Raw genomic sequence first — 42,094 nt, 5'->3', positions numbered from 1 at the left:
TACAAATTAGAAGATTTAGGATTAGGATTAAGAAAAGAAGATTGATAAAGGAGGTTAACTCATGGGTTACAGAAAATTAGGTCGTACTTCTGATCAACGTAAAGCTATGTTACGTGACTTAGCTACATCACTTATTATTAGTGAACGTATTGAAACTACAGAAGCTCGTGCAAAAGAAGTTCGCAGTGTTGTTGAGAAATTAATCACTTTAGGTAAAAAAGGAGATTTAGCTTCTCGTCGTAATGCAGCTAAAACTTTACGTAATGTTGAAATCTTAAACGAAGATGAAACTACACAAACTGCACTTCAAAAATTATTTGGTGAAATCGCAGAGCGTTACACAGAACGTCAAGGTGGTTACACTCGTATCCTTAAACAAGGCCCTCGTCGCGGTGACGGTGCTGAATCAGTAATTATCGAATTAGTATAAGAATTTATATAAATACACTAACTACTTTTATATAAAGCAAATGAGTGCAACGATAATGTTTGCCACATACAAATATTGTCTAGCTCAGAGTACCCCATCAACTAAATAAAGATTTAAAGCGTGAACTCAACAAACTTATGATGGGGTGCGCGCTTTTTTATTGAATAAGATATCGGACTTATGAACAGAAATGTTTTTAAGTCCGATTTCTTTATATCTACTTTTTTGAGTGCGAATCTAAAAATATGATCAAGCTAGTTTGATCAATTTCACTAGAACTGAATGAAGTGAAAGTATTATCCTTGAATCAAACGCGGCCAACACTAGTAAATCATTTATTTTATTAACGTTTATACATAATTGTTAGAGAGGAATAAATGTCCTTATCATTAGTTGTTAAACAACACTTTAAAGACTAGAAATGAGTCAGAAAATACTAGTAATATATAGCAAACCCAGTAAATGTCATATACAGCGATTTATAAATATTGTAAAATATGATAGATACACGAATCGTAAAGGAGAGAGACAAGTGGAGGATAAGAATTCAGTTATTGTATTTAAAAATGTTTCATTTCAATATCAAAGTGATGCATCCTTCACATTGAAAGATGTTTCTTTTAATATACCTAAAGGTCAGTGGACATCTATTGTTGGTCATAACGGTTCTGGGAAATCTACAATTGCCAAGTTAATGATTGGCATAGAGAAAGTTAAATCTGGAGAAATTTTTTATAATAATCAAGCTATAACTGATGATAATTTTGAAAAGTTAAGAAAAGACATAGGAATTGTATTTCAGAATCCGGATAATCAATTTGTTGGTTCAATTGTAAAATACGATGTGGCATTTGGACTCGAAAATCATGCGGTTCCACATGACGAAATGCATAGAAGAGTCAGCGAAGCGCTTAAACAAGTTGATATGTTAGAACGTGCAGATTATGAACCTAATGCATTATCGGGGGGACAGAAGCAGCGTGTGGCTATAGCAAGTGTATTAGCACTTAACCCCTCTGTCATTATATTAGATGAGGCGACTTCTATGTTAGATCCTGATGCACGTCAAAATTTATTGGATTTAGTGAGAAAAGTTAAATCAGAACATAATATTACAATCATTTCTATTACGCATGATTTATCTGAGGCGATGGAAGCAGATCATGTTATCGTTATGAATAAAGGGACTGTCTATAAAGAAGGCACAGCGACTGAAATTTTCGACCATGCAGAAGAGTTAACAACAATAGGTCTAGATTTACCATTCCCAATCAAAATAAATCAAATGCTGGGACACCAAACATCATTCTTAACTTATGAAGGGCTGGTGGATCAACTATGACTATACGCTTTGACAATGTAAGTTATACCTATCAAAAAGGGACACCATACCAGCATCAAGCTATTCATGATGTTAATACAGAATTTGAACAAGGTAAATATTACGCCATCGTTGGACAAACGGGTAGTGGTAAATCAACATTGATACAAAATATTAATGCACTGTTAAAGCCAACTACTGGGACAGTTACAGTTGATGACATTACTATTACACATAAGACCAAAGATAAATATATTAGACCTGTAAGAAAAAGAATTGGAATGGTATTTCAATTCCCCGAATCTCAATTATTTGAGGACACAGTAGAGCGTGAAATGATATTTGGACCTAAAAACTTTAAAATGAATTTAGATGAAGCCAAAAACTATGCCCATCGTCTGTTGATGGATTTAGGCTTTTCAAGAGATGTAATGTCACAATCACCATTTCAAATGTCAGGTGGGCAAATGCGTAAAATAGCGATTGTATCGATATTGGCAATGAATCCTGATATTATCGTGGTTGATGAACCTACAGCAGGACTTGATCCACAAAGTAAACGACAAGTAATGCGATTACTAAAGTCACTACAAACAGATGAAAATAAGACAATTATCCTAATTTCACATGATATGAATGAAGTCGCGCGTTATGCAGATGAAGTCATCGTTATGAAAGAAGGTAGTATCGTGTCGCAAACATCACCAAAAGAGCTCTTCAAAGATAAAGAAAAATTGGCGGATTGGCATATTGGTTTGCCAGAAATTGTTCAGTTACAATATGACTTTGAACAAAAACATCAAACAAAATTAAAAGATATTGCCTTAACTGAAGAAGCATTTGTAAGCTTGTATAAGGAGTGGCAACATGAAAAATAAATTGATTATAGGGCGATATTTACCAATTAATTCTTTTGTTCATCATCTTGATCCAAGAGCAAAGTTAATGTTTGTTTTTCTTTTTATTATATTAATATTTTTCTGTCATTCACCATTAACATACCTTTGGGTGTTTGCACTTATCTTATTCTTTATGAGATTAGCAAAAATTCAATTATGGTTCCTAATCAAAGGTTTAACGCCAATATTTTTCTTTTTAATCTTCACCTTAATGATGCATATATTTTTAACTAAAGGTGGATATGTATTAGTTGAATGGCATGGCATCACGATTGAAACTAATGGTATTTTAGAAGGGATATATATATCACTGCGTTTAATTGGGATTGTGATGATTGCAACAATTATGACACTATCTACAAGTCCAATTGATTTAACAGATGCGTTTGAAAGATTACTTGCGCCACTAAAGATGTTTAAATTACCAGTTCATCAATTAAGTATGATAATGTCCATTGCGTTACGATTCATCCCGACGTTAATGGATGAGTTAGATAAAATCATTTTGGCGCAAAAGTCGCGTGGTTCTGAAATAAGTTCAGGGAACATTGCAACACGTATTAAATCATTTATTCCATTACTAGTGCCACTATTCATCTCAGCTTTCCAACGCGCCGAAGAATTAGCGGTCGCAATGGAAGTTAGGGGTTATGATGCCAATGTTAAGAGAACGAGCTACAGACAGCTTAAATGGCAATTGAGAGATACGTTATCTTTAATCATGATTATCCCAATTGCAATTATTTTATTCGTATTAAAATATTCAGGAGTGTAAATTCATGCGTATATTAGTAGAAATTGCGTATCAAGGAAATAATTTTCTAGGTTTTCAAATTCAACAAAATGGTCGAACGGTACAGCAACAATTTGAAAAGCTATTACAACGCATGCATAAAAGACATGTGAGAATCCATCCTTCAAGTAGGACTGATAGAGGTGTACATGCGATACAGCAATACTTTCATTTCGACACAGAGCTGAATATACCTATGTCACAATGGCAATATGCAATGAACCGAACGTTGCCTGATGATATTTATGTCAACAATGTAGTTACAGTCGATGACGATTTTCATTGTCGTTACGATTGTGTCGGTAAACGCTATCGATATAAAGTATATCAAGCACAACACCGCGATCCATTTCAAAGTGGTTTGAAAACATTTATTCCTGAACCGTTGGATTTAGATAAAATGAACAGAGCGGCACAACAATTCATAGGTACACATGATTTTACGGGATTTTGTTCGCAAAAAACTGAAGTAGAAAGTAAGGTTAGAACATTATACCAAAGTGAAATTGTAAAGACAGATGATGGCTTTGATTATATTGTCACTGGATCTGGATTTTTATATAACATGGTGCGTGTCTTAGTTGCATTTTTAATAGAAGTTGGAAAAGGGCGACATGAAGTATCTGATGTACCAAAACTTCTTGAATCAAAGAATCGTAAGAATGTACCTTTTACTGCACCGGCTGAAGGATTATATTTAGAGAAAATTTATTTAGATGAAAATGAGTTATTAAAAGACTTTGGTAACGATATCAAAATACATCGTAAAAAATCATTACAAAATGACTGATTGCCATTGACAAAAAGCTTGTGAAATTATAAGATTATTAACGGTATTGTTTTATATCCACCCCACGATAAGCCCCGGAAACTTATTGTGTTACAAGATATATAAGCAGAAACGAACAACAGTTAACAAAATAAATGAAATTAAACGTTTTAAAAATGAAACAAATGAAATCATCTATTAGGTTATGAAACTGTTTATAGCTTGAATAGAAGCATTTATTTTTTAGGAGGACAATTATTATGCGTCAAACATTTATGGCAAATGAATCAAACATTGAGCGCAAATGGTATGTTATCGATGCTGAAGGCCAAACATTAGGTCGTTTATCATCAGAAGTAGCATCTATCTTACGCGGTAAAAATAAAGTAACTTACACACCACACGTTGATACTGGTGATTATGTAATCGTTATTAATGCATCAAAAATCGAATTTACTGGTAACAAAGAAACTGACAAAGTTTACTACCGTCACTCAAATCACCCAGGTGGTATCAAATCAATCACTGCTGGTGAATTAAGAAGAACTAACCCAGAACGTTTAATTGAAAACTCAATTAAAGGTATGTTACCAAGCACTCGTTTAGGCGAAAAACAAGGTAAAAAATTATTTGTATATGGTGGCGCTGAACATCCACACGCTGCACAACAACCAGAAAACTACGAATTACGTGGTTAATTAGAAGGAGGAAATGACTTTGGCACAAGTTGAATATAGAGGCACAGGCCGTCGTAAAAACTCAGTAGCACGTGTACGTTTAGTACCAGGTGAAGGTAACATCACAGTTAATAACCGTGACGTACGCGAATACTTACCATTCGAATCATTAATTTTAGACTTAAACCAACCATTTGATGTAACTGAAACTAAAGGTAACTATGATGTTTTAGTTAACGTACATGGTGGTGGTTTCACTGGACAAGCTCAAGCTATCCGTCACGGAATTGCTCGTGCATTATTAGAAGCAGATCCTGAATACAGAGGTTCTTTAAAACGCGCTGGATTACTTACTCGTGACCCACGTATGAAAGAACGTAAAAAACCAGGTCTTAAAGCAGCTCGTCGTTCACCTCAATTCTCAAAACGTTAAGCTGCAGCTGTTGCGAACTTGTTCGTTTACAGATGGAGTTCGCAAATTGCGGGAGCAATTTGTGTTCAACTGAAGAAACGTTTACAACACTCTTTGGATTATTCCAAAGAGTGTTTTTTGTATTTTTATAGAGTTATTTAGATACCATTTAGTTACCCCTAGAGTAACTAATTTGTTTCAATTCTGCTTAAAATTCAATGATATCAAACTTTAGGAAACCATATGAAATGACCTTGTTTTTCTTTGGGATTCGTACGACAAGCAGATAGAGGTTGTAATGATATTCGATAGATATCGTATTGAATGTTATAATAAAGTCAATAAGATGCGAGATTGCGAGGTTTATATATGACTAGTAGTAAGTATATTGAATATTTGCAAACTGAGGTTGAAGGACAGCTTCTAGATCGAAAGAGGGCATCTATAAATCCTAAAGATGTTGCTCAACACATTAGTGCGTTTGCAAATGCTGAAGGTGGCAAACTGGTAATTGGTATTGAAGATAATGGAGAAATTTCGGGATTTAATCATTCAAAAGCAAAAAAGAAAGAGGTTTATATTGAAGCACCTTTCGAACATTTATATAGAATACCTAAATATACATATGAAATAATAGAAGTGAAGAAACGCGATGGAACTATGGATGAAATTCTTATTTTCGACATTGAACCCAGTTATGATGCCATAATCACCTTAAAAGATGATTCAGTATATTTAAGGATTAACGATAAAAGTAGAAAACTGACACACAATCAAATTACAAATCTAGAATACGACCGTGGTTCACGAAGATTCGAAGAAGAATTAGTAGAGTATTCTAGTATTGAAGATGTGAATGAAGAACTAGTTGATGAATTTAAGCAATTACTTAATACAAACGTAGATAATGAAAAATTATTAAAAGCTAGAGGATTTATGCGTGAAGGTAAATTGACAGTTGCAGGTTTGTTATTGTTTAGTAATAACATCAATGTTTATTTACCAGGCGCTAGAATTCGATTTATGAGGTATGAAGGTACAAAAGAAGAATCTGGGACAAGACTTAACATTGTAAAAGATATTACTTTTGATAAAGCTTTGCCAGTAGCAATAAGAGAAGCGAGAGCCTTTATCAATACACAATTACGTGAATATACTTTTTTAGGTAAAGAGGGAAGATTTGTAACTTTGCCAGAATATCCAGAATTTGCTTGGTTTGAGGGAATGATAAATTCTATTGTACATCGCAGATATGATAATCAAGGCGATCATATAAGAATAAAAATGTTTGACGACAGATTAGAAATTAGTAGCCCGGGTGCACTGCCTGCTTCTGTTATGTTAGAGAATATTAAAGAAGAAAGATATTCAAGGAATCCAAAATTAGCTGCAGCATTAACTCAATATAAATGGGTGAGAGAATCAAATGAGGGCGTGGGACGTATATTTGACGAAATGAAGGAATATTTTTTAGATGATCCTGTATACTCAGAGCCTAATAATAGTTCAGTACAACTAGCTTTGAAGAATAACATAATAGCAAGGAAAAAAAGAGAAACAGGGAGAGTGAGTAATATAATAACACCTGAATTATTTGAAAGTTTAAATGAGCAACAAGAATTAATTGTGAGACATTTATATAATCAAGGCGAACTAACAGCATCTAAAATTGCTAATATTATTCAAAGGTCTGTTCCTACTGCTAGAAAAAGATTGAAAGAATTAGAGGAAATGAATATTATATCGACACATGGATCAAGTAAGAATGATCCAAAGAGAACATATTATTTACTCGGATTCGAGTAAAGAGAAAAATTTTCGAGTAACTCAAAAGAAAAATATTAAAAAATCATGGGAAACCAATGATATCAAGGGTTTTGTGAGCTTTCGAGTAAAGAGAAAAATTTTCGAGTAACTCAAAAGAAAAATATTAAAAAATCATGAGAAACCAATGATATCAAGGGTTTTGTGAGCTTTCGAGTAAAGAGAGAAATTTTCGAGTAACTCAAAAGAAAAATATTAAAAAATCATGGGAAACCAATGATATCAAGGGTTTTGTGAGCTTTCGAGTAAAGAGGGGGATTTTCGAGTAGTATTATTTAATAAGAATTACAAGTTAAATAAAATACCTACTAATCAGAAGTTGACAGAGGTTGTAGAATTTCTATCAGATGGTAAGTTAGCAAGTAGACTTGAAATTCAAGAAACAATATGACTTCGAAAAAATTTATACATCTTAGTTAATTGCTGAACTAAAGAAATTAGAAATTATCGGATCCGAAGGTAGAGGTCCAGGTACTAGATATTATTTATTTAGAGGCTAATAAATACATCATGTGATAACCGGACGATAACCTATTGATATACATAAAAACATTGATAAATCAATATATTTACGACCGGACGATAACCGGACGATAACCGGACGATAATCGGACGATACGAGAAGAGTATATACCACCGGACAGCAGTTTATTTAGTTACCCCTGAGTGATATTTGATGCAATTCTATGCAATCGAAAAAATTAGAAAACCTATAATATCATGCCTTAAGACAGTATATGCAACTATATGAAACCCTAAAGTAAACAAGGTCTTAAAGCAGCTCGTCGTTCACCTCAATTCTCAAAACGTTAATTGTCGGACGATATATACAAAACACCTCGATGTTATGTCGAGGTGTTTTTTTGCGTTTGTGTTGGGAATATGAAATGTATGTAGTACAAATGAACTTTCCCTTTATTTATTGTCTCAGGAATAGAATAAATTCAACTATGAATTATTGATTTACACGTATAATTTGTACATGCTTACACAATCAAAAGTGTACATTATTAAATTGTCATTTAGCTTGCGGAGGACGGACAATAATGTTCTAATCATAGTGGTTCAAGGGAAAGGGCTATCGGATGAAAACCGGAAGATAACTCAAAAACCATCATTTAAGAGTGTTATCAAAATAAGGAGTGACTTAATTGAAAGATTCTATATTTTGGAAGAAAGCTTTTATTCCTGTTTATTTTATCGTTGCGATGTTGGCGTTTCTACTTTTTAAGTTTTATATTAAAACAGATAACTTTTCTATATACTTAATGATTATTTTCTTAATTTGTTTAGGAACTGCATCTATCATTTATAACTATAAAAACAATCGATAAATATAAGTATGAAATGTATAAGTCACAATTAGATCTAAGTCTTGCTGTGGCTTTTTTTATCGAAATGACAATTTGAAACCGCCATAAAACAGCATTTTCAGCCCGCCATAAAACGACAATTTCAAACCGTCATTGACTAAAGACCTCATCCCAAAATATGCTAACAATCCTACACACCAATCAACCCGACATCCCTCATAATCACACTGCACAAAATCTACTCATGCATTTTTGGAATACTTAGTATTACAAATAACGATTTTTATTCATCTTACAAAGGATATATAATGTGCTGAAGGCAATTTTTATGTATTACAAATCTAATTATATATGTAAAGTTTTGATAAATATCATTAATTTTACATAACTATCATTGGATTACAATTCACAAATCAATTATATGTAATACACATCACATTTGAAGGGAAATGAATATAAATGACTGATAAAAAGTACACTGCAGCCGATATGGTTATTGATACTTTGAAAAATAATGGGGTAGAATATGTTTTTGGTATTCCGGGTGCAAAGATAGACTATCTATTTAATGCTTTAATTGATGATGGTCCTGAACTTATTGTCACGCGTCATGAACAAAACGCCGCAATGATGGCGCAAGGTATTGGAAGATTAACAGGCAAACCGGGTGTAGTACTTGTTACAAGTGGCCCTGGTGTAAGTAATTTAACGACTGGACTATTAACAGCTACATCTGAAGGGGATCCTGTATTAGCGTTAGGTGGCCAAGTGAAACGTAATGATTTATTACGATTAACGCATCAAAGTATTGATAATGCTGCTTTATTAAAATATTCATCAAAATATAGTGAAGAAGTACAAGATCCTGAATCATTATCAGAAGTTATGACAAATGCAATTCGAATTGCTACTTCAGGAAAAAATGGCGCAAGTTTTATTAGTATTCCGCAAGATGTGATTTCTTCACCAGTTGAATCTAAGGCGATATCACTTTGTCAAAAACCAAATTTAGGTGTACCAAGTGAACAGGATATTAATGATGTCATTGAAGTGATTAAAAATGCATCATTTCCGGTTTTACTAGCTGGAATGAGAAGTTCAAGTGCAGACGAAACGAATGCTATTCGCAAATTAGTAGAGCGTACCAATTTACCCGTTGTAGAAACATTCCAAGGTGCGGGTGTGATTAGTCGTGAATTAGAAAATCATTTCTTTGGACGAGTGGGTTTATTCCGTAATCAAGTTGGTGATGAATTATTACGTAAAAGTGATTTAGTTGTTACAATCGGTTATGATCCTATAGAATATGAGGCTAGTAACTGGAATAAAGAATTAGATACGCAAATAATCAATATTGACGAAGTTCAAGCTGAAATTACTAATTATATGCAACCGAAAAAAGAGTTGATTGGTAATATTGCTAAAACGATTGAAATGATTTCTGACAAAGTAGATGAACCATTTATAAATCAACAACATTTAGATGAATTAGAACAGTTAAGAGCGCATATTGATCAAGAAACTGGTATTAAAGCGACGCATGAAGAAGGCATCTTACACCCAGTTGAAATTATAGAATCTATGCAAAAGGTATTAACTGATGAAACAACAGTGACAGTTGATGTTGGTAGTCACTATATTTGGATGGCACGTAATTTCAGAAGTTACAATCCAAGACATTTATTATTTAGTAACGGTATGCAAACGCTTGGTGTAGCATTACCGTGGGCAATTTCAGCTGCGCTTGTACGCCCTAATACGCAAGTTGTATCCGTTGCTGGCGATGGAGGCTTTTTATTTTCATCACAAGATTTAGAAACGGCCGTACGTAAAAATCTAAACATTATTCAACTTATTTGGAACGATGGAAAATATAACATGGTTGAATTCCAAGAAGAAATGAAATATAAACGTTCATCAGGTGTCGACTTCGGTCCTGTAGATTTCGTAAAATATGCTGAATCATTTGGCGCAAAAGGTTTACGAGTTACTAATCAAGAAGAATTAGAAGCGGCAATTAAAGAGGGCTATGAAACAGATGGTCCAGTATTAATTGATATACCTGTAAATTACAAAGATAATATCAAACTTTCAACAAATATGTTACCTGACGTATTTAACTAAAACAAAGATAAATGTTAATGAGGAGTGGGAAATTTTATGGCTAGTGTTTTATATCAACATGGTACATTAGGCACATTAATGGCAGGTTTATTAAAAGGAACTGCATCAATAAATGAATTATTGCAACATGGTGATTTAGGTATCGCTACACTAACAGGTTCAAATGGTGAGGTCATCTTTTTAGATGGAAAAGCCTATCATGCAAATGAACATAAAGAATTTGTGGAATTAAAAGGTGATGAGTTAACACCATATGCAACTGTAACTAAATTCGTAGCAGATACAAGCTATGAAACGAAAGATAAATCTTCTGAAGCAGTTTTTGCAGAAATTAAGGAAAAGATGTTGAGTGAAAATTTATTTTCGGCAGTAAAAATTTCAGGCTTATTTAAAAAAATGCATGTACGTATGATGCCGGCACAAGAGCCACCTTATACACGTTTAATTGATTCAGCTAGAAGACAACCTGAACAAACTGAAACATACGTCAAAGGTTCAGTCGTTGGGTTCTTTACACCAGAACTATTCCATGGTATCGGATCAGCAGGATTCCATGTACACTTTGCAAATGATGATCGTAACTTTGGCGGACATGTCTTAGATTTTGAAGTAGAAGATGTTAAAGTAGAAATCCAAAATATAGAAACATTTGAACAGCATTTTCCAATTCAAGATGAAGATTTCATAAATGCAAATATTGACTATAAAGATATTGCAGACGAAATTAGAGAAGCTGAATAATGAATGCGGAAATGTAATGATGGATTATAAAAATTGAAGCATTGACTTCATAATGTTCGATTTGGAAATTTAGCAATGATAAAAGGTTGTTTAATACGGTTAAGCATGTTTGTCATAGAGCATACGTCTAAGTAATAAAATAAATCCCTTCACTATTAACGGTAGTGAGGGGATTTATTTAGGTTTCAGATATTTGAGATTTGCTGTTATGTTAGATTATAAATTGCGGAAGACATTCATATCGAATTTACAATTGTATAGGCCAATCTAATCTATTGTCAGTAGAAGCAATCAATAATAAATTACAAGTTCAATCATTTGTTTCATACTAAAAAGACAAACGCAATTTTTCAGCGTTTGCCTTGTATAACTATTTTCATTTTCAAATTATTATTTAACTACAATTTGTATTTGTTTGATTGTACTTGGATCAATTGAATTTTTAGCGTCGTCATTTTTCTTTAGATTCACTACTTTTTTATTACCATCATTCAAAGTAAGTGTATACGTTGCTGTTTGTGCATTATTAATTTTTTCTGTTGTAACACCACGTTGAGAAGCTAATTCATTTTTTACTTTACTGTCAATTTCTTGATAAAGTACCTTTTTATTTTCTGGAAAAACAAAGTAAGTTCGATGTAATGCAGTAATACCATCTACTGAAATCGTGTAAGGAACAGTGTGATAACCATCCATTGTCATTTCTTTATAGCCGTTATTACTATCTGCAGATGCTTCGTGACTAGGTAATGCAGCTCCGACCGTTGATAATAATCCCAATGCTAAAGTGGCAGTAACAAATGATTTTAGTTTCATATCTCAATCTCCTTTTAAAGTTGTGGTATATTACACTATTTATATAACACGTTTCATAAAGTTTAAAACATACTTTTTGATTTTTTTATATTTTTGAATTTTAGTAATAGTTTTTAACGAGGAATATGACTCGTGTATTTTGAAACAGGAATTATAATAAACCATAATGTTACTATAATTTTAAATCATTAATTATCATCTTTATTTAATGTTTGTTGTAATTCAAAGTAATACTTTGAATTGCCGGTACTAAAATAGTTAAACCATGCATCTAAAGTAGAATGTTTAAATACATCTAGATGATGTAGTATATCTTTTGTCCACATTAGTGCGCCAGTTGAACTTGCAGTAATTAAATTTTTATGAGATACAGATGGTTGATCAATATATAATTTTTGTCCATGGTAATTTGAAGAAAAACTTTCTAGATATAATAAGTCATTACTCGTATGATAATATGCATTTAATATACCAATATCAGCTAGCGAAATTGTTGCTCCGCATATAGCCGCAACATAGCCACCATTTGATAAAACTTCTTTAGCAATTTTTATTACAGGTAAATGTTTTGAATCATTCCATGTGTCTGAGCCAGGTAGTATTAGAAAAGTGTCTTTAGAAATACTAATTTCCTCAATTAAACATTCGGGCTTAATATTAATACCTCCCATTGTAGTAATAGGTGTTTTTGAGTTACTAACCATTTCTATGTTTATTGTTTGAGCATCTTTTTTAAAGAATCGCTTAGAGTTTAACTCGGCTAAAATATTACTTATTTCCCAGTCTGCTAAACCATCTATAATATAAAAATATACATTCTTCATAATTATCCTCCTGTAGTTTAATTTGATATCATTATAAGAAATTAAAGTGACCAACTGTATGGCAACAATTAAAAGACAGGTGGAATTTGTATGAAAATTAGTCGGTTAATTAGTATTATTTTGATTTTGAATGAGAGAAAACGTGTAAGTGCTCATGAGTTGTCAGAATTAATGGAAGTATCACAACGTACAATTTATCGAGATATAGAAGCGATAAATATAGCTGGAATACCTGTTTATTCTATTCCAGGTGTCGGTGGTGGCTTTGAAATTATGGAAAATTTTAAAATAGATAAAAATACATTTACTGAAAATGAATTAGCAAGTCTTTTAATTAGTAACTCTAATTTTCCGGAAAAACTAAAGAATAATGATTTTTTTAATACAAATCTAAAAATTAAAAGTTTAATACCGAAAGAAAAGTTAAATTCAATAGAAACACAAGTAGAACAATTTCAATTAGATTCTAATCATTGGAATGAATTAAGAAATATAGATGAACAACTGATTAAATTTAAAAACGCTATACAAAACAATCAGGTATTAAAAATTAAATATATTAATCATTTAGGAAATAAAACAGAAAGAGAAGTCGAACCATATCAACTTATTTTAAAAGCAGGACATTGGTATTGTTATGTTTATTGTTATTTAAGAGATGATTTTAGATTACTTAAATTAAATCGAGTTATACATTTGCAAGAATTAGAAAGCAAATTTATTAAAAAAATGTATATAGACCCATTATTATCTACAAATAGAATTTTTGAAAAATTAAAAATGACAATTACACTTCGCGTACACGAATCAATTGTTGAACGTTTATTAGATTTCTGTGATTACGATAGCTTTAGGCAACAAAATAATCGATATTATGTAGTTGACTTCCCATTCATCGACAACTCATATTATTTTGGATTAATTTTAAGTTTTGGAGATAAGTGTGAAGTTTTAGAACCAACTGAAATTAGAAATAAAATGAAACAAACAATTAAAAAAATGGCGGATAATTATAAGTAGTCAGATTACAATAATTAAATGAGGAGAAACTTGCTGAATGCCTTGGTAAATCGATTTATAAATAATCGAGAACTTATCAAAGGGGATGTGGTCTGTGGGTTACAAGGTGAATGATAGAGATTTTCTTGCTTATTTAGTTAATTCAAAGCGTACGCCGGATTCATTTGTAGTCGATGTATTTTTGTTTGTAATAGAGTATCCAGTCATTGAAATTTTAGATACAATATCTGAAGCGGTATTTGTAGATTCGGGATTATAGAAGCTACATTCATAAGTGTTATCATCTTTCTTTTTAAGAATAAACATTCCTTTGGCTTTAACTTCGACTTTAGTGTTGTTAATGTCAAAAGTTTGAGTGCTATTACTATAATTGACACCAGCCCAAACCGATTCATTATCTTTCACAACGTGGAAGTCATCATCTTGTTTAACGATAGTTACTAAATCTTTTTTGGTATTAAAGACATTTTTAGATATTCCAGGATACAACACATATCCATATTTATCGTCTTTATCAGAATGCTTTTGAGTTACTTCATAATACTCATCAGTTTTTTGTGTATCCTTTTGACTTTTATTTATATCACTCCACTTACCAGTATGACTTTCTTTTTTTACAGTTATTTTCGGTTTGTTTAAAAAATGATAGCCTATATTGTTTTTAGGTTTATTGGGTGACTCTAAAAAGACGGAATTGGTTCCCTGATTATCGGAAGCGGTTGTTTGTTTATCGTCTGTATATAACGTATACCCATTCGCTTTGCGATTTTCAATCGTTGTCACTGGATTCTTTGATGAATCAGTACTTTTAATGCCAGTTCCTAAGAAGAAAATTTTATCGTTTAATATGAAATATGATTTTTTGGCAGTTAAAGTTTTGTCCTGATTTTCAAAATCCATTCCAATACTAGCATGTTGGTCATCAAATTTTGTTCCGCCTACAAAAGTTTTATCGGAGTTCTTATTTTCTTTAGGTTCTTCATTATCTAAAGTTGTAGTACCTGCTAATCGTTTCATATCAGCTGTTGCCCAGAAGTTATCACGGTAGTGTTTGACATCGCTATTGTATAAATAAGACATTCCAGCACCAGTATGCCAACCTTTTAGATTTTCATTATTGATACTTTCGTAACGTGCTACGTTTTTCGACGTCATACTTAAACCAAATGCAAAGTCTAAGTCTTTGTTATGATAGGTGACACGATCCATGTCATTATATATTTTAAGTTGTTGTGTTAAACCATTAGTAGAAATAGTGCTATCTGTCATTAAAGACTTCATTTTATCTATGTCTGAATATGAATTTAAATAATCGGTTTGTTTATAACTTGAATCTGACTCTACTGAAGTTTTGACAATTTTTTTATATTTAGCTTTTGTTGAATCATCCATGGCATCACTTAATCTCAACAATGATTTCATTACTGTTGCAGATGCTGAGTGACTCGTTTCATTTTCTCGGCTAATAGCTCTACCACGTGATAAGTCCATCATTTCACTTTTATAAATGAGTGGCATAAATCCTTCATCAATCCACGACTTTAATGTTGTATCATTTTGATTACTATCTTTAAAAGGTGTTGCTTTTATCATCGGCATCATTTGAGAAATACCCTCTAAGAGTACAACGCCATAAGCACCAGTGTATGGGACGTCTTGATGATCAATGTAAGAGCCGTCTTTATAGAATCCATTACGTTCTTTACCAGTTGCATTACTTTGAACGTAAGTGAACACTTTATTAAATGCATCTATTGATTCTTTCATCATAGTTGTATCTTCTTCGATAATACTTTCTAAAAGTTTTACTTTAGCAATGTCTACTAAATTTCCGCCTTTAGCTTGTTCAGGTTTTCCTACAGAAGATAATATTTTCTCACTATCTGGAGCGAAAGTTTTGATAGGGGCAGTGTATTTTTTCTTTTCTTCATCAGTAAAATCTTCTTTTAAGAGTATAAGGGTATTTGTTAATGCTCTAGGTGTTCCAATTTCATAATCCCACCAATTTAAAGCTTTTTTCTTTGATGAATCAGTTATTTTAAAATTCTCACTTAATTCTTTTACTTTTTCAGTTGGTTCTTTTCCATAGGCATTTTTATGCAGCCACTCAAGGGCATCTTTCACTTTCTTCTTGTTTTCATCTGTTTTTAATTTAGTATTTTTATGCTTCATCGCTTCTGCGATTTTCTCAATATTACGATAGGTACGAGTCATATCCGCAGACTTTGTATCTAAATCTTTTGCACTATCCCACAAGTATTTCCTATCATTTTCAGTTTTCATATCTTCAAGTAACTTTTTTGCCTCATTCTCCGTAGCATCAAACTTCTTCTTCATTGCGTCATTCTTCTCATCATACTGATTATAACCGTAGTTAACATCTAGCCATGTGTTCCTCAACTTTTCATAATCTAGCGTTTGAACATTCGTATCAGCCACAGCGATTTGATGTTTATCAATACTTCTGAATTCACCACCATTCAAAGTAATCACACCGGCCATTAATAACGTAATGGTGGATAATTTTTGCCATTTCTTCATTCTATATGTCATTGACATGTCTCCTTTTTGTGTTGCGCGTGCGCAATGAATATTATGATTAAATAATGATTCAATTTTTCAAAATTCGTTAACGTATACAAATGACTGTCTACTTTCAAACAATCCACAAAGAATGTTGATGCATATAAACAATCGATCACCCAAATTTTCCGCACCACCCAAAAATTGCAACGAAAATAATTTTAAAAAATTAAATACTATCAATCTTAGTGATTATATCATTTTAAATATTTAAGTTATACAATTTTTAAAGTAATTAAAAACGATGAAATGTAAAATGTTAAAAAAGAGACAAATTTAAATTTGAGTAATAAAATAAGAAGTATTCAAACGAAGATGACAATATATAAAGCAACATTACTTTAGACGACCAAACATAACTGAAAGGATAGTCGCAATGAAAACTAAAGAAGTCGTAGCGCTCATGAATATATCTCAAGACACTTTAAGATATTATGAAAAGGTTGGTGTGATTCCACCTGTTAATCGAGATGAAAATGGATATAGAATATATAATGATAGTGATTTAAATTGGATTTATTTAGTGAAAAATTTGCGAAATGCAGGCGTCAGTATTGAATCGCTTATCGAATTTTGTAGATTAGCGCAGCTTCCTAAAAATGAAAATATTCAAGCACAGCAAAAGCAAATTTTAAATAAGCAACTCGAAGAATTAAATGAAAACTTAAAGACAATTCATGATGCGAGAGATTTACTACAATATAAAATTGATAATTATGATAATCATATTGCTAAAATCAATGCTAGTGATAATCATGATGCCAATGTTGAACGTCTTTGGGAGAGAAAGTAAACCTATGGCTTGCTATAGAGTTTGCTCCATGGTTTATAGTGGACTTACAAGATAAAGGAGGTTCATTTTATGAATCATATTGAAATAAGTAAAGATGTAAAGATACCAGTATTAGGTTTCGGAGTATTTCAAATTCCTCAAGAACAAACAGCAGAAGCGGTTAAAGATGCAATTAAAGCGGGTTATAGACATATTGATACAGCACAAAGTTATTTAAATGAAACTGAAGTAGGTCAAGGTATTGAAGCTTCAGGTATTGATAGAAGTGAACTATTCATTACGACTAAAGTATGGATTGAAAATGTTAACTATGAAGATACTATCAAATCAATCGAACGGTCATTACAACGATTAAATTTGGACTATCTTGATTTAGTGCTTATTCACCAACCTTATAATGATGTATATGGCTCATGGCGTGCATTAGAAGAGTTAAAAGAAACTGGTAAAATTAAAGCAATCGGTGTATCTAACTTCGGCGTTGATCGAATTGTAGATTTAGGTATTCATAATCGAATTCAACCACAAGTGAACCAAATAGAAATTAATCCATTCCATCAACAAGAAGAACAAGTTGCAGCACTTCAACAAGAAAATGTTGTGGTAGAAGCTTGGGCACCATTTGCAGAAGGTAAAAATCAATTATTCCAAAATCAATTGTTGCAGGCCATTGCAGATAAATATAACAAATCAATTGCACAAGTTATTTTACGGTGGTTAGTAGAACGTGACATTGTTGTACTCGCAAAATCAGTCAATCCAAAGCGTATGGCTCAAAACTTAGATATATTTGATTTTGAACTTACAGAAGAAGATAAACAACAAATTGCGACATTAGAAGAAAGTAATAGCCAATTTTTCTCACATGCTGATCCAGAGATGATTAAAGCACTTACAAGCAGAGAATTAGATGTTTAATTATAATAAAACAAAGTAAATAATTTACATTACGCTAACCTGAAACTTGGATGTTAAAGTCAATGTTTCAGGTTATTTTATTACTCTTAAAAAGTGAAAGGAGCAAGAAAATAAGTTATTATATATTTATGTATTATGCAATAACTTACCTAAGATAATAATTACAGTATTGATAATTTTATAAAATGAAGTATATAATGAATGTAGAATAAATTGTATAGGGGATAATAACATGAAATATAAACATTTTGCCATTATTACTTTAATTACAGGCATCGTCATGCTCACGGCTATGTACTTAGTACCATTTGAATATCATAAAATACCAATATTTGCAGGAATGGCAATTATTTTTACAGTCTATTTTAGTAATAAAAAATCTATTGATGAAACAAATATCTTTAGTAAGAAAAATCGCAATAAAAGTAAACAATAAAATGAGTTGTAAGCATAAGATTTACAGTTAATTTTTTACGAATGGGCCTTTAGCGATTGAAAATGTTATAAAGCAGCAACATCCTATTCAAACAAAAAACAATTCATCAAATGAAAATCGCTACAAAACCAAGGCATTTTGCACGCAATAATTAAAATTTTCCTCTCATTTTAATTCCGAAAACCAAATGTCGAATTCCGAAAACCAAACACCGAATTCCAAAAACATAACTTCAAAATAAAAAGCATTTCCCTACCATTCGGGAAATGCTTTTTACGTACTGATTACTCTGTCATTAATGATTTTACAACGGAAACCATATCGTCATGTATGACCAAAGTAGCGTCGTTATCATAAGGTGTTCGATCTTTATTGATAATAATTAAATTGTCGCCTTTAAAATTTGATATTAATCCTGCAGCAGGTTGTACAACGAGTGATGAACCTAGTACAACAAGGGTGTCAGCATGTTCAATTTTATTTAATGCCCGTATGATGGTAGGTTGATCTAACATTTCACCGTATAATACGATGTCCGGTCGAATGGCACCACCACAATTATCACAATGTTTCAAAGTTCTATCAATGACATCTGACTTCGTATAAGATTTATGACATGCATTACAATAAAAACGATTTAACGTGCCATGTAATTCATCGACATGTTGACTTCCAGCGTCTGAGTGCAAACCATCGATATTTTGCGTGATGACACCTAAAGATTGTTGATTACGTTCTAATTTTGCTATCCAATCATGAACGATATTGGGAATCGTATCGACAAATAGTAAGCGCTTATGGTAGAAATTGATAAAACCTTCAGGATCATCTTCTAAATAATCACGGCTTAACAAGTATTCTGGCGAAAGCCCATCTTTTGAAATTTCATCAAATAAGCCACCCATTGAACGGAAATCTGGAACACCACTAGCGACAGATACACCAGCACCTGTGAAAAATGTAATACGATTCGAACTATCTATAATATGTTTTAGTGTCTCTAAATCATTTTCCAAATTAAACACCCCATCAAAATAATGAATGATTTATAACGTCTTTTGCTTTTATTATAGTATATTCATTTTACGATTATCAAAGGCGCAGTTTAAACAGTTCTTTTTAAAAATGAATTATACATATAATCGAACAGTTAAATTATATTAGTTTTTACGCAATTTTTATTATAGAATAAGCATGTATATTAAAATTGATGTCTAAACATAAAAGGTAATGCGCAATCGCCTAAATAAAGGAGGCAATTTTACATTGAATAAACATGAACGTTTGGACGAAATTGCTAAACTAGTGAATAAAAAGGGCACGATAAGAACGAATGAAATCGTCGAAGGTTTAAATGTGTCTGATATGACAGTTCGAAGAGATTTAATTGAATTGGAAAATAAAGGGATTTTAACGAAGATTCATGGTGGTGCACGCAGTAATTCAACATTTCAGTATAAAGAAATGTCGCATAAAGAAAAACATACCCGTCAAATTGCAGAAAAACGATTTATAGCTAGAAAAGCTGCATCATTAATTGAAGATGGGGATACTTTGTTTTTCGGACCGGGAACAACAGTGGAACTATTAGCAGAAGAAGTCAATCATCATACGCTCACAATTATTACGAATTGTTTGCCGGTGTATAAAATTTTGTTGGAAAAACAAACAGCACATTTTCGTGTCTATTTAATTGGTGGTGAAATGCGCCATATTACAGAAGCGTTTGTAGGTGAAATGGCGAATGCCATGTTAGAAAAACTAAGATTTAGCAAGATGTTCTTTAGTAGTAACGCAGTAAATAAAGGTGCTGTGATGACATCTACATTAGATGAAGCCTATACGCAACAATTGGCACTAAGTAATTCAATTGAAAAATACTTGCTAATTGATCATACGAAAGTTGGCAAAGAAGATTTTACATCATTTTGTCAGTTAAACGAATTAACTGCAGTGGTTATGGATTATGAAGATGAAGAAAAAGTAGAAACGATTAAAACATATATTGAAGTAGTCGACTAAATTAAAAATATAACTGCATTGTTAAAATATGTGTCTATATCCTCATAAGTGAATGTGAATTTGCATTCATTTATGGGCTATTTTTTATGCAAATTTATGTAAACGGGAACCTCGACAAAGTTTTACTACAATTTCAGACGAATACCTAATTAAAATAACACCACAATTTGAATGTTCACTTATTGTTTGAAAATATGTCATAAACAAACAGATTATAAACATATTATGTTGATTTATTGTTTGTTTATGTTTATAATTTAAACGTAATCAAATTGAAAGCCTTTTCTCAAGATTTTCATAACCTACAAATAAACATGTCATATTTTAAGAAAGGTATTTCGAAATTAAAGTAAAAAGGAGTCTTATTATGGCTATTATTATTGGTTCAGATGAAGCTGGCAAACGATTAAAAGAAGTCATCAAATCATACTTATTAGACAATAAATATGACGTTGTTGACGTAACAGAAGGACAGGAAGTTGACTTTGTTGATGCAACTTTGGCTGTAGCAAAAGATGTTCAAAGTCAAGAAGGTAACTTAGGTATTGTTATCGATGCATTTGGTGCAGGTAGCTTTATGGTTGCTACAAAAATCAAAGGCATGATTGCTGCTGAAGTATCAGATGAACGCTCTGGATATATGACTAGAGGCCATAACAATTCAAGAATGATCACTATGGGATCTGAAATTGTTGGAGACACATTAGCGAAAAATGTCGTTAAAGGTTTTGTTGAAGGTAAATACGATGGTGGTAGACACCAAATCCGCGTAGATATGCTTAATAAAATGTGCTAAGGAGGAAAAATTACTATGAAGATTGCATTAGGATGCGACCATATTGTTACAGATACAAAAATGCGTGTATCTGAATTTTTAAAATCAAAAGGACATGAAGTCATTGACGTAGGAACATACGATTTCACAAGAACACATTATCCAATTTTTGGTAAAAAAGTTGGAGAACAAGTTGTTAGCGGTAATGCAGACTTAGGTGTTTGTATTTGTGGAACAGGTGTTGGTATTAACAATGCTGTAAATAAAGTACCTGGCGTTCGTTCAGCGCTAGTACGTGATATGACATCAGCGTTATATGCTAAAGAAGAATTAAATGCGAACGTTATTGGCTTTGGTGGACGTATTATTGGTGAGTTATTAATGTGCGATATTATTGATGCATTTATTAATGCTGAATATAAACCAACTGAAGAGAACAAAAAATTAATCGCTAAAATTAAACATTTAGAAACAAGCAATGCAGATCAAGCTGATCCACATTTCTTTGATGAATTCTTAGAAAAATGGGACAGAGGCGAATACCACGATTAAGGGACGACACATATGATTTTAACTTTAACATTAAATCCATCCGTTGATATTTCATACCCATTAACAGCATTGAAATTAGATGATGTTAATCGTGTTCAAGAAGTAAGTAAAACAGCTGGTGGTAAAGGTTTAAATGTAACAAGAGTACTTGCGCAAGTAGGTGAGCCAGTCCTTGCGAGTGGTTTTATTGGCGGTGAATTAGGTCAATTTATTGCTAAAAAATTAGATCATGCCGGCATCAAGCATGCATTTTATAACATTAAGGGTGAAACACGAAACTGCATTGCAATTTTACATGAAGGACAACAAACAGAAATTTTAGAGCAGGGACCGGAGATTGATAATCAAGAGGCTGCAGGATTTATTAAACATTTTGAGCAATTACTAGAAAAAGTTGAAGCAGTTGCTATTTCAGGTAGCTTACCAAAAGGATTAAATCAAGATTATTATGCACAAATCATTGAACGATGCCAAAACAAAGGTGTGCCTGTGATATTAGACTGCTCGGGTGCAACTTTGCAAACAGTATTAGAAAACCCTTATAAGCCAACAGTCATTAAACCAAACATTTCTGAACTATATCAGTTGCTTAACCAGCCACTTGATGAAAGTTTAGAAAGTTTGAAACAGGCAGTGTCACAACCCTTATTCGAAGGGATTGAGTGGATTATTGTGTCTTTAGGTGCACAAGGTGCATTCGCTAAGCACAATCATACATTCTATAGAGTGAATATTCCGACAATAAGTGTATTAAATCCGGTTGGTTCAGGTGATTCTACAGTTGCAGGAATTACTTCAGCAATTCTTAATCATGAAAACGACCACGATTTACTAAAAAAAGCCAATACTTTAGGCATGCTGAATGCACAAGAAGCACAAACAGGTTATGTCAATTTAAATAATTATGATGATTTATTCAATCAAATTGAAGTTTTAGAGGTGTAAAAAATGTCAAAATCGAATCAAAAAATCGCATCAATTGAACAATTAAGTAATAACGAAGGTATCATTTCTGCATTAGCATTTGATCAACGTGGTGCTTTAAAGCGCATGATGGCAAAACATCAAACTGAAGAGCCAACTGTAGCTCAAATTGAACAATTAAAAGTATTAGTTGCGGAAGAGTTAACACAATATGCATCTTCAATTTTATTAGATCCTGAATATGGTTTACCAGCTTCAGATGCACGTAACAAAGATTGTGGATTATTACTTGCTTATGAAAAAACTGGATATGACGTAAACGCTAAAGGTCGTTTACCTGACTGTTTAGTAGAGTGGTCTGCAAAACGTTTAAAAGAACAAGGTGCAAATGCTGTTAAATTCTTACTTTACTATGATGTTGATGATACTGAAGAAATTAACATTCAAAAGAAAGCATACATTGAAAGAATCGGTTCAGAATGTGTTGCAGAAGATATTCCATTCTTTTTAGAAGTATTAACATACGATGACAACATTCCTGATAACGGTAGTGTTGAATTCGCAAAAGTTAAGCCTAGAAAGGTTAACGAAGCAATGAAATTATTCTCAGAACCACGCTTTAATGTTGATGTATTGAAAGTTGAAGTACCAGTAAACATGAAATATGTAGAAGGCTTTGCTGAAGGTGAAGTGGTTTATACAAAAGAGGAAGCGGCACAACACTTTAAAGATCAAGATGCAGCAACTCATTTACCATACATTTACTTAAGTGCTGGTGTTTCTGCGGAATTATTCCAAGAAACTTTAAAATTTGCTCACGAAGCTGGTGCTAAATTCAACGGTGTACTTTGTGGCCGTGCTACATGGTCTGGTGCTGTTCAAGTATACATTGAACAAGGTGAAGATGCTGCTCGTGAATGGTTACGTACAACTGGTTTCAAAAATATTGATGACTTAAATAAAGTATTAAAAGATACTGCGACATCTTGGAAACAAAGAAAATAAGTATAAAAGGGGATTAATGCTATGAATAGAGAAGAAGTCCAATTATTAGGTTTTGAAATTGTTGCATTTGCAGGGGATGCACGTTCTAAGTTTTTAGAAGCATTAACAGCAGCTCAAGCTGGAGATTTTGCAAAAGCAGATGCATTGATTGAAGAAGGAAACAATTGCATTGCTGAAGCGCATAGAGCACAAACAAGCTTGTTAGCTAAAGAGGCGCAAGGTGATGATATTGCATACAGTGTGACGATGATGCATGGTCAAGACCATTTAATGACAACAATTTTACTGAAAGATTTAATGAAGCATTTATTAGAATTTTATAAAAGAGGGTGATGACAATGATGCAAAAATTGATCGCACAAATTGAAAAAGGGAAGCCATTTTTCGAGAAATTATCACGTAACATATATTTAAGAGCCATCCGTGATGGATTTATTTCTGCAATGCCTGTCATCTTATTCTCAAGTATCTTTCTATTAATTGCATACGTGCCAAATATATTTGGTTTTAAATGGGATAAAGGCATGGAAGCCATTTTAATGAAACCATATAACTATACGATGGGGCTTGTAGCATTTTTAGTAGCAGGAACGACAGCGAAATCTTTAACAGATTCATTTAACCGTAAGCTAGAAAGTACAAATCAAATTAACTTTATTTCTACAATGCTAGCAGCGATGTGTGGATTTTTGTTCTTAGCTTCTGATCCAGCCAAAGATGGTGGATTCTTAAGTGCATTTATGGGAACTAAAGGTTTATTAACAGCATTTTTATCAGCATTTGTAACTGTTATTGTTTATAACTTCTGTGTGAAGCGCAATATTACAATTAAAATGCCGAAAGAAGTACCGCCGAATATTTCACAAGTATTTAAGGACTTAATTCCATTTTCAGCGGTAATCATCATTCTTTATGCATTAGATTTAGTCATTCGCAACAGCTTTAAATCAAATGTAGCGGAAGGTATTTTAAAATTATTCGAACCATTATTTACAGCAGCAGATGGATGGATTGGTGTCACAATTATCTTTGGTGCCTTTGCATTATTCTGGTTTGTAGGAATTCATGGTCCATCAATAGTAGAACCAGCAATTGCAGCCATTACATATGCGAATATCGAAGCGAACTTCAAGTTGCTTCAAGCTGGAGAACACGCAGATAAAATTATTACATCAGGTACACAAATGTTTATCGTTACTTTTGGAGGTACGGGTGCAACATTGGTCGTCCCGTTCATGTTTATGTGGATGACGAAATCTAAAAGAAACAAAGCGATTGGACGTGCATCAGTTGTACCAACATTCTTTGGTGTAAACGAACCAATTTTATTTGGTGCACCACTAGTATTGAATCCTGTGTTCTTTATTCCATTTGTATTAGCACCAATTGTTAACGTATGGATTTTCAAACTTTTCGTTGAAGTGTTAGGAATGAATAGTTTTAGTGTGAATTTACCTTGGACAACACCAGGTCCATTGGGCATTATCATGGGTACAGGTTTTGGTTTATGGTCATTCGTACTAGCTATTACTTTGATTGTTGTAGATATTATTATTTACTACCCATTCCTAAAAGTTTATGATAGTGAAATTCTTGATGAAGAAGAAGGACGTAAAGAAAGTAATTCAGATTTAAAAGAAAAAGTTGCAGCAAACTTTGATACGAAAAAAGCTGATTCAATTTTAGCGGCAAGTGGTGTATCAGACGATGCAGCTAAAGCTTCAAATATCACAGAACAAACAAATGTCTTAGTACTTTGTGCCGGTGGTGGTACAAGTGGATTATTGGCCAATGCACTTAATAAAGCAGCTGAAGAATATCATGTGCCAGTGAAAGCGGCAGCTGGCGGATATGGCGCACATATGGACATTATGAAAGAGTACCAATTAATCATTTTAGCGCCACAAGTTGCGTCTAACTATGAAGATATTAAGCAAGATACAGATAGATTAGGTATTAAATTAGCGAAGACTCAAGGTGCTGAATATATCAAATTGACACGAGATGGCCAAGCAGCCCTTGATTTCGTTCAACAACAATTTGAAAATTAAGAATAGGAGTTTTTCATATGACTAAAACATTACCTGAAGATTTTATTTTTGGTGGAGCAACAGCAGCATATCAAGCAGAAGGTGCGACAAATACGGATGGTAAAGGTCGCGTAGCATGGGATACGTATTTAGAAGAAAACTATTGGTACACTGCAGAACCAGCGAGTGATTTTTATAACAGATATCCAGTGGATTTAGAATTAAGTGAAAAATTCGGTGTTAATGGTATCCGTATTTCAATTGCATGGTCTCGTATCTTCCCAAATGGATATGGCGAAGTTAACCCTAAAGGTGTTGAGTATTACCATAAGTTATTTGCAGAGTGTCATAAACGTCATGTTGAACCATTTGTAACATTGCATCATTTTGATACACCAGAAGTGTTACACAAAGATGGCGATTTTCTAAATCGTAAAACGATTGACTACTTTGTAGATTATGCTGAATATTGTTTTAAAGAATTCCCAGAAGTAAAATATTGGACTACATTCAATGAAATTGGACCAATTGGTGATGGCCAATATTTAGTAGGTAAATTCCCTCCAGGTATTAAATATGATTTTGAAAAAGTATTCCAATCACATCACAATATGATGGTGGCTCATGCTAGAGCAGTAAAATTATTTAAAGATGGCGGCTATCAAGGAGAAATTGGTGTTGTACACGCATTGCCAACAAAATATCCGTTCGATCCATCAAATCCTGAAGATGTTCGTGCAGCAGAATTAGAAGATATCATCCATAATAAATTCATCTTAGATGCAACATATTTAGGTAAGTATTCTCGTGAAACGATGGAAGGTGTGCAACATATCTTATCTGTTAATGGCGGTAAATTAAACATTACAGATAAAGATTATGCCATTTTAGATGCAGCCAAAGATTTAAACGACTTCTTAGGTATCAATTACTACATGAGTGACTGGATGAGAGGTTACGATGGAGAATCTGAAATCACGCATAATGCGACAGGTGATAAAGGCGGTTCTAAATACCAACTTAAAGGTGTCGGACAACGTGAATTTGATGTCGACGTACCTCGCACAGACTGGGACTGGATGATCTATCCTCAAGGTTTATATGATCAAATCATGCGTGTTGTTAAAGATTATCCTAACTATCATAAGATTTATATCACTGAAAATGGTTTAGGATATAAAGATGAATTTATTGAATCTGAAAAAACAGTTCATGATGATGCACGTATTGATTATGTAAGACAACATTTAAACGTTATTGCAGATGCTATTAAAGATGGTGCAAATGTAAAAGGTTACTTTATTTGGTCATTAATGGATGTGTTCTCTTGGTCAAATGGTTATGAAAAACGATATGGTTTATTCTATGTCGATTTTGAGACTCAAGAACGCTATCCTAAGAAAAGTGCTTATTGGTACAAAGAGTTAGCCGAAACAAAAGAAATTAAATAATTAGAGATATTAAAAGGCCTATCAGTCGAGTGCTGGTAGGTCTTTATTTATAAAAAGAGATAAATTAAACATGCATATACATATTTATATATTAATCAATGGGTGACACACGATTGAAAGTTAAATAAGCAATCAATTAACAAACGTTAACGGATAACTTTCCAAAGTCATCTTAAAAGTTAATGATGTATTCAAAATCAACTAAAGGACATTTTTAATCACATCCTTTATACTTATATAAAAGACATGAATGGGAGTTAAAAGTGTGAAGAAAATTTTTGTAATTATTACGACATTGTTAGCGGTCGCTATTATTATAGGCTCTATTATTACGGTGGTGTTTAGTCAACGACAGGCACAAACATTTAAAATACAACAACAGCAATTTGTTAAAAAGCCAATTCCGACATTGTTTTTACATGGATTTGGTGGTAGTGCCAACTCTGAAAAATTTATGGTGAAGCAAGCAGAAAAAAGAGGGGTAACTAAAGATATCATCACTGCTTACGTTTCAAAGGATGGTGCAGTGACATTTAAAGGGAAACTAAGTAAAGATGCAGTGAATCCTATTGTGAAAATTGAACTTGAAAATAACAGACAAGGCTATTTGGATAAGAATGCTGCGTGGTTTAAAAATGTACTGACTAAGTTACAATCTGAATACAATTTCGATAAATTCAACTTTGTCGGTCACTCAATGGGGAACTTAACATTTGCACAATATATGATGACATATGGTAACGACAAGTCACTGCCACAGTTAAACAAACAAGTGAATATTGCAGGGACATTTAATGGTGTTTTAAATATGAATGAAGATGTCAATGAAATCACAGTTGATAAAGATGGTAAACCAAGTCGAATGAATCAACCTTATCAGCAATTACGCGTGCTAAAAGATATTTATAAAGGTAAAGGTATCGAAGTGCTAAATATTTATGGAGATTTGAAAGATGGTACACATTCAGACGGCAGAGTGTCTAATAGTTCTTCGAAATCATTAAAATATTTACTGGGAAATAGTCCGAAAAGTTATCGAGAATCTAAATATGAAGGTGAGTCTGCACAGCATAGTCAGCTTCATGAGAATGAAAATGTTGCTAATGAGTTGATCGACTTCTTATGGAAAAAATAAAGCAACTGCTAGTTTTTCTGGGGCAAAAAAGCTTGTAATATTAGAGCTTTTCAAAAATTATCTATTGTTTGAGAGTTTCCATAAAATGTCTAAGTCGTAACATTTTTAATTTATGTTTATAGCAAATATAATGTACTTGAAGTTAAATGAATCAGTGCTTAAGTCAAAATATAACAACTAAGAATGTATTTGCATACAGACATCACGAAGACACAATTCAAACTTAACGCTTAAGTAACAAATAAGTAAAAGTTTCAAATAAAGAAAGGTGATAAATGATGCAAAATAAACAAATTCTTTTTAATAAAGTACCAGAAGGCATGCCTCAAGAGGATACATTCAAAATTGAAGATATTGACACGCCTAAACTTGAGAGCGATGGTGTACTTGTACAAACGCTGTATATTTCAGTGGATCCATATATGAGAGGACGTATGACTAAGGCAGATTCGTATGTACAGCCTTTTGAAATTGGTAAACCGATTGTTAGCCATGTCGTTGCAAAAGTAATTGATTCGACACTCGCAGATTATAAAAAAGGAGATGTCGTTGTAGGTATGTTGCCTTGGCGAATCATTAATCATGTCCAAGCGGATCGAATTACTAAAGTTCCAACGACAGATGTACCACTTGATTTATATTTAAGTGTTTTAGGAATGCCAGGACAAACAGCATATCATGGTCTGCTTGATATTGGACAACCTAAAGACGGTGATACTGTTGTGGTTTCAGCTGCTTCTGGTGCTGTAGGTTCAGTTGTAGGTCAAATTGCTAAGATTAAAGGTTGCCGTGTTGTAGGTATTGCGGGTGGCGACAAAAAAGTAAATTATTTAACAGAGACACTGGGCTTTGACGCTGGTATTGATTATAAGAAAGAGGATTTTGCAGAAGCGTTAGCACAAGCAGTACCAGATGGTATTGATGTTTATTTTGAAAATGTTGGTGGTACAGTTGGCGATGAAGTATTTAAGCATTTAAATCGTTTTGCACGTGTACCAGTATGTGGCGCAATTTCGTCATATAATCATCCTGAAGCAGATATCGGACCACGTATTCAAGGTACGCTTATTAAGAAGCAAGTAATGATGAGAGGCTTCTTAGTAAGTGAATTCGCTAATGATTTTAAAGAAGCTAGTGAACAGCTTGCAACATGGGTTCAAGAAGGTAAAATTCAGTCACAAGTAACCATTGAAGATGGTTTTGAAAATGCGCCACGTGCATTTAAAAATTTATTTACTGGCGATAACTTTGGTAAACAAGTTATTAAAGTATCGGAATAATAAAGTATACGTTTTAACAAACCAACTTTGTTAATTGACCAAAATTTAATAACTTTCTTATCTAAAGCAAATTTGTTCAGTAACATGGTATAAATAAGTCTAAAATGTAATACGAAAGTCGTCTGTAATTATTTATATATTCAAATGAAAAAGGAGTCATGATGCTGCGATACAAGCACACATGGCTTCTATTTTGTATAATAAGAAATAAGTTCATAAATGAGGTGAAACGATATGAAAATGATAGGATTTGAAAAGCCCTTTAAATTGGAAGAAGGAAATTTATTTAAAGTATACGAACAAAGAAAGCCAACGCCAGAAAACGATGATATCTTAGTCAAAGTAAATAGCATTAGTGTAAATCCTGTAGATACAAAACAACGACAAATGGAAGTCACTCAAGCACCTCGTGTACTTGGGTTTGATGCTATTGGTACTGTTGAAGCTATCGGACCAGACGTTACATTATTTAGTCCGGGTGACGTTGTATTTTATGCTGGATCGCCAGATAGACAAGGATCAAATGCGACATATCAATTGGTGTCAGAAGCTATAGTTGCAAAAGCGCCACACAACATAAGTGCTAATGAAGCGGTTAGTCTACCGCTAACTGGTATTACGGCATATGAAACGTTTTTTGATACATTTAAAATTTCACATAATCCTTCTGAAAATATAGGTAAATCCGTGTTAATCGTTAATGGCGCTGGGGGTGTAGGAAGTATTGCCACTCAAATTGCTAAACGGTATGGTTTAACTGTCATTACAACAGCATCACGACAAGAAACAACAGAGTGGTGTGAAAAAATGGGCGCAGATATCGTATTGAATCATAAAGAGGATTTAGTGCGTCAATTTAAAGAAAAAGAAATTCCATTAGTAGATTATATATTTTGCACCTATAATACAGACTTGTATTACAATACTATGATTGAACTGATAAAACCATTAGGGCATATTACAACTATCGTAGCTTTTAATGAAGATCAAGATTTAAATGCATTAAAATTAAAAAGTATAACATTTACACATGAATTTATGTTTGCGCGTCCAATTCATCGAACGCCTGATATGATTAAACAACATGAGTATTTAGAAGATATTACGAAAAATATAGAATCAGGACATTACCAACCAACAACGACACAAGTTTTTGAAGGTTTAACGCCTGAAAACTTATATCAAGCACATCAATTGTTGGAAAAACAGTCAATGATTGGGAAATTAGTAATTAATATATAGTTTAGTAAGTAAAGTCGCCTTATGCAGAAAATACTGTATAGGGCGACTTATTTTTGTGTTTAGCGACTATTGATTCTAAACGGAAATATGGCAACTTTGCAGGTATCAATTCAATAATGCATTAGAAAGGCATTACTTAAACACAATAAAATACTTTGTTGTTCATTGATAAATAATTTGAGTGTGTTTTATATATCATTTTTAAAAGATGAAGCATTATTAATTGTGTCTATATAAAATTACAAATGATTAAAATGTTACAGTTGTGGGTATGAACTTACCATTACACAGAAAGGGTTTGTATTTATGAAAAATAAATCAGTAAGTCTAGTGTTTTGGGTATCGTTAGTGATTTGTACGATATTTGTTGCTTTTGGTGCCATATTTCCGAAACAGTTAGAAAAACTCACGCAAAACATTACTACATTTATTGCGCTACATTTTTCTTGGTATTATTTATTGCTCGTTTTAGTTATTTTATTTGTCTGTGTGTATATTTTATTTTCAAGATACGCAAACATTACATTAGGTGAAGAAGGTGAAGACCCAGAATTTTCATTGCCATCATGGTTTGCCATGTTATTTAGTGCTGGTATGGGAATAGGACTTGTGTTCTGGACAACGGCAGAACCAATCAGTCATGCCTTCAAATTAACGCCTATTCATAAAGCTGGCACGCAATCTGCAATTAATGATGCAATGCAGTTTTCATTTTTCCATTGGGGTATTCATGCATGGGCAGTCTATGGTATTGTCGCGCTTGTGTTTGCATATTTTAGCTTTCATAAAGGATATCCTGGCTTAGTCAGCGCTACATTGACGCCTTTATTAGGTGAAAAAGCAATGCGTGGCCCTTTAGGTGGTGCCATTGATGTATTGGCAGTCATAGCTACAGTAACAGGCGTTGCTGCAACATTAGGTTTCGGTGCATTGCAAATAAACGAAGGTTTACATTTTTTATTTAATGTACCGAGTAACTTCACGATGCAAGTAATCTTGATTGTCACTGCAACCATATTATTTACTTGGTCAGCATGGTCAGGTATCGATAAAGGTATCAAAACGTTGAGTAATATCAACATGTCACTTGCTTTTGTAGTACTTATTGGTCTTTTTATTGTTGGGCCAACGCTTTACATTTTAAATACATTTACGAATGGTCTAGGTAATTATATTGCAAATTTCTTTAGTATGAGTTTACGCATTCCGTCTGGTGGTCAAAAATTCCAATGGTTACAAAATTGGACAATCTTTTACTGGGCATGGTGGATATCTTGGGCACCATTTGTAGGTATATTTATTGCACGTGTGTCAAAAGGACGTACGATTAAAGAATTTATTCTAGGTGTACTTTTTGTCCCGGCGTTAGTTTGCTTTATATTCTTTGCGGTATTCGGCGCGTCAGCAATTTACTTACAAGATAATCATATTGCCGATATTGCTAAAGCTGCGACAGAAACGGCAACTTTTGCAACGCTACAACATTATCCGCTAGGTTTTGTATTAAGCTTAATTACTTTACTTGTTATTATGATTTTCTTTGTTACATCAGCGGATTCGGCAACTTATGTTTTAGGTATGTTGAGTTCAAGTGGTGATATTAATCCGAAGTCATTTGTCAAAGTGAGTTGGGGTATCATTATGGCATTATTTGCAATCATCATGATTTACACAGGTGGTACTCAAGCGATTCAAAATTTATTAATCATTGCTGCGTTACCATTTTCCGTGGTCATTATAGCGATGATATGGTCGCTTTTAAAATCTTTGAGTGAGGAGAAACCGAGAAATAGTAATAAGGTTTTAATTAAACATCGTGACCCAGATATTTTAGAATATCGTTCTTCAAAACATATTGACGAAAATTAATTAAAAATTAGGTTTCATTAATTTGAACTAGGGAATATATTACTAAATGGTACTTCATCTTATATATTAAAAATAAATTTATAGTTATTAATTTATTATGTTTAAGAAAAAATCTGATGGGTACATATTTAATATGTTTTTAAATTAACTTTAACTAAGGAGGTGTCGTTAGGGGTGAAACGACTTAAAAACTTTATCCTTGGCTTATTAATAGTAGTAATCGTGGGGTTCCTGTTATTCATGTATATCCAAGATGGACGTATAACTGAATATCAAGACTACTTCCTTCAATTTGAATGGTTCCAACCATTACTTATTTCACTTGCTGCACTATTGATATTAATAGGTCTTATATTAGTATTTAGTATCTTCAAACCTACGCATCGAAAACCTGGATTATACAAAGACTTCGATGATGGTCATGTTTACGTATCTCGTAAAGCTGTTGAAAAAACTGCATTTGATACAGTTGCAAAATATGACCAAGTAAGACAACCGAATGTAGTTGCAAAACTATATAACAAAAAAAATAAATCTTATATCGACATTAAAACTGACTTTTTCGTACCAAATAATGTTCAAGTACAATCTTTAACTGAAGCAATTCGTGCGGATATTAAAAAGAATGTAGAATATTTCACAGAAATGCCAGTACGTAAGTTAGAAGTTAATGTGAGAGATCAGAAAACTTCTGGTCCACGAGTGTTGTAAGGGAGGTATATCATGGCTAACAATCATAACCAAAACGGACAAGACTCTACACAACAAGTGATTAATTTTTTAAAAGTGTTTAAATGGAGAATCGTTGGTTTCCTAGCGTTTCTATTAATCGCGATATTATTCTTAACGTTAGGTTTTTGGAAAACAATACTTATCATCGTTTTATGTTTAATTGGTGTGGGTATTGGGTATATAAAAGACCGTAAGCAAGATTTTATGAATTTTTTAAATAGATGGAGTTAATTCATCAATTTAGAATTTAATTAAAAAAATATAAAAAAAACAATAAGTTAAAGGAGAATCTATTATGACTGTAGATAACAATAAAGCAAAACAAGCATACGACAATCAAACTGGTGTTAACGAAAAAGAAAGAGAAGAGCGTCAAAAACAACAAGAACAAAATCAAGAGCCTCAATTCAAAAATAAATTAACATTCTCTGATGAAGTTGTTGAAAAAATTGCTGGTATCGCTGCACGTGAAGTTAAAGGTATCTTAGACATGAAAGGTGGCTTAACTGATACATTCACTAATGCATTCTCAAGTGGCAACAACGTTACACAAGGTGTATCTGTTGAAGTTGGTGAAAAACAAGCTGCTGTAGATTTAAAAGTAATCTTAGAATATGGTGAATCAGCACCAAAAATCTTCCGTAAAGTAACTGAATTAGTTAAAGAACAAGTTAAATATATTACTGGTTTAGATGTAGTTGAAGTTAACATGCAAGTTGACGATGTAATGACTCAAAAAGAGTGGAAACAAAAACACGAAAAAAATAACGAAAACAATAACCAAGAAAGACAAGGTTTACAATAAGTTATTCGATAAAAAAGCTCGGCACTCAATTTAAGTGCCGAGCTTTTTTGTGATTTTTAATAATTTGAATATGGGAGATGCGTTATACTCTCATTTGTATAGATTGTATTTAATAAGTTAATGTAATCCTTGAGTTCATGATTAATGAAATTCTATAATTTTAATTATTTTCTCGATACAAAGGGTTATTAACTTTAATATAAGTATAATGATGTGCCTCATCTTCAAGACGCATTGTAGTAACACACTTATAATCTATAAATGGCGCGAACATGGTATCTTTAATTTCATTTATGCGATTCTCATTTACTTGATTAGATTTGTGTGTCGAAAGTACAAGTTGATCAAAGATGTTATCTAGTACATCACGAACGATACACCACATATGTCTTTCTAAGTTTGAATCATTTGATGCTTTAGAGATTGTAAGAATTAATTCGCCTAAATGGTTTTGAACGGTAGAATAAAAGGCTTTGTTAAACACAGACGTTTTTGAATCAGTAAGAATTCTTGATTTTTCATGGAAATGAGATGTACTGTATCCCATATCATTTAGTTGTGCTTTATCAATTCTTAAACCTTCAAAGTCTCTAATATACATCGTGTCCAATAGACCATCTTTTCGGAATGTTGCAATAGCATTTTGCAAGTGAGCCTCTAATGCAATGCCATATTTAGTAACTAATGGGATTACGAGACCAAGCAATGCTTTACTATAAGTTTCAACCCACGATTTCGCCGATGATTCAAAATCAGACAATGATGCAGCTGATTGATAACGTTTAATCAATGTCACGATAGGTGATTCATTGTTAAATGGGTAGGTTGCAACTAAGCTTGAAGGAATCATTGGTGTGACTTCTTGTGGAATCATTTGGTATATGTTTTTTCTAAATAATGTACCTAATTGTTCACTTCGTTCAGTTTGATAGTCTGCTTCGTCTTGCTCATTATAAAAATGAATACCAGCAACTTCATCAATAATTGTTGATGCATAGGACTTAAATATGACATCTTTCTTCAAAATATCATTTAAAATACGTGTCATTAGTGGACCATTGTGCGTCGTTTGTTCTGATAATGTACGAATTTCACCTGTAATATGAACGTTTGTCGACAATTTGATGTGTGGCGACATAGCTGGGTATTTAGGAACTAATGTTCTGAAAGATAAACCAGCATAATAATCCAACGTATGTTTTGCTTCAATGATTAATTCTTTATCTACTTCTGCTTGATAATCAGAATGTAATACGTCATCTAATTGCCATGGATGTACAATCATAATGTGATAATCATTAAAGTTAAACTTTGCCGTAAATTCATTTTCTAATTGTTTAATTAAGTCCGGAAATAGTTGATGAACAGTTGTATCATAATCTTTAGACAGTGACATAGTACGGCTTAATTTACTGTGAATCAGTACGATTTTCAACTTAATAGGTTGATTGAATTCTGAAGAATATAGGAATGTTTGTAATGCATTTAAACCTTTACGTAATTTAGCCCCAGGATGTAGCGGATGACCTTCAATAACGGCTTGCTCTGAACGCAAGTAACTATCTTCGCTATTTTCGATAATATTAAATAAAGGTGCAGAATCATGTTGCATTGACAGTGCTTGATAGCTAATTGCAAATGTCATATTAGTTGCACTGTTTATTAAATCTTGCTGAAATTGATCACTAGCAGCATTTTTTAAATCTGGTGCTTCAATTAAAATACACTCAAGAATTTCATTTGGATGGTGTACTCGTGTAATCGTATTTGTAATGTCATCCTTAATGTAGAAAGGGCCTTCAACATCAATTCGATCAAAGGCGTGTTCTCCAGTGATAGGAGCATATAATGTTTGCTTAGCTTGTGGGAACTGGATTTCTAGTATATGAGTCGTTGAGATATCTAACATAATCAAATCACGACTCAATATTTTCTTACTTTGAGTGCGCGCTTTAACTAAGTTTTCGCGATGCATTGATGTGACTAATCTCTGAGTGACTTTATCTCTTCCTTGTAAAATCATCTCTTTAAAAATATTAGCCCAATCGTTATTATGTTGTTGTAAAAATAAATATGTTTCTTGTTCTTCTTTGTTAAATTTTAATGTCTGTTCTTTAAAAATTAAGTTCAAGTTCATAATTCACCTCTATGAAATATTTTACAAAAGCAAGATAGATTTGTATAATCCATATTAATGATAATGATTCTTATTATCAACAGAATGCGGGTGTAAGTTTTATGACAAAATATTTTTTTAGCAGTTCTTTTCTACTATTTCTAGGTAATTGGATTGGACAAATAGGGCTAAATTGGTTTGTGCTTACCACTTATCATAACGCAGTTTATCTGGGGATTGTCAATTTTTGCAGACTTGTACCAATATTATTACTAAGTGTGTGGGCAGGGGCAATTGCCGATAAATATGATAAAGGGCGATTGCTGAGAATTACAATTTCATCATCATTTTTAGTAACTGCAATTTTATGTGTGCTTACGTATAGTTTCACTGCAATTCCAATTAGCGTCATTATTATATATGCGACATTAAGAGGGATTTTAAGTGCGGTTGAAACACCTTTAAGACAAGCAATCTTACCAGATTTATCAGATAAAATATCTACTACACAAGCTGTATCATTTCATTCATTCATCATTAATATTTGTCGTTCAATAGGGCCTGCCATTGCTGGTGTCATATTAGCAGTCTATCATGCGCCAACAACATTTCTTGCACAGGCAATTTGTTATTTTATCGCAGTTTTATTATGTTTACCATTACATTTTAAAGTAACTAAAATACCTGAAGATGCAACAAGATACATGCCGTTAAAAGTCATTATAGATTACTTCAAATTACATATGGAAGGTCGACAAATATTTATAACATCATTATTGATTATGGCGACAGGTTTTTCATATACGACACTTTTACCAGTTTTGACAAACAAAGTATTTCCGGGGAAATCTGAAATATTTGGTATCGCTATGACGATGTGTGCCATTGGTGGTATTATTGCAACGCTAGTTTTACCTAAAGTACTTAAATATATTGGTATGGTAAATATGTATTATTTAAGTTCATTATTATTTGGCATTGCTTTGTTAGGTGTGGTATTTCACAATATTGTCATCATGTTCATTTGTATTACATTGATTGGGTTATTTAGTCAATGGGCACGTACGACAAATCGCGTTTATTTTCAAAATAATGTTAAAGATTATGAACGTGGTAAAGTACTGAGTATTATTATGATGGATAGAGGTATGATTCCATTGGGAAGTCTGTTAATGAGTATATGTGCAGATGTGTTTGGCATTGTTAGAACTTTTTCAATAATGGGAATAAGTACTATATGCATTACAATGGTATTCTATTTTATAAATAGAAAGTTGAAGTTAAAGTTGGAGGAAAGTAATCATGGTATATCTTGAATGGGCAAAGGCAGATAGAAATATTCAATATCGTGTAATTAACGCCATTATTAAAGAACGTATTTACCCCGAGCAAACATTTATTTCACAAAAAGAATCTTTAATTGAAATTCAGTATCATATGCATGTGTTGACTATTGAAGTTGTTAGAAAAAGTGCATTAGAACGCTATGAGTTTACAGGTGATATTACTTATTTAAATAAAGGTGAAACGTCATTAATTATAACTTTAGAAGGTTTGTTAGATGTGTTGAATCATGACTTTGATATCCCTATTTCAGAGCGACTACGCGAAGAGTTAATACACAGTCGAGATAGTTTAGTTGAAACATATAAGCAAATGTCTCACAGACAAACATTAATAAGTCAAAGTTTTAAATTTTCAAGATTACCACAAGATATTAACTTTTTTTCATGGTTACAACATGTAAAAGATAGTGATAAGACAGATGATTTAACTTATTCTGAGAGTTTGGTACCAGAGGGGCATCCAACACACCCTTTAACCAAAACGAAATTGCCCTTAACTATGGAAGAAGTACGAGCATATGCACCTGAGTTTGAAAAAGAAATCCCTTTGCAAATTATGATGATTGAAAAAGACCATGTTGTGTGCACAGCTATGGATGGTAATGATCAATTTATTATTGATGAAATAATTCCCGAATACTACAATCAGATTCGTGTGTTTTTGAAGAGTTTAGGTTTGAAAAGTGAAGACTATAGAGCGATTTTAGTACATCCTTGGCAATATGATCATACGATAGGGAAATATTTTGAAGCATGGATTGCTAAAAAAATATTAATTCCAACGCCGTTTACAATACTTTCAAAAGCAACTTTATCATTCAGGACGATGTCTTTAATTGATAAACCATATCATGTTAAGTTGCCCGTCGATGCACAAGCAACAAGTGCCGTTAGAACAGTCTCAACTGTGACTACTGTAGATGGACCAAAGTTAAGTTATGCTTTACAAAACATGTTGAATCAATATCCAGGATTTAAAGTTGCTATGGAACCGTTCGGTGAATATGCAAATGTTGATAAAGATAGGGCACGTCAGCTTGCTTGTATTATAAGACAAAAGCCTGAAATTGATGGAAAAGGTGCAACAGTAGTTAGTGCAAGTCTAGTTAATAAAAATCCAATAGATCAAAAAGTTATCGTGGATAGTTACTTAGAGTGGTTAAATCAAGGAATTACTAAAGAAAGTATTACGACATTTATTGAACGATACTCTCAAGCATTAATCCCGCCTTTAATTGCTTTTATTCAAAATTATGGAATTGCATTAGAAGCACACATGCAAAATACAGTAGTGAACTTGGGGCCACATTTTGACATTCAATTTTTAGTGAGAGATTTAGGTGGTTCTAGAATTGATTTAGAAACATTACAACATCGTGTATCAGATATTAAAATTACAAATGATAGTTTAATAGCTGATTCTATAGATGCAGTGATTGCAAAATTCCAACATGCTGTTATTCAAAATCAAATGGCAGAATTAATCCATCATTTTAATCAGTATGATTGTGTTGAAGAAGCCGAATTATTTAACATAGTACAGCAAGTAGTAGCGCATGCCATTAACCCAACACTACCACATGCAAATGAGTTAAAAGATATTTTGTTTGGACCAACAATCACTGTCAAAGCGTTGTTAAATATGAGAATGGAAAATAAAGTAAAGCAATATTTAAATATTGAGTTAGATAATCCGATAAAAAAAGAGGTGTAGTACTACATGGCACACGTTAACATAAATATATCGAAGATTAAATATAACGCCAAAGTACTTCAAACAGTTTTTCAAAGTAAAAATATGCAATTCACACCAGTAATTAAGTGCATAGCTGGTGACCGTACAATTGTAGAAAGCTTAAAAGCGTTAGGTATCAATCATGTTGCAGAATCCAGATTGGATACATAGAAACCTTGTAACAACAGTATTTATTGGGTTTGGAGTCCCTAATGGGTCCCTAAATTACATACTTTCTAAAATTTTAGTTGTTTTTTTGTCCTCTTCATTAAATTTTTCTTCTAACAAATGAGAATACACGGATGTAGTTATTGCTATATTTTTATGACCTAATCTTTTAGAAATGTAATGTATAGATACACCTTTTGCTAGTAAATAAGAACAATGAGTGTGTCTTAATGCGTGCGATGTAATAATTGGTATATTATTGACTCTACAGGCTGATTTCAAAGCATTATTGATAGCATGAAGGTTAATTATAGATCCGGCTTCTTTGAAAATGTAACCATCATAGCTAATTGCAAATGTACTTATGACGTCCATAATGTGTTTCATATCAGATTTAGCGATACTGATATATCTAGGGGAAGTATCGGTTTTTCGCTCGTCAATAAATATAGTGTTTTTCACTTGGTTGATATGCTCAATCTTTATATTTCTTGCACCACTGACACGACAACCCGTACAAATCATTATGAATAGCGCTAATGATGAACGAGTTCTCTTCTTTCTGACGTGATCTTTTAGTATTTCATATTCAGTTACCGAGATGAATTTTTCTTGTTCTGACTTCGTAGGTTTTCCGGCTTTATAATTAACTTTATAAGCGGGATTTTTAAAAATAAGCCCATCATATAATGCGTCATCTAAAGCTGACCGAATAGCACCGTTTGTTTTTCTTATAGTTTCTTTTGCGTGTTCTTTTGAATAATCGTTTATGAATTTCTGATAAACTTGTCTATTTATCTTTGATAACTCCATTTTACCTATTTTATGTTTTTGTATATGTTGTAATGCATTTCTATAATGACGGTAGGTATTTTCTTTAACAACAGGTTGTTTATACGTTTTAATCCAATTTTCGAAGTATTCTTCAAGAGTTATATAGTTATCTATATTAAAACCACTTCTTAACTCATTTAACTTGTCTAGTCCAGCAGAATTAGCTTCACGCTTTGTTCTAAAACCTTTCTTACGGTATCTTTTTCCTTCATACTTAAATTCATATTGCCATTTTTTACCATCGTAACAACGTGTTTTCATGCGTTCCCTCCTCAAAATTGGCAAAAAATAATAAGGGTAGGCGGGCTACCCATGAAAATTGTATAAAAAAAGACGCCTGTATAAAATACAGACGCCACTTATAGTTATAAGATTACATGGTTAATTACCAAAAATGGTAACGAATATATACGTGTTTTAAAGGATAAACCTTTAATATATTAAAATTATATCATCTTATATCAGGAATCTGCAATATATTATTATTAATTCTATTTATCAGTAACATAATATCCGAAGAATCTATTACTGGATTTTTAATTTTTTGGGGTAAAACTTTTCTTATGCGAAACTTACTAATCGGCTGGAAAGAATTTATGCAAGCGTAACTATTACCTTTTAATTTTTTTACCTTATCAATTGCTGATACTATGTTATTAATGTTTCTGTCAATTTTATTTAATTTATTTTCAATTTCTAAACTATCAGATATAAATTCACTAAAATAATCTTTAGTGATGAATTCTGTGTTGTTTTTTTGGTATTTTTTATCGAAAACTTCTTTTAATATAGCTGAATTATTTTGCGCGCTAATTAAATTTAAAAACAATCTTAAATAATACTCCCATTTCAAATCAAAATTCATCTTTAAATACTTTTTGTTTTCTTTAGAAGATAAGGGAATAACATTTACTATATCTTCCGTATTAGAATCATTTTTATTCATCACTATTGCAAAGTGTGAATTAGAGAATTCTTTATTAACGTTTATACCGAAATCTACAAAAACTATTTCTCCTTGTTTAAACTTTGGATAAAAACCTTTATGGTTTTTTTCACCTTCAAATCTCTTGAGTAAATAGTGAATATCTGAATCTAATTTTTTAAATTTTGGATTTCCAGAAGTTTTTAATTTATTAATGCGTTTTTCTATATTATGCGTCATCATTTCTCCTTTATTCTCGCTCACACTCTCACCACCATTCAACGTCTACACTTGTAGACGTTTTTTGATTAGTAAAATCATAATGAATCTTCTTTGGTTAACTTATCGCCATCTATTTTTTGTGAAATAAATTCCAAGTGGAAATGATAATTTAATAATGTACACTTTTGATTGTTTAAACATGTACAATTTTTAAAAACCTATAGATAATTTTA

40 protein-coding genes and 3 pseudogenes are annotated in these 42,094 nt (G+C 32.5%); 33 read left to right on the top strand and 10 right to left on the bottom strand.

Annotated features, from left to right (window positions below; all coding sequences use genetic code 11):
* The first annotated feature begins 61 nt into the window (after positions 1-61).
* The 9 genes from rplQ to ACXQH5_RS06895 all read left to right on the top strand — a co-directional run bounded on the left by rplQ (position 62) and on the right by ACXQH5_RS06895 (position 8,459).
* Positions 62-430, top strand: coding sequence for a 50S ribosomal protein L17 (gene rplQ / locus ACXQH5_RS06935; RefSeq protein WP_000542274.1), 369 nt, complete (start codon positions 62-64; stop codon positions 428-430).
* A 532-nt stretch (positions 431-962) separates the two neighbouring features.
* A complete protein-coding gene (locus tag ACXQH5_RS06930) occupies positions 963-1,772 on the top strand; it encodes an energy-coupling factor transporter ATPase (protein WP_000389659.1) in 810 nt (269 codons plus the stop codon).
* Positions 1,769-2,629, top strand: coding sequence for an energy-coupling factor transporter ATPase (locus ACXQH5_RS06925; protein ID WP_000155389.1), 861 nt, complete (start codon positions 1,769-1,771; stop codon positions 2,627-2,629). Before ACXQH5_RS06930 ends, ACXQH5_RS06925 begins: the two co-directional genes overlap by 4 nt.
* Entirely contained in the window at positions 2,619-3,425 is an 807-nt protein-coding gene (locus tag ACXQH5_RS06920) for an energy-coupling factor transporter transmembrane component T family protein (RefSeq protein WP_000791613.1), read from the top strand. Before ACXQH5_RS06925 ends, ACXQH5_RS06920 begins: the two co-directional genes overlap by 11 nt.
* A 4-nt stretch (positions 3,426-3,429) precedes the next feature.
* Positions 3,430-4,233, top strand: coding sequence for a tRNA pseudouridine(38-40) synthase TruA (gene truA, locus ACXQH5_RS06915; protein WP_001221847.1), 804 nt, complete (start codon positions 3,430-3,432; stop codon positions 4,231-4,233).
* Between the two features lie 239 nt (positions 4,234-4,472).
* On the top strand, positions 4,473-4,910 hold the full coding sequence (rplM, locus tag ACXQH5_RS06910; protein ID WP_001250038.1) for a 50S ribosomal protein L13: 438 nt from the start codon (positions 4,473-4,475) through the stop codon (positions 4,908-4,910).
* 19 nt (positions 4,911-4,929) lie between these two features.
* A complete protein-coding gene (rpsI, locus tag ACXQH5_RS06905) occupies positions 4,930-5,322 on the top strand; it encodes a 30S ribosomal protein S9 (protein ID WP_001790547.1) in 393 nt (130 codons plus the stop codon).
* Between the two features lie 348 nt (positions 5,323-5,670).
* On the top strand, positions 5,671-7,107 hold the full coding sequence (locus ACXQH5_RS06900) for an ATP-binding protein (protein ID WP_000204273.1): 1,437 nt from the start codon (positions 5,671-5,673) through the stop codon (positions 7,105-7,107).
* 1,169 nt (positions 7,108-8,276) lie between these two features.
* Entirely contained in the window at positions 8,277-8,459 is a 183-nt protein-coding gene (locus ACXQH5_RS06895; protein WP_000655237.1) for a hypothetical protein, read from the top strand.
* Here ACXQH5_RS06895 and ACXQH5_RS06890 read toward each other — a convergent pair.
* Positions 8,441-8,673, bottom strand: a pseudogene (locus tag ACXQH5_RS06890) (hypothetical protein). The gene ACXQH5_RS06895 and the pseudogene ACXQH5_RS06890 overlap by 19 nt on opposite strands.
* Positions 8,674-8,897: 224 nt before the next feature.
* On the opposite strand from ACXQH5_RS06890, the gene alsS reads away from it, so the two are divergent.
* Both alsS and budA read left to right on the top strand, forming a co-directional pair.
* Entirely contained in the window at positions 8,898-10,562 is a 1,665-nt protein-coding gene (gene alsS, locus ACXQH5_RS06885; RefSeq protein WP_000130153.1) for an acetolactate synthase AlsS, read from the top strand.
* Positions 10,563-10,598: 36 nt separating this feature from the next.
* On the top strand, positions 10,599-11,303 hold the full coding sequence (gene budA, locus ACXQH5_RS06880) for an acetolactate decarboxylase (RefSeq protein ID WP_000179065.1): 705 nt from the start codon (positions 10,599-10,601) through the stop codon (positions 11,301-11,303).
* 390 nt (positions 11,304-11,693) lie between these two features.
* On the opposite strand, the gene ACXQH5_RS06875 is transcribed toward budA, so the two are convergent.
* Both ACXQH5_RS06875 and ACXQH5_RS06870 read right to left on the bottom strand, forming a co-directional pair.
* Positions 11,694-12,119 carry an MAP domain-containing protein gene (locus ACXQH5_RS06875; protein ID WP_000769708.1) on the bottom strand — a complete coding sequence of 142 codons (426 nt, stop codon included), beginning with the start codon at positions 12,117-12,119 and terminating at the stop codon, positions 11,694-11,696.
* Between the two features lie 188 nt (positions 12,120-12,307).
* Positions 12,308-12,943, bottom strand: coding sequence for a DJ-1/PfpI family protein (locus ACXQH5_RS06870; protein ID WP_000800347.1), 636 nt, complete (start codon positions 12,941-12,943; stop codon positions 12,308-12,310).
* A gap of 90 nt (positions 12,944-13,033) precedes the next feature.
* Here ACXQH5_RS06870 and ACXQH5_RS06865 point away from each other — a divergent pair, with 90 nt between their 5' ends.
* Positions 13,034-13,963: a helix-turn-helix transcriptional regulator gene (locus ACXQH5_RS06865; RefSeq protein WP_000703974.1), complete on the top strand. Its 930-nt coding sequence runs from the start codon at positions 13,034-13,036 to the stop codon at positions 13,961-13,963.
* Positions 13,964-14,092: 129 nt separating this feature from the next.
* Here ACXQH5_RS06865 and ACXQH5_RS06860 read toward each other — a convergent pair whose 3' ends face one another.
* A complete protein-coding gene (locus tag ACXQH5_RS06860; protein WP_000222265.1) occupies positions 14,093-16,516 on the bottom strand; it encodes a polysaccharide lyase 8 family protein in 2,424 nt (807 codons plus the stop codon).
* A complete protein-coding gene (locus ACXQH5_RS06855; RefSeq protein WP_042908751.1) occupies positions 16,513-16,680 on the bottom strand; it encodes a hypothetical protein in 168 nt (55 codons plus the stop codon). The genes ACXQH5_RS06860 and ACXQH5_RS06855 overlap by 4 nt, the downstream gene beginning before the upstream one ends.
* Positions 16,681-16,922: 242 nt before the next feature.
* Here ACXQH5_RS06855 and ACXQH5_RS06850 point away from each other — a divergent pair, with 242 nt between their 5' ends.
* The 3 genes from ACXQH5_RS06850 (at position 16,923) to ACXQH5_RS06840 (ending at position 18,693) form a co-directional block, all read left to right on the top strand.
* Positions 16,923-17,339, top strand: coding sequence for a MerR family transcriptional regulator (locus ACXQH5_RS06850; protein ID WP_000850007.1), 417 nt, complete (start codon positions 16,923-16,925; stop codon positions 17,337-17,339).
* 69 nt (positions 17,340-17,408) lie between these two features.
* Positions 17,409-18,257: an aldo/keto reductase gene (locus ACXQH5_RS06845; protein ID WP_001015494.1), complete on the top strand. Its 849-nt coding sequence runs from the start codon at positions 17,409-17,411 to the stop codon at positions 18,255-18,257.
* Between the two features lie 232 nt (positions 18,258-18,489).
* Positions 18,490-18,693, top strand: coding sequence for a hypothetical protein (locus ACXQH5_RS06840; RefSeq protein WP_000875477.1), 204 nt, complete (start codon positions 18,490-18,492; stop codon positions 18,691-18,693).
* Between the two features lie 83 nt (positions 18,694-18,776).
* On the opposite strand, the pseudogene ACXQH5_RS06835 reads toward ACXQH5_RS06840, so the two are convergent.
* Together ACXQH5_RS06835 and ACXQH5_RS06830 are read right to left on the bottom strand one after the other, a co-directional pair.
* Positions 18,777-18,941 (bottom strand): annotated as a pseudogene (locus ACXQH5_RS06835) (hypothetical protein).
* A 36-nt stretch (positions 18,942-18,977) separates the two neighbouring features.
* On the bottom strand, positions 18,978-19,718 hold the full coding sequence (locus ACXQH5_RS06830; RefSeq protein WP_458066938.1) for an NAD-dependent protein deacylase: 741 nt from the start codon (positions 19,716-19,718) through the stop codon (positions 18,978-18,980).
* Between the two features lie 241 nt (positions 19,719-19,959).
* Between ACXQH5_RS06830 and ACXQH5_RS06825 the strand changes: the two genes are divergently transcribed.
* The 15 genes from ACXQH5_RS06825 to ACXQH5_RS06755 all read left to right on the top strand — a co-directional run bounded on the left by ACXQH5_RS06825 (position 19,960) and on the right by ACXQH5_RS06755 (position 34,515).
* Positions 19,960-20,715 (top strand): DeoR/GlpR family DNA-binding transcription regulator, encoded by a 756-nt coding sequence (locus ACXQH5_RS06825; protein ID WP_001032747.1) that lies wholly within the window; start codon positions 19,960-19,962, stop codon positions 20,713-20,715.
* Between the two features lie 367 nt (positions 20,716-21,082).
* On the top strand, positions 21,083-21,511 hold the full coding sequence (lacA, locus tag ACXQH5_RS06820; protein ID WP_000974608.1) for a galactose-6-phosphate isomerase subunit LacA: 429 nt from the start codon (positions 21,083-21,085) through the stop codon (positions 21,509-21,511).
* A 15-nt stretch (positions 21,512-21,526) separates the two neighbouring features.
* Positions 21,527-22,042 carry a galactose-6-phosphate isomerase subunit LacB gene (gene lacB, locus ACXQH5_RS06815; RefSeq protein WP_000684746.1) on the top strand — a complete coding sequence of 172 codons (516 nt, stop codon included), beginning with the start codon at positions 21,527-21,529 and terminating at the stop codon, positions 22,040-22,042.
* Between the two features lie 12 nt (positions 22,043-22,054).
* Positions 22,055-22,987 carry a tagatose-6-phosphate kinase gene (lacC, locus tag ACXQH5_RS06810; protein ID WP_000604143.1) on the top strand — a complete coding sequence of 311 codons (933 nt, stop codon included), beginning with the start codon at positions 22,055-22,057 and terminating at the stop codon, positions 22,985-22,987.
* A gap of 3 nt (positions 22,988-22,990) precedes the next feature.
* Positions 22,991-23,971: a tagatose-bisphosphate aldolase gene (lacD, locus tag ACXQH5_RS06805; RefSeq protein WP_000047021.1), complete on the top strand. Its 981-nt coding sequence runs from the start codon at positions 22,991-22,993 to the stop codon at positions 23,969-23,971.
* 21 nt (positions 23,972-23,992) lie between these two features.
* Positions 23,993-24,304: a PTS lactose/cellobiose transporter subunit IIA gene (locus ACXQH5_RS06800; protein ID WP_001078309.1), complete on the top strand. Its 312-nt coding sequence runs from the start codon at positions 23,993-23,995 to the stop codon at positions 24,302-24,304.
* 5 nt (positions 24,305-24,309) lie between these two features.
* Positions 24,310-26,022, top strand: a complete 1,713-nt coding sequence (locus ACXQH5_RS06795; protein WP_000983330.1) for a lactose-specific PTS transporter subunit EIIC — start codon at positions 24,310-24,312, stop codon at positions 26,020-26,022.
* Positions 26,023-26,039: 17 nt separating this feature from the next.
* On the top strand, positions 26,040-27,452 hold the full coding sequence (gene lacG, locus ACXQH5_RS06790; protein ID WP_000169231.1) for a 6-phospho-beta-galactosidase: 1,413 nt from the start codon (positions 26,040-26,042) through the stop codon (positions 27,450-27,452).
* Positions 27,453-27,717: 265 nt separating this feature from the next.
* Entirely contained in the window at positions 27,718-28,587 is an 870-nt protein-coding gene (locus ACXQH5_RS06785; protein WP_000719331.1) for an alpha/beta hydrolase, read from the top strand.
* Between the two features lie 278 nt (positions 28,588-28,865).
* Positions 28,866-29,867 carry an NADP-dependent oxidoreductase gene (locus ACXQH5_RS06780; protein WP_001180233.1) on the top strand — a complete coding sequence of 334 codons (1,002 nt, stop codon included), beginning with the start codon at positions 28,866-28,868 and terminating at the stop codon, positions 29,865-29,867.
* A gap of 234 nt (positions 29,868-30,101) precedes the next feature.
* Positions 30,102-31,109, top strand: a complete 1,008-nt coding sequence (locus ACXQH5_RS06775) for a zinc-binding alcohol dehydrogenase family protein (RefSeq protein ID WP_000781932.1) — start codon at positions 30,102-30,104, stop codon at positions 31,107-31,109.
* 306 nt (positions 31,110-31,415) lie between these two features.
* Positions 31,416-32,978: a BCCT family transporter gene (locus ACXQH5_RS06770; protein ID WP_458066928.1), complete on the top strand. Its 1,563-nt coding sequence runs from the start codon at positions 31,416-31,418 to the stop codon at positions 32,976-32,978.
* A gap of 174 nt (positions 32,979-33,152) precedes the next feature.
* A complete protein-coding gene (amaP, locus tag ACXQH5_RS06765) occupies positions 33,153-33,689 on the top strand; it encodes an alkaline shock response membrane anchor protein AmaP (RefSeq protein WP_000825818.1) in 537 nt (178 codons plus the stop codon).
* Positions 33,690-33,701: 12 nt separating this feature from the next.
* A complete protein-coding gene (locus ACXQH5_RS06760; protein WP_000002681.1) occupies positions 33,702-33,941 on the top strand; it encodes a DUF2273 domain-containing protein in 240 nt (79 codons plus the stop codon).
* 64 nt (positions 33,942-34,005) lie between these two features.
* The gene (locus ACXQH5_RS06755; RefSeq protein WP_000215236.1) at positions 34,006-34,515 is read left to right on the top strand and encodes an Asp23/Gls24 family envelope stress response protein; all 510 of its coding nucleotides are present in this window, start codon (positions 34,006-34,008) and stop codon (positions 34,513-34,515) included.
* A 160-nt stretch (positions 34,516-34,675) separates the two neighbouring features.
* Here ACXQH5_RS06755 and sfaD read toward each other — a convergent pair whose 3' ends face one another.
* Positions 34,676-36,652, bottom strand: coding sequence for a D-ornithine--citrate ligase SfaD (gene sfaD, locus ACXQH5_RS06750; RefSeq protein WP_001052549.1), 1,977 nt, complete (start codon positions 36,650-36,652; stop codon positions 34,676-34,678).
* A 101-nt stretch (positions 36,653-36,753) separates the two neighbouring features.
* Between sfaD and sfaA the strand changes: the two genes are divergently transcribed.
* The 3 genes and pseudogenes from sfaA to ACXQH5_RS06735 all read left to right on the top strand — a co-directional run.
* On the top strand, positions 36,754-37,947 hold the full coding sequence (sfaA, locus tag ACXQH5_RS06745; protein WP_000170407.1) for a staphyloferrin A export MFS transporter: 1,194 nt from the start codon (positions 36,754-36,756) through the stop codon (positions 37,945-37,947).
* On the top strand, positions 37,934-39,691 hold the full coding sequence (gene sfaB / locus ACXQH5_RS06740) for a staphyloferrin A synthetase SfaB (protein ID WP_000262626.1): 1,758 nt from the start codon (positions 37,934-37,936) through the stop codon (positions 39,689-39,691). The genes sfaA and sfaB overlap by 14 nt, the downstream gene beginning before the upstream one ends.
* A 6-nt stretch (positions 39,692-39,697) precedes the next feature.
* A pseudogene (locus ACXQH5_RS06735) lies at positions 39,698-39,877 on the top strand (alanine racemase); the annotation flags it as partial.
* A gap of 60 nt (positions 39,878-39,937) precedes the next feature.
* On the opposite strand, the gene ACXQH5_RS06730 reads toward ACXQH5_RS06735, so the two are convergent.
* Together ACXQH5_RS06730 and ACXQH5_RS06725 are read right to left on the bottom strand one after the other, a co-directional pair.
* Entirely contained in the window at positions 39,938-40,975 is a 1,038-nt protein-coding gene (locus ACXQH5_RS06730) for a tyrosine-type recombinase/integrase (RefSeq protein WP_000857198.1), read from the bottom strand.
* A gap of 190 nt (positions 40,976-41,165) precedes the next feature.
* Positions 41,166-41,879, bottom strand: a complete 714-nt coding sequence (locus ACXQH5_RS06725; RefSeq protein ID WP_001549185.1) for a type II toxin-antitoxin system PemK/MazF family toxin — start codon at positions 41,877-41,879, stop codon at positions 41,166-41,168.
* Between the last annotated feature and the right edge of the window lie 215 nt (positions 41,880-42,094).

Source organism: Staphylococcus sp. SA22 (assembly GCF_054165785.1).
This window is presented reverse-complemented; position numbering and strand designations above follow the sequence as displayed.

What these genes read in the sequence shown, in the direction of transcription:
- rplQ (WP_000542274.1), top strand. Translation starts at nt 62, where the DNA reads ATGGGTTACAGAAAATTAGGTCGTACTTCTGATCAACGTAAAGCTATG.
- ACXQH5_RS06925 (WP_000155389.1), top strand. Translation starts at nt 1,769, where the DNA reads ATGACTATACGCTTTGACAATGTAAGTTATACCTATCAAAAAGGGACA.
- ACXQH5_RS06920 (WP_000791613.1), top strand. Translation starts at nt 2,619, where the DNA reads ATGAAAAATAAATTGATTATAGGGCGATATTTACCAATTAATTCTTTT.
- truA (WP_001221847.1), top strand. Translation starts at nt 3,430, where the DNA reads ATGCGTATATTAGTAGAAATTGCGTATCAAGGAAATAATTTTCTAGGT.
- rplM (WP_001250038.1), top strand. Translation starts at nt 4,473, where the DNA reads ATGCGTCAAACATTTATGGCAAATGAATCAAACATTGAGCGCAAATGG.
- ACXQH5_RS06900 (WP_000204273.1), top strand. Translation starts at nt 5,671, where the DNA reads ATGACTAGTAGTAAGTATATTGAATATTTGCAAACTGAGGTTGAAGGA.
- alsS (WP_000130153.1), top strand. Translation starts at nt 8,898, where the DNA reads ATGACTGATAAAAAGTACACTGCAGCCGATATGGTTATTGATACTTTG.
- budA (WP_000179065.1), top strand. Translation starts at nt 10,599, where the DNA reads ATGGCTAGTGTTTTATATCAACATGGTACATTAGGCACATTAATGGCA.
- ACXQH5_RS06875 (WP_000769708.1), bottom strand. Translation starts at nt 12,119, where the DNA reads ATGAAACTAAAATCATTTGTTACTGCCACTTTAGCATTGGGATTATTA.
- ACXQH5_RS06870 (WP_000800347.1), bottom strand. Translation starts at nt 12,943, where the DNA reads ATGAAGAATGTATATTTTTATATTATAGATGGTTTAGCAGACTGGGAA.
- ACXQH5_RS06865 (WP_000703974.1), top strand. Translation starts at nt 13,034, where the DNA reads ATGAAAATTAGTCGGTTAATTAGTATTATTTTGATTTTGAATGAGAGA.
- ACXQH5_RS06860 (WP_000222265.1), bottom strand. Translation starts at nt 16,516, where the DNA reads ATGACATATAGAATGAAGAAATGGCAAAAATTATCCACCATTACGTTA.
- ACXQH5_RS06850 (WP_000850007.1), top strand. Translation starts at nt 16,923, where the DNA reads ATGAAAACTAAAGAAGTCGTAGCGCTCATGAATATATCTCAAGACACT.
- ACXQH5_RS06845 (WP_001015494.1), top strand. Translation starts at nt 17,409, where the DNA reads ATGAATCATATTGAAATAAGTAAAGATGTAAAGATACCAGTATTAGGT.
- ACXQH5_RS06840 (WP_000875477.1), top strand. Translation starts at nt 18,490, where the DNA reads ATGAAATATAAACATTTTGCCATTATTACTTTAATTACAGGCATCGTC.
- lacA (WP_000974608.1), top strand. Translation starts at nt 21,083, where the DNA reads ATGGCTATTATTATTGGTTCAGATGAAGCTGGCAAACGATTAAAAGAA.
- lacB (WP_000684746.1), top strand. Translation starts at nt 21,527, where the DNA reads ATGAAGATTGCATTAGGATGCGACCATATTGTTACAGATACAAAAATG.
- lacC (WP_000604143.1), top strand. Translation starts at nt 22,055, where the DNA reads ATGATTTTAACTTTAACATTAAATCCATCCGTTGATATTTCATACCCA.
- lacD (WP_000047021.1), top strand. Translation starts at nt 22,991, where the DNA reads ATGTCAAAATCGAATCAAAAAATCGCATCAATTGAACAATTAAGTAAT.
- ACXQH5_RS06800 (WP_001078309.1), top strand. Translation starts at nt 23,993, where the DNA reads ATGAATAGAGAAGAAGTCCAATTATTAGGTTTTGAAATTGTTGCATTT.
- ACXQH5_RS06795 (WP_000983330.1), top strand. Translation starts at nt 24,310, where the DNA reads ATGATGCAAAAATTGATCGCACAAATTGAAAAAGGGAAGCCATTTTTC.
- lacG (WP_000169231.1), top strand. Translation starts at nt 26,040, where the DNA reads ATGACTAAAACATTACCTGAAGATTTTATTTTTGGTGGAGCAACAGCA.
- ACXQH5_RS06780 (WP_001180233.1), top strand. Translation starts at nt 28,866, where the DNA reads ATGCAAAATAAACAAATTCTTTTTAATAAAGTACCAGAAGGCATGCCT.
- ACXQH5_RS06775 (WP_000781932.1), top strand. Translation starts at nt 30,102, where the DNA reads ATGAAAATGATAGGATTTGAAAAGCCCTTTAAATTGGAAGAAGGAAAT.
- ACXQH5_RS06770 (WP_458066928.1), top strand. Translation starts at nt 31,416, where the DNA reads ATGAAAAATAAATCAGTAAGTCTAGTGTTTTGGGTATCGTTAGTGATT.
- ACXQH5_RS06760 (WP_000002681.1), top strand. Translation starts at nt 33,702, where the DNA reads ATGGCTAACAATCATAACCAAAACGGACAAGACTCTACACAACAAGTG.
- ACXQH5_RS06755 (WP_000215236.1), top strand. Translation starts at nt 34,006, where the DNA reads ATGACTGTAGATAACAATAAAGCAAAACAAGCATACGACAATCAAACT.
- sfaD (WP_001052549.1), bottom strand. Translation starts at nt 36,652, where the DNA reads ATGAACTTGAACTTAATTTTTAAAGAACAGACATTAAAATTTAACAAA.
- sfaA (WP_000170407.1), top strand. Translation starts at nt 36,754, where the DNA reads ATGACAAAATATTTTTTTAGCAGTTCTTTTCTACTATTTCTAGGTAAT.
- sfaB (WP_000262626.1), top strand. Translation starts at nt 37,934, where the DNA reads ATGGTATATCTTGAATGGGCAAAGGCAGATAGAAATATTCAATATCGT.
- ACXQH5_RS06730 (WP_000857198.1), bottom strand. Translation starts at nt 40,975, where the DNA reads ATGAAAACACGTTGTTACGATGGTAAAAAATGGCAATATGAATTTAAG.
- ACXQH5_RS06725 (WP_001549185.1), bottom strand. Translation starts at nt 41,879, where the DNA reads ATGACGCATAATATAGAAAAACGCATTAATAAATTAAAAACTTCTGGA.